General features: G+C 53.1%; 52 protein-coding genes and 3 pseudogenes (1 of these 55 running past the window's edge). 17 read left to right on the top strand and 38 right to left on the bottom strand.

The window, feature by feature from the left end:
- The 4 genes from glgC to asd all read right to left on the bottom strand — a co-directional run.
- On the bottom strand, positions 1-843 hold the 5' portion of the coding sequence (glgC, locus tag ABIC80_RS23265; protein WP_094419145.1) for a glucose-1-phosphate adenylyltransferase. It extends 441 nt beyond the left edge of the window; the window shows 843 of its 1,284 coding nt (coding positions 1-843); it begins with the start codon at positions 841-843; the stop codon falls past the left edge of the window.
- On the bottom strand, positions 837-2,834 hold the full coding sequence (glgX, locus tag ABIC80_RS23260) for a glycogen debranching protein GlgX (protein WP_429178718.1): 1,998 nt from the start codon (positions 2,832-2,834) through the stop codon (positions 837-839). The genes glgC and glgX overlap by 7 nt, the downstream gene beginning before the upstream one ends.
- Positions 2,831-5,017 carry a 1,4-alpha-glucan branching enzyme gene (glgB, locus tag ABIC80_RS23255; protein ID WP_429178716.1) on the bottom strand — a complete coding sequence of 729 codons (2,187 nt, stop codon included), beginning with the start codon at positions 5,015-5,017 and terminating at the stop codon, positions 2,831-2,833. The genes glgX and glgB overlap by 4 nt, the downstream gene beginning before the upstream one ends.
- A gap of 257 nt (positions 5,018-5,274) precedes the next feature.
- Positions 5,275-6,381 carry an aspartate-semialdehyde dehydrogenase gene (asd, locus tag ABIC80_RS23250; protein ID WP_305207037.1) on the bottom strand — a complete coding sequence of 369 codons (1,107 nt, stop codon included), beginning with the start codon at positions 6,379-6,381 and terminating at the stop codon, positions 5,275-5,277.
- A gap of 172 nt (positions 6,382-6,553) precedes the next feature.
- Here asd and ABIC80_RS23245 point away from each other — a divergent pair, with 172 nt between their 5' ends.
- Complete coding sequence (locus ABIC80_RS23245) at positions 6,554-7,147, top strand: YhgN family NAAT transporter (RefSeq protein ID WP_023478474.1); 594 nt, start codon at positions 6,554-6,556, stop codon at positions 7,145-7,147.
- 114 nt (positions 7,148-7,261) lie between these two features.
- Here the strand turns inward: ABIC80_RS23245 and ABIC80_RS23240 are convergent, their stop codons facing one another.
- Positions 7,262-7,993 (bottom strand): response regulator, encoded by a 732-nt coding sequence (locus ABIC80_RS23240; protein ID WP_305207038.1) that lies wholly within the window; start codon positions 7,991-7,993, stop codon positions 7,262-7,264.
- 270 nt (positions 7,994-8,263) lie between these two features.
- On the opposite strand from ABIC80_RS23240, the gene fdhF reads away from it, so the two are divergent.
- The 4 genes from fdhF (at position 8,264) to ABIC80_RS23220 (ending at position 15,670) form a co-directional block, all read left to right on the top strand.
- On the top strand, positions 8,264-10,411 hold the full coding sequence (gene fdhF, locus ABIC80_RS23235) for a formate dehydrogenase subunit alpha (RefSeq protein ID WP_094192995.1): 2,148 nt from the start codon (positions 8,264-8,266) through the stop codon (positions 10,409-10,411).
- A gap of 251 nt (positions 10,412-10,662) precedes the next feature.
- Positions 10,663-11,745 (top strand): glycoside hydrolase family 88/105 protein, encoded by a 1,083-nt coding sequence (locus tag ABIC80_RS23230; RefSeq protein WP_429178714.1) that lies wholly within the window; start codon positions 10,663-10,665, stop codon positions 11,743-11,745.
- A 28-nt stretch (positions 11,746-11,773) separates the two neighbouring features.
- The gene (locus ABIC80_RS23225; protein ID WP_429178712.1) at positions 11,774-14,269 is read left to right on the top strand and encodes a hypothetical protein; all 2,496 of its coding nucleotides are present in this window, start codon (positions 11,774-11,776) and stop codon (positions 14,267-14,269) included.
- A gap of 54 nt (positions 14,270-14,323) precedes the next feature.
- Complete coding sequence (locus tag ABIC80_RS23220; protein WP_289744709.1) at positions 14,324-15,670, top strand: MFS transporter; 1,347 nt, start codon at positions 14,324-14,326, stop codon at positions 15,668-15,670.
- A gap of 11 nt (positions 15,671-15,681) precedes the next feature.
- On the opposite strand, the gene ABIC80_RS23215 is transcribed toward ABIC80_RS23220, so the two are convergent.
- Both ABIC80_RS23215 and gltP read right to left on the bottom strand, forming a co-directional pair.
- Positions 15,682-16,743: a LacI family DNA-binding transcriptional regulator gene (locus ABIC80_RS23215; protein WP_312606594.1), complete on the bottom strand. Its 1,062-nt coding sequence runs from the start codon at positions 16,741-16,743 to the stop codon at positions 15,682-15,684.
- A gap of 167 nt (positions 16,744-16,910) precedes the next feature.
- Positions 16,911-18,224: a glutamate/aspartate:proton symporter GltP gene (gene gltP, locus ABIC80_RS23210; protein WP_042712698.1), complete on the bottom strand. Its 1,314-nt coding sequence runs from the start codon at positions 18,222-18,224 to the stop codon at positions 16,911-16,913.
- Positions 18,225-18,909: 685 nt separating this feature from the next.
- Between gltP and acs the strand changes: the two genes are divergently transcribed.
- The 4 genes from acs (at position 18,910) to ABIC80_RS23190 (ending at position 24,459) form a co-directional block, all read left to right on the top strand.
- Complete coding sequence (gene acs / locus ABIC80_RS23205) at positions 18,910-20,868, top strand: acetate--CoA ligase (RefSeq protein ID WP_429178711.1); 1,959 nt, start codon at positions 18,910-18,912, stop codon at positions 20,866-20,868.
- A gap of 177 nt (positions 20,869-21,045) precedes the next feature.
- Complete coding sequence (locus ABIC80_RS23200) at positions 21,046-21,357, top strand: DUF485 domain-containing protein (RefSeq protein ID WP_042712694.1); 312 nt, start codon at positions 21,046-21,048, stop codon at positions 21,355-21,357.
- Positions 21,354-23,003 carry a cation/acetate symporter ActP gene (actP, locus tag ABIC80_RS23195; protein WP_023478518.1) on the top strand — a complete coding sequence of 550 codons (1,650 nt, stop codon included), beginning with the start codon at positions 21,354-21,356 and terminating at the stop codon, positions 23,001-23,003. Before ABIC80_RS23200 ends, actP begins: the two co-directional genes overlap by 4 nt.
- A 148-nt stretch (positions 23,004-23,151) precedes the next feature.
- Positions 23,152-24,459: a Gfo/Idh/MocA family protein gene (locus tag ABIC80_RS23190; protein WP_429178709.1), complete on the top strand. Its 1,308-nt coding sequence runs from the start codon at positions 23,152-23,154 to the stop codon at positions 24,457-24,459.
- Between the two features lie 124 nt (positions 24,460-24,583).
- Here the strand turns inward: ABIC80_RS23190 and ABIC80_RS23185 are convergent, their stop codons facing one another.
- The 4 genes from ABIC80_RS23185 to soxR form a co-directional block, all read right to left on the bottom strand.
- Positions 24,584-26,230, bottom strand: a complete 1,647-nt coding sequence (locus ABIC80_RS23185) for a Na+/H+ antiporter (RefSeq protein ID WP_200134504.1) — start codon at positions 26,228-26,230, stop codon at positions 24,584-24,586.
- Between the two features lie 134 nt (positions 26,231-26,364).
- A complete protein-coding gene (gene ghxP / locus ABIC80_RS23180) occupies positions 26,365-27,714 on the bottom strand; it encodes a guanine/hypoxanthine transporter GhxP (protein ID WP_042712688.1) in 1,350 nt (449 codons plus the stop codon).
- Between the two features lie 299 nt (positions 27,715-28,013).
- Positions 28,014-28,682, bottom strand: coding sequence for a glutathione S-transferase family protein (locus ABIC80_RS23175; RefSeq protein WP_429178707.1), 669 nt, complete (start codon positions 28,680-28,682; stop codon positions 28,014-28,016).
- Between the two features lie 264 nt (positions 28,683-28,946).
- Entirely contained in the window at positions 28,947-29,405 is a 459-nt protein-coding gene (soxR, locus tag ABIC80_RS23170; RefSeq protein WP_076769038.1) for a redox-sensitive transcriptional activator SoxR, read from the bottom strand.
- Between the two features lie 80 nt (positions 29,406-29,485).
- Between soxR and soxS the strand changes: the two genes are divergently transcribed.
- Positions 29,486-29,809 (top strand): superoxide response transcriptional regulator SoxS, encoded by a 324-nt coding sequence (gene soxS, locus ABIC80_RS23165; protein WP_042712678.1) that lies wholly within the window; start codon positions 29,486-29,488, stop codon positions 29,807-29,809.
- A gap of 1 nt (position 29,810) precedes the next feature.
- On the opposite strand, the gene ABIC80_RS23160 is transcribed toward soxS, so the two are convergent.
- Complete coding sequence (locus ABIC80_RS23160; protein WP_429178705.1) at positions 29,811-31,382, bottom strand: EAL domain-containing protein; 1,572 nt, start codon at positions 31,380-31,382, stop codon at positions 29,811-29,813.
- 777 nt (positions 31,383-32,159) lie between these two features.
- Between ABIC80_RS23160 and ABIC80_RS23155 the strand changes: the two genes are divergently transcribed.
- Positions 32,160-32,441 carry a YjcB family protein gene (locus ABIC80_RS23155; protein ID WP_023478396.1) on the top strand — a complete coding sequence of 94 codons (282 nt, stop codon included), beginning with the start codon at positions 32,160-32,162 and terminating at the stop codon, positions 32,439-32,441.
- A 36-nt stretch (positions 32,442-32,477) separates the two neighbouring features.
- On the opposite strand, the gene ABIC80_RS23150 is transcribed toward ABIC80_RS23155, so the two are convergent.
- From ABIC80_RS23150 to ABIC80_RS23135, 4 genes are read right to left on the bottom strand one after another with little or no spacing between them, the layout of a single operon-like run.
- Complete coding sequence (locus ABIC80_RS23150; RefSeq protein ID WP_200580361.1) at positions 32,478-33,299, bottom strand: ABC transporter permease; 822 nt, start codon at positions 33,297-33,299, stop codon at positions 32,478-32,480.
- Positions 33,296-34,129, bottom strand: coding sequence for an ABC transporter permease (locus tag ABIC80_RS23145; RefSeq protein WP_200580360.1), 834 nt, complete (start codon positions 34,127-34,129; stop codon positions 33,296-33,298). Before ABIC80_RS23145 ends, ABIC80_RS23150 begins: the two co-directional genes overlap by 4 nt.
- 56 nt (positions 34,130-34,185) lie before the next feature.
- Entirely contained in the window at positions 34,186-35,334 is a 1,149-nt protein-coding gene (locus ABIC80_RS23140; protein WP_429178704.1) for an extracellular solute-binding protein, read from the bottom strand.
- 34 nt (positions 35,335-35,368) lie between these two features.
- Complete coding sequence (locus tag ABIC80_RS23135; RefSeq protein WP_429178702.1) at positions 35,369-36,358, bottom strand: ABC transporter ATP-binding protein; 990 nt, start codon at positions 36,356-36,358, stop codon at positions 35,369-35,371.
- A gap of 152 nt (positions 36,359-36,510) precedes the next feature.
- Here ABIC80_RS23135 and ABIC80_RS23130 point away from each other — a divergent pair, with 152 nt between their 5' ends.
- Genes ABIC80_RS23130 through ABIC80_RS23120 form a run of 3 tightly spaced genes read left to right on the top strand, consistent with a single transcriptional unit; the run spans position 36,511 to position 39,055 of the window.
- Positions 36,511-37,272 carry an MBL fold metallo-hydrolase gene (locus ABIC80_RS23130; RefSeq protein ID WP_429178700.1) on the top strand — a complete coding sequence of 254 codons (762 nt, stop codon included), beginning with the start codon at positions 36,511-36,513 and terminating at the stop codon, positions 37,270-37,272.
- The gene (locus ABIC80_RS23125; RefSeq protein WP_429178698.1) at positions 37,265-38,275 is read left to right on the top strand and encodes a LacI family DNA-binding transcriptional regulator; all 1,011 of its coding nucleotides are present in this window, start codon (positions 37,265-37,267) and stop codon (positions 38,273-38,275) included. The genes ABIC80_RS23130 and ABIC80_RS23125 overlap by 8 nt, the downstream gene beginning before the upstream one ends.
- Before the next feature lie 9 nt (positions 38,276-38,284).
- On the top strand, positions 38,285-39,055 hold the full coding sequence (locus ABIC80_RS23120) for an inositol monophosphatase family protein (protein WP_429178696.1): 771 nt from the start codon (positions 38,285-38,287) through the stop codon (positions 39,053-39,055).
- A gap of 5 nt (positions 39,056-39,060) precedes the next feature.
- Here the strand turns inward: ABIC80_RS23120 and ABIC80_RS23115 are convergent, their stop codons facing one another.
- From ABIC80_RS23115 to ABIC80_RS23100, 4 genes are all read right to left on the bottom strand, one after another.
- On the bottom strand, positions 39,061-40,524 hold the full coding sequence (locus ABIC80_RS23115) for a SulP family inorganic anion transporter (RefSeq protein ID WP_429178739.1): 1,464 nt from the start codon (positions 40,522-40,524) through the stop codon (positions 39,061-39,063).
- Positions 40,525-40,886: 362 nt separating this feature from the next.
- On the bottom strand, positions 40,887-41,372 hold the full coding sequence (locus tag ABIC80_RS23110) for a hypothetical protein (RefSeq protein WP_200134496.1): 486 nt from the start codon (positions 41,370-41,372) through the stop codon (positions 40,887-40,889).
- A gap of 110 nt (positions 41,373-41,482) precedes the next feature.
- Positions 41,483-43,078 (bottom strand): glycosyl hydrolase family 18 protein, encoded by a 1,596-nt coding sequence (locus ABIC80_RS23105; protein WP_429178694.1) that lies wholly within the window; start codon positions 43,076-43,078, stop codon positions 41,483-41,485.
- A 228-nt stretch (positions 43,079-43,306) separates the two neighbouring features.
- On the bottom strand, positions 43,307-43,435 hold the full coding sequence (locus ABIC80_RS23100) for a hypothetical protein (protein WP_255411413.1): 129 nt from the start codon (positions 43,433-43,435) through the stop codon (positions 43,307-43,309).
- 250 nt (positions 43,436-43,685) lie between these two features.
- Here ABIC80_RS23100 and ABIC80_RS23095 point away from each other — a divergent pair, with 250 nt between their 5' ends.
- Positions 43,686-44,228, top strand: coding sequence for a chorismate mutase (locus ABIC80_RS23095; protein WP_376746625.1), 543 nt, complete (start codon positions 43,686-43,688; stop codon positions 44,226-44,228).
- Between the two features lie 166 nt (positions 44,229-44,394).
- Here ABIC80_RS23095 and ABIC80_RS23090 read toward each other — a convergent pair whose 3' ends face one another.
- From ABIC80_RS23090 to ABIC80_RS23065, 6 genes are all read right to left on the bottom strand, one after another.
- Positions 44,395-44,841 (bottom strand): NADAR family protein, encoded by a 447-nt coding sequence (locus ABIC80_RS23090; protein WP_429178692.1) that lies wholly within the window; start codon positions 44,839-44,841, stop codon positions 44,395-44,397.
- Positions 44,842-45,180 (bottom strand): hypothetical protein, encoded by a 339-nt coding sequence (locus ABIC80_RS23085; RefSeq protein ID WP_429178690.1) that lies wholly within the window; start codon positions 45,178-45,180, stop codon positions 44,842-44,844.
- Positions 45,181-45,924: 744 nt separating this feature from the next.
- Positions 45,925-46,224, bottom strand: coding sequence for a hypothetical protein (locus ABIC80_RS23080; protein WP_429178688.1), 300 nt, complete (start codon positions 46,222-46,224; stop codon positions 45,925-45,927).
- Between the two features lie 946 nt (positions 46,225-47,170).
- The gene (locus ABIC80_RS23075) at positions 47,171-47,566 is read right to left on the bottom strand and encodes a hypothetical protein (protein ID WP_429178686.1); all 396 of its coding nucleotides are present in this window, start codon (positions 47,564-47,566) and stop codon (positions 47,171-47,173) included.
- An 889-nt stretch (positions 47,567-48,455) separates the two neighbouring features.
- Positions 48,456-48,707, bottom strand: coding sequence for an RHS domain-containing protein (locus ABIC80_RS23070; protein WP_429178684.1), 252 nt, complete (start codon positions 48,705-48,707; stop codon positions 48,456-48,458).
- Between the two features lie 282 nt (positions 48,708-48,989).
- Entirely contained in the window at positions 48,990-49,460 is a 471-nt protein-coding gene (locus ABIC80_RS23065; protein ID WP_326902757.1) for a hypothetical protein, read from the bottom strand.
- Between the two features lie 721 nt (positions 49,461-50,181).
- Between ABIC80_RS23065 and ABIC80_RS23060 the strand changes: the two genes are divergently transcribed.
- Positions 50,182-50,388 (top strand): hypothetical protein, encoded by a 207-nt coding sequence (locus ABIC80_RS23060; RefSeq protein ID WP_429178682.1) that lies wholly within the window; start codon positions 50,182-50,184, stop codon positions 50,386-50,388.
- 128 nt (positions 50,389-50,516) lie between these two features.
- Here the strand turns inward: ABIC80_RS23060 and ABIC80_RS23055 are convergent, their stop codons facing one another.
- The 9 genes and pseudogenes from ABIC80_RS23055 to ABIC80_RS23015 all read right to left on the bottom strand — a co-directional run bounded on the left by ABIC80_RS23055 (position 50,517) and on the right by ABIC80_RS23015 (position 55,981).
- A complete protein-coding gene (locus tag ABIC80_RS23055; protein WP_429178680.1) occupies positions 50,517-51,077 on the bottom strand; it encodes a hypothetical protein in 561 nt (186 codons plus the stop codon).
- A 770-nt stretch (positions 51,078-51,847) separates the two neighbouring features.
- Complete coding sequence (locus ABIC80_RS23050; protein ID WP_429178678.1) at positions 51,848-52,189, bottom strand: Imm8 family immunity protein; 342 nt, start codon at positions 52,187-52,189, stop codon at positions 51,848-51,850.
- A 371-nt stretch (positions 52,190-52,560) separates the two neighbouring features.
- Positions 52,561-52,745, bottom strand: a pseudogene (locus ABIC80_RS23045) (RHS repeat-associated core domain-containing protein); the annotation flags it as partial.
- 311 nt (positions 52,746-53,056) lie between these two features.
- A complete protein-coding gene (locus tag ABIC80_RS23040) occupies positions 53,057-53,446 on the bottom strand; it encodes a hypothetical protein (protein WP_429178676.1) in 390 nt (129 codons plus the stop codon).
- A 276-nt stretch (positions 53,447-53,722) separates the two neighbouring features.
- Positions 53,723-54,238, bottom strand: a complete 516-nt coding sequence (locus ABIC80_RS23035) for a hypothetical protein (protein ID WP_429178674.1) — start codon at positions 54,236-54,238, stop codon at positions 53,723-53,725.
- A 415-nt stretch (positions 54,239-54,653) separates the two neighbouring features.
- Positions 54,654-54,947 carry a hypothetical protein gene (locus tag ABIC80_RS23030; protein ID WP_429178672.1) on the bottom strand — a complete coding sequence of 98 codons (294 nt, stop codon included), beginning with the start codon at positions 54,945-54,947 and terminating at the stop codon, positions 54,654-54,656.
- An 88-nt stretch (positions 54,948-55,035) separates the two neighbouring features.
- The gene (locus ABIC80_RS23025) at positions 55,036-55,311 is read right to left on the bottom strand and encodes a hypothetical protein (RefSeq protein WP_429178671.1); all 276 of its coding nucleotides are present in this window, start codon (positions 55,309-55,311) and stop codon (positions 55,036-55,038) included.
- Between the two features lie 47 nt (positions 55,312-55,358).
- The gene (locus ABIC80_RS23020; RefSeq protein WP_429178669.1) at positions 55,359-55,451 is read right to left on the bottom strand and encodes a hypothetical protein; all 93 of its coding nucleotides are present in this window, start codon (positions 55,449-55,451) and stop codon (positions 55,359-55,361) included.
- A gap of 74 nt (positions 55,452-55,525) precedes the next feature.
- Complete coding sequence (locus tag ABIC80_RS23015) at positions 55,526-55,981, bottom strand: hypothetical protein (protein WP_429178668.1); 456 nt, start codon at positions 55,979-55,981, stop codon at positions 55,526-55,528.
- A gap of 249 nt (positions 55,982-56,230) precedes the next feature.
- On the opposite strand from ABIC80_RS23015, the pseudogene ABIC80_RS23010 reads away from it, so the two are divergent.
- Positions 56,231-56,554: pseudogene (locus tag ABIC80_RS23010) on the top strand (SymE family type I addiction module toxin).
- 45 nt (positions 56,555-56,599) lie between these two features.
- On the opposite strand, the gene ABIC80_RS23005 reads toward ABIC80_RS23010, so the two are convergent.
- The 3 genes and pseudogenes from ABIC80_RS23005 to ABIC80_RS22995 all read right to left on the bottom strand — a co-directional run.
- Entirely contained in the window at positions 56,600-57,034 is a 435-nt protein-coding gene (locus ABIC80_RS23005) for a hypothetical protein (RefSeq protein WP_429178666.1), read from the bottom strand.
- A 67-nt stretch (positions 57,035-57,101) separates the two neighbouring features.
- Positions 57,102-57,299: a hypothetical protein gene (locus ABIC80_RS23000; RefSeq protein WP_429178664.1), complete on the bottom strand. Its 198-nt coding sequence runs from the start codon at positions 57,297-57,299 to the stop codon at positions 57,102-57,104.
- Between the two features lie 123 nt (positions 57,300-57,422).
- Positions 57,423-57,671 (bottom strand): annotated as a pseudogene (locus ABIC80_RS22995) (RHS repeat-associated core domain-containing protein); the annotation flags it as partial.

Below are 57,671 nucleotides of genomic sequence, written 5' to 3'. Positions count from 1 at the left end.
TTCCAGCGTGCCGACGTCGCGCCAGTAGGGCTCGGAATTCGGGTCGGATTGCACGCAGGACAAGGGGAAAGGGTGGGCAAACGCCATACCGGATTTGACGATTTGCGGAATAATATCTTTACCGAAATCGTGGCTGGAATTTTCGTTTTTATCGTCCGCTTCCAGCAGATCGTAGAGGTACTCGGCGTCAAAAATATAGATGCCCATACTGGCGAGGGCGCGGGTCTCATCCCCCGGCATGCTCGGCGGATTGGACGGTTTCTCGACGAAGTCGATCACTTTGTCGTTCTCATCGACCGCCATTACGCCGAACGCGGTGGCTTCATGCACCGGCACCGGTAAACAGGCCACCGTACACTGCGCGCCCTTCTCAACGTGGTCGAGCAGCATGCGCGAGTAGTCCTGCTTATAGATATGGTCACCGGCGAGAATGACGATGTACTCCGCGCCGTAGCGACGAATAATATCCAGGTTCTGCGTGACCGCATCGGCGGTGCCGCGATACCAGTTTTCCCCATGAACGCGCTGCTGGGCAGGCAGCAGATCGACAAACTCGTTCATCTCGTTATTGAAAAAAGACCAGCCGCGCTGGATGTGCTGAATCAGCGTGTGGGACTGATACTGGGTGATAACGCCGATGCGGCGGATACCTGAGTTGATGCAGTTGGAGAGCGCAAAGTCGATGATGCGGAATTTGCCGCCGAAGTGGACGGCGGGCTTGGCGCGTTTTTTGGTTAAATCTTTCAGGCGTGTGCCGCGTCCACCCGCCAGAATCAGGGCGACGGATTTTAACGGCAGCTGGCGCGCCAACATTGTAGGGTCGTTCTTATCTAATCTCACCATGACTGACTCCGTTTATCTGACCGCTGAAAGAGGCACACGCCGTGCTGTGGTGCCTGCCAGACAGTTATCACCACCGGATTCTCTTCTCCGGCAAAGGGCGACAGGGCATGCCAGTCGCCGGTCGGTAACGCTATTTCCGCCAATTCAGAGGTGGCGTTCATCACAAGTAAGTAGTTATTCGATAACAGGATTTGCAGGCGAGGCGCCCCCTCCTGCCACTCCTGCGGCGTTAATGGCCGCCCATGCTGATTAAGCCAGGCGACGTTGCCGTCACCCTCTTCCCACCACGCATCGTCCGTCAGCGCGGCGATGTGCGACCGCGCTTTGATAAGCGCAGCAGTAAAGTCGATTAACCCGTGATCCGCCTGGCGCCAGTCGAGCCAGGTGAGCGCGTTATCCTGGCAGTAAGCGTTATTGTTGCCGTGCTGGCTGTGGCCCATTTCGTCGCCCGCCAGCAGCATCGGCGTCCCCTGCGACAGCAGCAGCGTCGCCAGCAGCGCATGCTGGCTTGCGCGCCGACGCGCCATCACATCGGCGCTGGCGTCCAGCCCTTCAACACCGTGGTTGAAACTGTGGTTATCGTTAGTGCCGTCGCGGTTATCTTCCCCGTTGGCCTGGTTGTGCTTGTGGTTAAAGCTGACGCAGTCGCGCAGCGTAAAACCGTCATGGGCCGTCACCAGATTGACCGTCGCTGACGGCAGGCGTCCGTTGCGCTTAAAGAGATCGCTGGAGGCGGCAAAGCGCCCGGCAAACGCGCCCATCGGCAGTGATTCCGTCAGCCAGAAGCGGCGCGCGGCGTCGCGGAAATGGTCATTCCACTCGGCAAAAGGCGCGGGGAAATTGCCCACCTGATAGCCGCCTTCACCGATGTCCCACGGCTCGGCAATCAGCTTCAGATCGCGCAGCAGCGGATCGTTTTGGATCGCCGCAAACAGCGGTGCCTGCGGGTTAAATTCCGGCGTGCGCCCCATCACCGGGGCAAGATCAAAGCGGAAGCCGTCAATATGAAACGTCTCGACCCAGTAGCGCAGGCAGGCGTGGGCATACTCCACCACCCCAGGCTGGCTCAAATTGAGGGTGTTACCGCAGCCGGTCCAGTTGTGGTAATCGCCATCTTCTCTGATCCAATAGTAGCTACGGTTGTCGATTCCGCGCTGGCTGAAGGTCGGGCCTGCAAGATCCGTCTCAGCGCTGTGGTTAAGCACGATATCGAGGATCACTTCGATGCCCGCCGCGTGCAGCGCTTTCACCGCCGCGCGGAACTCGTTAATCGCCTGCTCAGGATCGTGGGCGTAAGCCGGATGCAGCGCAAAAAGCGCCAGCGGGTTGTAGCCCCAGTAGTTGCTTAGGCCCAGGCGTTGCAGCCGCTGCTCGTGAGCAAAATGGGCAATTGGGAGCAGTTCGAGGGCGGTGATGCCCAGCTGTTTAAACCAGGCGATCATCACCGGATGCGCCAGCGCTTTATAGGTGCCGCGGATCTCGTGCGGAATGTCCGGATGCAGCCAGGTGAGGCCTTTAACATGGGCTTCATAAATTATGCTGTTGCCCCACGGTGTGCGCGGCGCTTTATCCGCTTCCCAGTCAAAGGTGTCGTTGACCACCACGCTGCGTAAGCCGAGCGGCGCGCTATCGTGGGGATCGGGTTGGTCGAAACCGGCGTGGAACAGCGGGCTGTCTACCGCCTCGCCCTCCACGCGCCGCGCGCAGGGATCGAGCAGCAGTTTCGCCGGGTTAAAGCGGTGCCCCTGCGCCGGTTGCCACGGGCCATGCACGCGGTAACCGTAGCGCTGGCCCGCTTTCGTGCCGGGAAGAAAACCGTGCCAGATATCGCCCGTGCGCACCGGCAGATCGACGCGCTGCTCATTGCCTTCGGCGTCGAACAGGCACAGCTCCACACGCTCAGCATGGGCTGAAAAGAGGCTAAAGTTGACGCCCCCGCTCTGCACTTCTGCGCCGAGCGGGCTCGCGGAGCCGGCCGTCAGGGAGATCATTCCCCCTCCCGCACCAGCCAGATTGTGCCGAGCGGCGGCAGGTTGAGCAGCAGCGAGTTGTCACGCCCGCGGTTGGCAATCTCGTCGCTCTGCACCAGGCCACCGTTGCCGGTGTTGCTGCCGTGGTAGTGCATTGAGTCGCTGTTCAACACTTCGCGCCAGCGTCCCGGCTGGTTAATACCGAGGCGGTATCCCGGACGCGAGACCGGCGTAAAGTTGCTGACGACGATAATTTCATTGCCCGCTTTATCGCGGCGGACAAAAGCAAACACCGATGCTTCTTCATCGTCGACCACCAGCCACTCGAAGCCGTAGGAGTCAAAGTCCATTTCATGCAGCGGCTTATGGTGACGATAGAGGGTGTTCATATCGCGCACCAGGCGCTGTACGCCGTGATGCCAGTTGTCGTCACCTTCCAGCAGGTGCCAGTCGAGGCTGCTGTCGTGGTTCCACTCGCGGCCCTGGGCAAACTCGCAGCCCATAAACATCAGTTTCTTGCCGGGGAAAGCCCACATCCAGGCGTAATAGGCGCGCAGGTTGGCGAACTTCTGCCACGCGTCGCCCGGCATACGATCGAGAATCGACTTCTTGCCGTGCACCACTTCGTCATGGGAGAGCGGCAGAATAAAGTTCTCGGTGTGGTTGTAGACCATGCCGAAGGTGAGCTTATGGTGGTGATACTTGCGGTAGATCGGGTCGAGCTTCATATAGTCGAGCGTGTCGTGCATCCAGCCGAGGTTCCACTTGTACCAGAAGCCAAGACCGCCGCCTGATGGCGGGCGCGAGACGCCGGGGAAATCCGTCGACTCTTCTGCCATCGTCACTGCGCCCGGTGCCAGTTCGCCGATAATGCGGTTGGTGTCGCGCAGGAACTTAATCGCTTCGAGGTTTTCGCGGCCACCATATTCGTTCGGCACCCACTCGCCCTCTTTGCGGCTGTAGTCGCGGTAGATCATCGACGCCACGGCATCGACGCGCAGCGCATCAATGCCGAAGCGTTCAATCCAGTAAAGGGCGTTACCGACCAGGTAGTTGCTCACTTCCCGGCGGCCATAGTTGTAAATCAGCGTGTTCCAGTCCTGGTGATACCCTTCGCGCGGATCGCTGTGCTCGTAGAGGTGCGTGCCGTCAAACTCTGCCAGACCAAAATCATCGGACGGGAAGTGGCCCGGCACCCAGTCGAGGATCACGCCAAGACCGGCAGCATGCGCGGTATGGATAAAGTGCAGGAAGTCGTCACGGGTGCCAAAACGGCGCGTCGGCGCATACATCCCGGTAGGCTGATAACCCCAGCTGCCATCAAACGGATGCTCATTGATAGGCAGCAGTTCAAGGTGGGTAAAGCCCATCCACTTGGCGTAAGGCACCAGTTGGTCGGCTAATTCACGGTAGCTCAGCCAGAAGTTGTTATCCGTATGGCGTCGCCATGAGCCAAGGTGCACCTCATAAATACTGATAGGCGCATCGAAATTATTCGCCTGTTTGCGCTCTTCGCTCTGCGTTTTTTTACCCGGCAGACCGCAGATCAGCGAGGCGCTGTCGGGGCGCATCTGCGCTTCGAAAGCGTAAGGGTCAGATTTGATACGCAAATGACCGTTCGCATCGAGTAATTCGTATTTATAGAGCTGGCCGTTGAGCGCGCCGGGAATAAATAACTCCCAGATACCGCTTTCGCGGCGCAGGCGCATCGGGTGACGGCGGCCGTCCCAGAAGTTGAACTGGCCGACCACCGACACGCGCCGCGCGTTCGGTGCCCAGACGGAGAAGCGCGTGCCGACGACGCCATCCATCGTATCGGCGTGGGCACCCAGGGTCTCATAGGGACGCAGGTGGGTGCCTTCACTCAGCAGCCAGGCATCCATCTCCTGAATTAATGGGCCGAAACGGTAAGGGTCATCAATCAGATTCTGTTGGCCGTGCCAGAAGACGGCAAACTGATAATTAAAGGGATTTTTGCGGCGCGGCACGATGCCGCTGAAAAAGCCGCGGGAGTCGATACACTCCAGTTTTGCCACTTTACGCCCGGTTTTGGTTTCAATCACCCACACTTCCGTGGCGTCGGGTAAAAGCGCGCGAACTTCCAGACCCGCATCGGTACGGTGCATTCCGAGAACAGAAAATGGATCGGCAAAATGGCCGACAATAAGCGCATTAATCACGTCTTTATCAACATGAACAGACATGGTTCTCATCCTGTTGTTGTGTTATCGCCTCTTCCACCGCCATTGCGTGCGGTTGCGATACTCTTTTGAACCTGAACGGTGCCGCACGTCATGTGCAATCTGATTGCTCCGTTCCACTTTCAGGCAAAATGTAAGACACCCAGCCTAAAGCATAGCCAACGCTTTCAGACTTCTGGGAAAATAAACGCCCATCTTTTAATTTCATTTAAAAAGATCAAAAAAAAGGGTGCCGAAGCACCCTTATAAGGAGGATTGTTCTACGCCAGCTGGCGCAGCATACGCCGTAGCGGCTCTGCGGCACCCCAGAGTAACTGGTCGCCGACGGTAAAGGCGGAGAGGTACTCCGGCCCCATGTTCAGCTTGCGCAGACGGCCAACCGGAGTGGTCAGCGTGCCGGTGACGGCGGCAGGCGTCAGCTCGCGCATCGAGATCTCACGATCGTTCGGCACCACTTTCGCCCACGGGTTGTGTGCCGCCAGCAGCTCTTCGATAGTCGGGATCGAGACATCTTTTTTCAGTTTGAGGGTGAAGGCCTGGCTGTGGCAGCGCAGCGCGCCAATACGCACGCAGAGGCCATCAACCGGAATGGCTGACGCGGTGTTAAGAATTTTGTTGGTTTCCGCCTGCCCTTTCCACTCTTCACGGCTCTGGCCGTTATCGAGCTGTTTGTCGATCCACGGGATCAGGCTACCGGCCAGCGGCACGCCGAAGTTCTCGGTGCTGAGATCGCCGCTGCGGGTCAGCGCCGTCACTTTGCGTTCAATATCGAGAATGGCCGAGGCCGGGTTTTCCAGTTCGGTAGCCACGTGGTGATGCAGCTGGCCCATCTGCGTCAGCAGTTCACGCATATGGCGCGCACCGCCGCCGGACGCGGCCTGGTAAGTGGCGACCGATACCCACTCGATGAGATTGTTGGCGAACAGGCCGCCGAGGGACATCAGCATCAGGCTGACGGTACAGTTACCGCCAACAAAAGTTTTGATGCCTTTATTCAGCCCGTCGGTGATGACCTGCTGGTTTACCGGGTCGAGAATAATGATCGCGTCATCTTTCATGCGCAGCGACGAAGCCGCATCAATCCAGTAACCCTGCCAACCGCTTTCACGAAGCTTTGGATAGATTTCGTTGGTATAATCGCCGCCCTGGCAGGTGACAATGATGTCGAGCGCCTTCAGCGCCTCCAGATCGAACGCATCCTGAAGGGTGCCGGTCGCCTGGCCTGCAAACGCGGGTGCGGGCTGGCCGAGCTGGGAAGTAGAGAAAAAAACAGGGCGAATGGCGTCAAAATCATGCTCTTCAACCATGCGTTGCATGAGGACGGAGCCGACCATACCGCGCCAGCCGATAAAACCAACATTTTTCATAACGAGTTCCTGCGAAGATGTGTGCTGTGTATGCGAGCCAGCGATAACTGGACATCGCTCCACATTACAAAATGCAGCCAAAGTCGCAAGTGAAATTAATCAATGATCGCCACTGCGTTAGAAATGCCGCTAATTACGCCATTTTCGCCGCAAATGTCCGGAATAATAATCAATGAATGAAATCATCTCTGCCGCCGTATTGTTGATATTAATAATGGATCCGCTGGGCAACCTGCCGATATTTATGTCGGTGTTAAAACACACCGAGCCAAAACGCCGCCGCGCGATTATGATCCGCGAGCTGCTTATTGCGCTGCTGGTGATGTTTATTTTCCTCTTCGCCGGCGAGAAAATTCTTTCTGTCCTCAGCCTGCGCGCCGAAACGGTGTCGATTTCCGGCGGCATTATTCTCTTTTTGATTGCTATCAAAATGATTTTCCCGAGTCCCACCGGCAGTAGCTCTGGCCTGCCCGCCGGGGAGGAGCCGTTTATCGTACCGCTGGCGATCCCGCTGGTTGCTGGCCCGACGCTGCTGGCGACGCTGATGCTGCTGTCGCATCAATACCCAAATCAGATGGGGCATTTAGTGATTGCGCTGCTGATCGCCTGGGGCGGCACGGTGGCGATTCTGTTGCAGTCGTCGCTCTTTTTGCGCCTGCTGGGCGAGAAAGGGGTGAACGCGCTGGAGCGGTTGATGGGGTTGATCCTCGTGATGCTCGCCACGCAGATGTTCCTCGACGGCATCCGCATGTGGATGAAGGGGTAACGGGTGACGATTGCCGGATGGCGGCTACGCCTTATCCGGCCTACGCCGTTTCAGCAACACCGAACCTCATTCGTAGGCCGGATAAGCGCAGCGCCATCCGGCAAAAACTACTCTCTACGCCGCCTTCTCGCCCTGCGCGACATCGGCGGCAAACACATACCCCAGGCCGCGCAGCGTTTTGATAAGCGCTGGCTGATGCGGGTTGACCTCAATCTTGCGCCGCAGGCGCATAATCAACACATCAATGGTGCGGTCAAACACCTCCACACTTTCACTGTGCGTCAGGGTTAAAAGCTGCTCGCGGTTCAGCACGCGCCGCGCGTTTTGCACCAGCGCCAGCAGCAGGCTGTACTCCCCCTGCGTTAAATCGACCACCTGCTGCTGCGGGTTGATCAATTCACACCGTATCGGGTCAAGATGCCAGCCGTTAAACGCAAAACCGCCGCTTTTCGCTGGAGCTGTTTCAGCCGCCAGCACGCCGGTACGGCGCAGCACGGCGTTGACGCGTGCCACCAGCACGCGGGCGTTAAACGGTTTGCCGATATAGTCATCCGCGCCCATCTCCAGGCCGACCACCACATCCGCTTCGCTGCCCATCCCCGTGAGCATCACTACCGGCAGCGCAGGGCGAATTTTTTGCAACTGCTGCAATACGCGCAGGCCATTGATATCGGGCAGCACCATATCCAGCAGCACCAGCGCAATCTCGGGGTGCTGCGCGCAAAGCGTGATCGCATCCAGTCCGTTATGGCAAAGATGAACCGTAAAGACGTGCTCGCTCAGCACATCCTCCAGCAGCGCACATACCGCCGTATCGTCATCTACCACCAGGATCGCAGGTTTCATTATTCGCTTCCACAGGCTCGCGTTACTCACTCTTATCTATTCTGTTGGCTGCCTTTAATAAATGCAGTGAATAAATGCTGATTTTTTAAGCGCGGTCACATCCCCCTCGCCTTTCGACACGTCACATTTGACGATGGACTGCGCTTCGTCACTATTTTGCTCGCTTTTGCGCCGTAATATCCCCTCACGCCCCTCTGCATTGCGATGGCATAAAAGATGCATAACCGGGAGCGACAGCGGAAACGCAATTTTTTAACTGGAGCGAAAGTGATGGAAAAAGTCGTCACGGTTTGCCCGTATTGCGCCTCGGGATGCAAGATTCACCTCGTGGTCGATAACGGCAAAATCGTTCGGGCGGAAGCAGCGCAGGGGAAAACCAACCAGGGAACCCTCTGCCTGAAAGGCTATTACGGCTGGGATTTCATTAACGATACCCAGATCCTGACGCCGCGCCTGAAAACCCCGATGATTCGCCGCCAGCGCGGCGGCAAACTGGAGTCGGTCTCCTGGGAGGAGGCGCTCGATTATGTCGCCAGCCGTCTGAGCGAGATCAAAGCAAAATATGGCCCCGATGCGATCCAGACCACTGGCTCATCGCGCGGCACCGGCAACGAAACCAACTACATCATGCAAAAATTCGCGCGCGCCGTTATTGGTACCAATAACGTTGACTGCTGCGCGCGTGTCTGACACGGCCCCTCGGTTGCAGGTCTGCACCAGTCGGTCGGTAATGGCGCAATGAGTAATGCCATCAATGAAATCGATAACACCGATTTAGTCTTTATCTTTGGGTACAACCCGGCGGATTCGCACCCTATCGTCGCCAATCATGTGATTCGCGCGAAGCAAAACGGGGCGAAAATCATCGTCTGCGATCCGCGTAAAATTGAAACCGCGCGCATCGCCGATCTGCATGTCGCGTTGAAAAACGGTTCTAACATTGCCCTGCTGAATGCGATGGGCCATGTGATTATTGAGGAAAAACTCTACGACGAGGCGTTTGTCGCCAGCCGTACGGAAGGGTTCGGGGAGTATCGCAAGATTGTTGAAGGTTATACGCCGGAGTCGGTTGAAGAGGTGACCGGCGTCAGCGCCCAGCAGATTCGCCAGGCCGCGCGCATGTATGCCGGGGCGAAAACCGCCGCCATCCTGTGGGGCATGGGCGTTACCCAGTTCTATCAGGGCGTGGAAACCGTGCGCTCGCTGACCAGCCTGGCGATGCTCACCGGCAACCTCGGCAAAGCGCACGTTGGCGTCAACCCGGTGCGCGGGCAGAACAACGTGCAGGGGGCCTGCGATATGGGCGCGCTGCCGGACACCTTCCCGGGCTACCAGTATGTGAAAGAGGAGGCCCACCGCGAGAAGTTCGCCAAAGCCTGGGGGGTGGAGAGCTTACCGGCACATACCGGCTACCGCATCAGCGAACTGCCGCACCGCGTGGAGCACGGCGAAGTACGCGCCGCCTACATCATGGGCGAAGATCCGCTGCAAACGGACGCCGAGCTGTCGGCGGTGCGTAAAGCGTTTGAGGGTCTTGAGCTGGTGATTGTGCAGGATATCTTTATGACCAAAACCGCCTCTGCGGCGGATGTCATCCTGCCTTCGACCTCATGGGGCGAACATGAAGGGGTCTACACCGCAGCGGATCGCGGCTTCCAGCGCTTCTTTAAAGCCGTCGAGCCGAAGTGGGATCTGAAAACGGACTGGCAAATCATCAGCGAGATCGCCACCCGCATGGGCTACCCGATGCACTATCGCAACACGCAGGAGATTTGGGACGAGCTGCGTCATTTGTGCCCGGACTTCTATGGTGCCACCTATGAAAAAATGGGTGAGCTGGGCTACATCCAGTGGCCGTGCCGCGATGAGTCAGAGGCCGATCAGGGCACGTCGTACCTGTTTAAGGAGCAGTTCGATACGCCGAATGGTAAGGCGCAGTTCTTTACCTGCGACTGGGTTGCGCCGATGGATAAACTCACCGAAGAGTATCCGATGGTGCTCTCCACCGTGCGCGAAGTGGGCCACTACTCCTGCCGCTCGATGACCGGCAACTGCGCCGCGCTCGCCGCGCTGGCGGATGAACCGGGCTATGCGCAGATCAACACGGCCGACGCCGCAAGGCTGGGCATTGAAGATGAAGCGCTGGTGTGGGTTAACTCGCGCAAAGGCAAAATCATCACCCGCGCGCAGGTCAGCGATCGCCCGAACAAAGGGGCGGTGTATATGACCTACCAGTGGTGGATCGGTGCCTGTAACGAGCTGGTGACGGAGAACTTAAGCCCGATAACCAAAACGCCGGAGTATAAATACTGCGCCGTGCGCATTGAGCCGATCGCCGATCAGCGCGCCGCCGAGCAGTATGTCATTGATGAGTACAGCAAGCTGAAAACCCGGCTGCGTGAAAGCGCGATGGGTTGAGAAAAGCGGGGGCGAACGCCCCCGTTTTTTTTTCTTTTCACCCCCTGCGCGCAAAATTTTTGCGCCCTCCATGAAAATTTAAAACATTATTTCATTAACCTGTTGTTTTATCTTCCATTCCTGTAAAGCCCCTCGATTAAGAATTACCGCATGGCTCACAATTCAAAAACGCAAAATTTTTTCGTATTGCGCATTAAAAAATCAAAGTGATTTAATCAACGCATAAAATAATTTTCAGCGTGGGATTAAATATGCAAATTCGCACATTAAGTGATCAATTAAATTTATTATTGCAGGGCTTTACCTCATTAAAAGATGAGGGGAAATTTAATGAGCCAAATCTCGACGGCACGCCGGGGGATTATATTTCCTTTACCAGCTGGGAGTGGCCGCAGGGCGTCGGGTTATTTGGCATGGTCAGGCTGTGGGAATTTACGCACCGGGATGACATTTATAACCAAATCGACCGCTGGTTTGAGGAGAATATCGCCAAAGGGCTGCCGCCGCTTAATATCAACACCACCGCGCCGATGCTGCCGCTGTCGCTCTTCTGGTCCCATCACCGCAACCCGCGCTATCAGCAGGTGCTGGATGCCTGGGCCGATCGTGTAATGAGCGAATTGCCGCGCACGCCGGAGCGCGGCTTTCAACATGTGGTCTCCGACGGCATCAACGAGCAGGAGATCTGGGACGACACGCTGTTTATGGTGGTGCTGTTTCTCGGCCATTACGGCACCGTTTCCGGCCGCCAGGAGCTGGTAGATGAAGCGGTGCGCCAGTTCCTGCTCCACGCCCGCTATCTTAACGATCCGCACACCGGGTTGTGGTTTCACGGCTGGAGCTTCGCCGAAAAGAGCAACTTCGCCAATGCCCGCTGGGCGCGCGGTAATGCCTGGATCACCGTCGGCATTCTGGAGTTTATTGAACTTACCGATCTCGGCGGCGGCGTGCGCGATTACCTGCTTGAGTGCCTGAAAGCACAGGTTAACACCCTGCTGGATCTGCAAGCGGAAAGCGGCGCATGGCACACCCTGCTCGATCACCCCGACTCCTATGAAGAGATCTCCGCCACCGCCGGGTTTGGTTATGGTCTGTTAAAAGGCGCGCGGCTCGGCATTGGCGATGCGCGCTGGAAAGCGGCGGGATTAAAAGCGCTGGCCGCCGTGCAAAATAATATTGATAGCCGCGGCACCGTACACAATGTCTCTTACGGCACGCGCATGGGCAGAACCCTGCAATTTTATAAGGATATTCCCCTACAACCGACGGGCTATGGCCAGGCGCTGGCAATTTTATGCCTTAGCGAAGGTCTGCGTCTGACAGAAAATAAATAAAACAACAGCTCTGTACCTGGAGAAAATAATGACAACGCCGCAAGAGAATTATTGTTATTTTCCGCTCGCGATAAATAACGCCGTGCGCTACTGGCAATTATCGCCCATTTCTTCCCTGCCCTATGATGTGGCTGACCAGCCAATGCAGGGAGAAATGGATCCCTTTTTCTTTTTAAGTAAACATAAAAACTTTATTCCCCACACCTACCCGTGCCGCACGGAATTCCAGCGCGATTTCGCTGGCAAAAAGCCGACGCCATTTGGCGAGACCGCAATGACAAGCTGGTGGTTTCCGTTTGGCTCGGATCGCGTCGATCTCTCCGGCTTCTGGTTTCGCCCGACGCGCGTCGGCGCGCTGGCAACAAGTCACTTTGTGGCAGAAGAGCCAGGCGAGCACACCTTTCGCCTGACCACCTGCGGCGCAGCGGTGGTGTCGGTGAACGGTAAAGAGGTGGCGTGGAAGGCGGATTACCAGCGTAACCTCGAGAGCGTATTTGAGTTTACAGTCACGCTTAACGCCGGGTTAAATGAGATTGCCGTCTGGTTTGACGATCTGGCCGAGCGCGATATTCGCTTCTTCTTCCAGCTCGACTACTTACAGGGCGCGCCGCTGCAAGTTGCACTGCCGACGCCGATCGGTGGCGAGATGACCCGCCATATGGAGCAACTGCTCGACGGCATCTCCTTTGATCAGGCGACCTACACCTCCGGCCCGGTGCGTCTGCGCTTTCCACACCCGGCAGCGGAGACCCTGCATCTCGCCATTCGCGTCGTCGGGGATTTTATCTCCTTAGACAGGCCAGTTGAGCTTGCGGCAACGCTGGAAAAAGGCGAAACGGAGGTGGAGATTGCGCAGAGCGAAGCGCTGCCCGCCGATTTCCGCAATTTTGTCATCAGCTTAGAGAGAGCAGGCTTTCGCATCACCCGCACGCTGGGGGTGGAGATCTGCCACGCCGAACAGCAGGCGCAGGTGCCCACTACTCCGCAGGCGCGCATCGACGAAGCGCTGCACTATGTGGCGACCCGGGGCGAGTACAGCAGCGTTAAAGCGCTGGCGCGGCTGGCCTGTCATATGAACGACGCGCAGACCCACGCGATGCTTGAAGGGGTGCTTCCCTCGGTCGAAGCGTGTCATGACTGCGCGGATTTCACCCTTGTGCCGCTGCTGTGGTGCCGTATCGCCTGGGGCGAGCAGATCGCCGCCGACACGCGGGCGAAGATCGATCATGCGATCCTCAACTTCCGCTACTGGATGGATGAGCCGGGCAATGATGTGCAGTGGTACTTCTCGGAAAACCACGCCCTGCTGTTTCACACCGCCGCGTATCTGGCGGGCAGCTTTTTTGCCGACAGCACCTTTACGCGCAGCGGTCGAAGCGGGCGGGAGCAGGCCGACGCGGGACGCACACGCGTGCTGGCGTGGCTCGACCATTTCGAGCAGTGTGAAATGGCGGAGTGGAACTCGGCCCCCTATTTCCCGATTGATTTAAAAGGGTTAACCGCGCTCGCCGCGCTGGCGGACGATGCTGAAATCGTTGCCCGCAGCCAGCGCGCGATTGCCCGTTTATTAGAACAGATTGCGCGTTCCGCCCACCAGGGAACGCTTACCGCCTCGCAGGGGCGCTCCTACGAATACACCTTACGCGCCGGGCGCTCGCTGGAGCTCTCTGCCCTCTCCCGCCTGCTGTGGGGCAAAGGCAACTACGGCTGCCGCTTCCACGCCCTGCCGCAAATTGCGCTGCTGCTGCGCCAGCAAAAATTGTCGCTGGCGCCAGAGCTTGCCGGGGTTGCCGTCTGGCAGGGTGACAGCGCGCTGGAGTGGTGTTTCGCCCAGGGCGCAAACCGCATCGCTCGCCTCTATCACTACAAAACACGCCAGGCGGCGATGGGTTCGATTGCCGGCTATCGCTGGGGCGAATGGGGATATCAGGAGACGCCGATCCACCTGCGTATTGGCGACCGGCCGGAAGCGCAGATGTGGATCAATCACCCCGGCGAAACCCTGCACGGCGGCTTTGGTCGCCCCTCGTACTGGGGCGGGTGCGGCACGTTGCCGCGCGTGCAGCAGTATCGCGGCCTGGCGGTGGTCCTCTTTAACACTCATGACGGACAACCGGACTTTACCCACGCCTGGCTGCCGCAGAGCGCCTTTGATGAGAAGCAGATCGATGCAGCGCGTATTCTGCTGCGCGGTGGTGAAGGCATGGTGCAACTGACCGGCAACCAGCCTTTTGAGGTGGTCGATGGCGGCCCGACCCGCGAGTGCGAAGTGCGCCTTGCAGGGCGTGAAACCTGCTGGCTGATCCGCCTCAATGACGACCCCGCGCTCACCACGCTGGCGCAATTTGCCAGCCACTTCGCGGGCTTGCAGGTTGAAACGCTGAGCGACGGCACGCTGCAGGTATGCGATGCGAATTACGGTGAGGTGCTGTTTTATGCCGACGGACGCGTGCAGGCGCAGGGGCGCACACTCGACCCGGCGACGTGGACCGTCGATGGCGAAAGCCGCGAACTCACTCTCTAATCCCTCTGGCGCGTAACGACCCGGCGGACGACCGCGCGGGTCGGGAGACAGTTTATGGAAACGCAAATTGATAAGGCGCGTAGCCCAAAGGCGGCGGCGCAAAACGACGTTAACCCGAATGCGATCCACAACCCCGCCCGGGCGGTGGCGAAGCCAAAAAGCAACTACCGGTGGGTGATCTGCTCCATGCTGGTGTTCGCCACCACGGTCAACTATATGGACCGGCAGATCCTCGGCCTGCTGGCACCGATGCTGCAAAAGGATATCGGCTGGACGCAGATCGAATATAGCTGGCTGGTAAATGCCTTCACCATTGCTTACGGCATCGGTACGCTGGTGTGTGGGCGCATTATCGACAAGCTCGGTACCCGCATCAGCTACGCCATCGCCATGGTGGTGTGGAGCGCCGCCGCCATGCTGCACGCGGTGGTCGGCACCGTGGTCGGCTTTATGATTGTGCGCGTGATTTTGGGGCTGGGCGAAGCGGCTAACTTCCCGGCGGCGATGAAAGTGATCTCCGACTGGTTCCCGAAAAAAGAGCGCACGCTGGCGACCGGTATTCTTGGCGTAGCGGTCAACATTGGCGTGGTGATCTCACCGGCATTGATCCCCTTTATTGCTATTCATTACGGCTGGCACGGCGCGTTTCTGATCCTCGGCGGCGTCGGCTTTGTCTGGCTGATCCCGTGGTTTTTAGCCTTTGGTAAAGCGAGCGATAAAGCCACTCAGGAAGAGCTGACGTGGATCCGCCAGGACAAAGAAGAGGCGGTGAATGTCTCCGCCATCAAATGGACGCAGTTGCTGAAGTATCGCCAGCTGTGGGCGTTTGCCCTTGGCAAGATGCTGACCGACCCAATCTGGTGGTTCTTCCTCTTCTGGCTGCCGAAGTGGCTTAACGAGTCGCGCGGGTTGAATATGGAGGGCTTAGGTTTACCGCTGATCGTGATCTATCTGTTTGCGATTGTCGGCAGTCTCGGCGCGGGCTGGTTACCGGGCAAGCTGATGAATATGGGCTTTAGCGCGGCGAAAGCGCGTAAAACCACGATGCTGATTTGCGCCTGCCTGGTGACGCCGATTTTTGCCGCCACCCAGGTCGATAATCTGTGGGCAGCGGTGGCGCTGGTCGGTCTGGCGGCGGCTGCGCATCAGGGCTGGTCGGCGAATATTTTGACCTCCGTTTCCGACCTCTTCCCCAACGCGGCGGTCGGCTCTGTGGTCGGGATTGGCAGCACCTTCGGCATGATTGGCAGCGTGATTTTCTCAACGGTTATTGGTGCCGTGCTGGAATCTTCTGGCAATTACTGGGCGCTGTTTGCCATCAGCTCTGTCGCCTATCTGGTCGCCTGGGGCGTGATGTACCTGCTGTTGGTGCCAAAAATGGAGCGGGCGAAATTCGATTAACCCGCTCGTGCTTAAAACGGGGACGCTTCGGCGCCCCGTTTTGCTACCGACTGACGCTCAACCATCGTGCAGGCCAGCTCAATCCGCCGCGGGGTTTCAACGCTGCCGGCAATCATATCCTGCAACAGTTCGAGCGCGAGGGTGCCCATCTCCTGCACCGGCAGATGCACCGTGGTCAGCGCCGGGGAAGCAAACTCCGCCTGCGGCAGATCGTTCATGCCGACCACCGACACCGCCTCCGGCACGCCGATGCCCAATTTTGTCAGCCCCTGCATCGCCCCCAACGCCAGCGAATCATTAGCGCACAAGATCGCGGTATGCGGGTGTTTCCCCTTCGCAAACCACGCCATCACCGCCTGCTCGGCCAGCTCCGGCAGCCAGTCGGTCACCGTAAGAATATCGCCCTCGTCGCAGGAGAGGTGCGCATCACGCATCGCTTCCCGCCACCCCTCTTCCCGCTGCGCAATGGTGCGTCGGCCTGGATGGGTAAGAAACAGAATATGCTGGTGCCCGTGGGCAATCAGATAGTCGCAGGCCATGCGCGTGGCAGAGCGGTTGCAGGGCAGCACGCTGGAGAGGCGCATCAGCGGATCTTCGCTGTTAACCAGCACTGCCGGTTTGCGCAGCCCGGCCACGGCGGTGAGAAAACCGGGGTCATCCACCGTTAATGCCAGCACGCCGCCGATGTCGGGTTCGCTCAGCAGCGCGTGCAAGGCGGGGTCATCCTGGCCGCTCAGAGCATGCGTCGTTAGCTCGACGCCGAGCACTTTTGCCCGCTCTTTTAACCCTTGCAACACATACCAGCTGAACTGATAGCGGTTGTAATCGAGCATCGCCGCCTGCGACACCGCCAGCACAATACGCGTGCCGCCAATCTCCTGGGCCGGTGTGTAACGCATGGCGCGAGCGACCTCCTGGATGCGGGCGCGCAGCGTCTCGCTTACCCCCTTCTCGCCCGAGAGCGCGCGCGAAACGGTGCTGAGCGAGGTGCCGCAACGGGTCGCGATATCGTCCAGCCGTACGCGGCGCAAGGCCGCACCGCTCTGATCATCATCCGCTTTACGCGAAACCATTATTGCGTCCATCCTTCTGCCGGTTCGAAGGCATCAGCATGGCATTTACATAAAGGGTGTCAATGAGTTGGAGAGAGGGAGGTGGAGAAATGAGAGGCGTGTCGTTTTCGCGATAGCAAAGAGGAGAAACACTCCCCGGCACGCTTGAGCCGGGGAGCCTGCGCCGGTTACTGTCCGGCGGTTTTATCAAATTTGCCCAGCATTTCGCGCTCGTAGGCCTGCGCTTTTTTGCGGTCAAACTGGTGTTCCCACTTGGCGATCACCAGCACCGCCAGCGCGTTGCCGACCACGTTCAGCGCGGTACGCGCCATATCGAGGATACGGTCAACACCGGCGATAAACGCCAGCCCTTCCAGCGGAATACCGACACTGCCAAGGGTTGCCAGCAGCACCACAAACGACACGCCCGGCACACCGGCGATGCCTTTTGAAGTCACCATCAGCGTCAGTACGAGGACGATCTCCTGCCACAGAGTGAGGTCGATACCATAAAGCTGGGCGATAAAGATTGCCGCGATGCTCTGGTAAAGCGTCGAGCCGTCGAGGTTAAAGGAGTAACCGGTCGGCACCACGAAACTGGTGATCGACGGCGGCGCGCCGTAGGCTTCCATCTTTTCGATAATGCGCGGCAGCACGCTTTCCGAACTGGCGGTGGAGTAAGCCAGAATCAGCTCATCCTTCAGAATGCGGATTAGGGTCCAGACGCTCAGCCCGCAGACGCGCGCCACCAGACCTAACACCACCAGCGCAAAGAAGATGATTGCGACATAAACGAGGATCACCAGCTTCGCCAGCGGCCAGAGCGAGGCGAAACCAAAGTTGGCGACCGTCACCGAAATCAGCGCGAAGACACCGACCGGCGCGTAACGCATCACCATATGGGTGACTTTAAACATGGTTTCGGAAATGGAGCGGAAGACGGTTACCAGCGGCTCGCGGTGCGTTGCCGGCAGCGACGAGAGACCCAGGCCAAACAGCACCGAGAAGAAGATGATCGGCAGCATGTCGCCTTTCGCCATCGACGCGATAATGTTGGTCGGCACCAGCGACAGGATGGTACCCATCAGACCGTGAGCGTGGCTCTGCACGTCCGCAGTGGTGCTTTGGTATTTCGAAATATCCACCGTGGCCAGCTGCGACATATCAATGCCCGCGCCCGGCTGGAAGACGTTGGCCAGCGTAATGCCGAGCACAATCGCAACCGTAGTGATCACTTCGAAATAGATAATGGTTTTCGCGCCGATTCGACCAAGCTGCTTCGCGTCGCCAACGCCTGCAATACCCACCACCAGCGTGGAGATCACAATCGGCACCACGATCATTTTGATCAGATGAATAAAGATATCGCCCGCCGGAGACAGGAAATTCGCAATCAGCCATTCACGGCTGTCGCTCTGGTAATGCAAGTAACTACCCAGAAGAATACCCAGCACCAGAGCCAGCAATATCTGCCAGGCCAGGCTGATTTTCATATTTTTCATCACTACAGACATCCTCAATGAAGCGCCATTCCATGCACAGGAACGACACATACTGAAAGGGTATGATTTGCGTTGCACGGTATTGCGGGGGTTTTTAACGCGCATTATCAGTACCATTTGCAAGGTGTAACGCGCAACCCTATAGCGGGAGGGGGTTTGACTGATTTTTTAAGGAAAAACCGTCTTTTATTCCAGTTATGAAAAATAACTACTTGTTATAAAAAACTTTTCACTCTGCGTAATTCCAATATTTAACTTTGGAAATTAATACACTGAAATTGTTCGGTTGCGCACTTTTTAATCATCAGAAATGTCGTACAACCGATCCCACACCGAAATTTCCACTGCGATTTTCTATTTAAAGAGTGAATAATCCATGACAAAAATTATTAAGAGGCTATTTGTTCAGTGGTTTATTTTCAGGTGCTTACGCTTGTTCACCTTTTATCCAGCGAATAGCAGAGTAATCAAATCGCCTTATTCCATAACGTACTGTTATGAAGGAAATTTCTCTCTCCGCATGCTTTTCAGCGCCTTTCAGGTGCGGCACACACGGTTTTGCCAATTTGCAGTTGCGTTGCCTAATGCGTGATCTATCGCGCAAATAATAAACAAAGCAGGCAAAGGCCCTACAATTAACGTTCTTGTGACATATTATTAACATCTTACAAGGAGAGCAACCGCCATGAGCCAAATACATAAACACGATATTCCCGCGAACATTGCGGAGCGTTGCCTGATCGATCCACAGCAGTATGAAGCCAAATATCAGCAGTCCGTTAGCGACCCGGAGACCTTCTGGGGCGAAGAGGGCAAAATCCTCGACTGGATTAAACCCTACACCACCGTTAAGAACACCTCTTTCGCGCCCGGCAATATCTCCATCAACTGGTATCAGGATGGCACCCTGAACCTGGCCGCGAACTGTCTCGATCGCCATCTCGCCGAGCGCGGCGACCAGCCGGCGATTATCTGGGAAGGCGATGACGCCAGCCAGAGTAAAACCATTACCTACCGCGAACTGCACCGCGATGTCTGCCGCTTTGCCAATGTGCTGGTGGATCTGGGCATTAAAAAAGGCGATGTGGTGGCGATCTATATGCCGATGGTGCCGGAAGCGGCGGTGGCGATGCTAGCCTGCGCGCGTATTGGCGCGGTTCACTCGGTGATTTTCGGCGGTTTCTCTCCGGAGGCGGTTGCCGGGCGCATTATCGACTCCAGCTCGCGCTTAGTGATCACCGCCGACGAGGGCGTCCGCGCCGGGCGCGCCATCCCGCTGAAGAAGAACGTCGATGACGCGCTGAAAAACCCCAACGTGAAGAGCGTTGAGCATGTGGTGGTATTCAAGCGCACCGGCGGCAATATCGAGTGGCACGAAGGGCGCGATCTCTGGTGGAGCGATTTAACGGCGAATGCCAGCAATGAGCATCAGCCTGTGGAAGTGGGCGCGGAAGATCCGCTCTTTATCCTCTACACCTCTGGCTCGACCGGTAAACCGAAAGGGGTGCTACACACTACCGGCGGCTATCTGGTCTATGCCGCAACCACCTTTAAATATGTCTTTGATTACCATCCGGGCGACGTCTACTGGTGTACGGCGGATGTCGGCTGGGTCACCGGCCACAGTTACCTGCTCTACGGCCCGCTGGCCTGCGGTGCCATCACGCTAATGTTTGAAGGGGTGCCGAACTGGCCGACCCCGGCGCGCATGAGCCAGGTGGTGGATAAGCATAAGGTCAATATTCTCTACACCGCGCCGACGGCGATCCGCGCCCTGATGGCGGAAGGGGATAAAGCCATTACCGGCACCGACCGCTCTTCGCTGCGTATTTTGGGTTCCGTTGGCGAGCCAATCAATCCGGAAGCCTGGGAGTGGTACTGGTCAAAAATCGGTAACGGCAAATGCCCGGTGATGGATACCTGGTGGCAGACGGAAACCGGCGGTTTTATGATCACCCCGCTGCCTGGCGCAACCCGGTTGAAGGCCGGTTCCGCCACGCGCCCCTTCTTTGGCGTACAGCCTGCGCTGGTTGATAACGAAGGTAACGCGCTTGAGGGCGCGACCGAAGGCAACCTGGTGATCACCGACTCGTGGCCGGGCCAGGCGCGGACGCTGTTTGGCGATCACGATCGCTTCGAGCAGACCTACTTCTCCACCTTCAAAAATATGTACTTCAGCGGCGACGGCGCGCGCCGGGATGAGGATGGCTACTACTGGATCACCGGGCGCGTGGACGATGTGCTCAACGTATCCGGCCACCGTCTCGGCACGGCAGAGATTGAGTCGGCGCTGGTGTCGCACCCGAAAATCGCCGAAGCGGCGGTGGTCGGTATTCCGCACAATATCAAAGGCCAGGCGATCTACGCTTACGTGACGCTCAACCACGGCGAAGAGCCGTCGCCGGAGCTCTATACCGATGTGCGTAACTGGGTGCGTAAAGAGATTGGCCCGCTGGCGACGCCGGATGTGCTGCACTGGACCGACTCGCTGCCGAAAACCCGCTCCGGCAAAATCATGCGCCGCATTTTGCGCAAGATTGCCGCTGGCGATACCAGCAACCTCGGCGATACCTCAACCCTCGCCGATCCGGGCGTAGTGGAGAAACTGCTCGAAGAGAAGCAGTCCATTACGATGCCGTCGTAACCCTGGGCCGGATGCGCTGGACGTCGTTATCCGGCTGGCTTTGAAGATAACCATTACGCCGGATGGCGGCTGACGCTTTATCCGGCCTACATAAGCCCCTGCGGGTGGTAGGCCGGATAAGAGGCGTTGCGTCGCCATCCGGCAAAGAAAGCCCCTATAAACCTCTGGAGACCTGCGATGAACGACCTTTATCAGCAGATAGAAAACAGTGCGCATTTCAGGGAGTTAGTTGAAAAACGGCAACGGTTTGCCTTTCTCTTATCCATCATCATGCTGATTATCTACGTCGGCTTTATCATGCTTATCGCTTTTGCCCCGCACTGGCTCGGCACACCGCTGCATGCGGGCACCACCGTCACGCGCGGCATCCCGATTGGTATCGGCGTGATTTTGATTTCGTTCGTGCTGACAGCGCTCTATGTCTGGCGCGCCAACAGTGAGTTTGAACGGTTGACCCGGGCGGTACTGAGCGAGGTAAAAGCGCCATGAAGAGAGTCCTGACGGCGCTTGCCGCCACACTTCCGCTGGCGGCAAATGCCGCTGATGCCATTACCGGCGCGGTGCAGCGCCAGCCGACCAACTGGCAGGCGATTATCATGTTCCTGATTTTCGTCGTGCTGACCCTCTATATCACCTACTGGGCTTCTAAACGCGTTCGCTCGCGCAACGATTACTATACGGCGGGCGGCAATATCACCGGTTTCCAGAACGGGCTGGCGATTGCCGGTGACTTTATGTCTGCCGCCTCGTTTCTTGGCATTTCGGCGCTGGTCTACACCTCCGGCTACGACGGGCTGATCTACTCCCTCGGCTTCCTCGTCGGCTGGCCGATTATCCTGTTCCTGATTGCCGAACGGCTGCGCAACCTCGGGCGCTACACCTTTGCCGATGTCGCCTCCTATCGCCTGAAGCAGGGGCCGATTCGTATCCTCTCTGCCTGCGGTTCGCTGGTGGTGGTGGCGCTTTATCTGATTGCGCAGATGGTCGGCGCGGGCAAGCTTATCCAGCTGCTGTTCGGCCTGAACTACCATATCGCGGTGGTGCTGGTTGGCGTGCTGATGGTGATGTATGTGCTGTTCGGCGGCATGCTCGCCACCACCTGGGTGCAGATCATCAAAGCCGTGCTGCTGCTGTTCGGTGCCAGCTTTATGGCCTTTATGGTGATGAAACATGTCGGCTTCAGCTTCAATAACCTGTTTAGCGAAGCGATGGCGGTGCACCCGAAAGGCGAGGCAATCATGAGCCCTGGGGGGCTGGTGAAAGATCCGATATCGGCGCTATCGTTAGGCCTTGGGCTGATGTTCGGTACTGCCGGTTTACCGCATATTTTGATGCGCTTCTTTACCGTCAGCGATGCGCGGGAAGCGCGTAAAAGCGTGCTCTACGCCACCGGCTTTATGGGCTACTTCTACATCCTGACCTTTATCATCGGTTTTGGTGCCATCATGCTGGTCGGCGCGAACCCGGCGTTTAAAGATGCGGCGGGCGCGCTGATTGGCGGCAACAACATGGCGGCGGTGCACCTCGCCGATGCCGTGGGTGGCAACCTGTTCCTCGGCTTTATCTCCGCCGTCGCCTTCGCCACCATTCTGGCGGTGGTCGCAGGCCTGACGCTGGCGGGCGCTTCGGCGGTGTCGCACGATCTCTACGCCAACGTCTTCCGCAAAGGGGCGACGGAGCGCCAGGAGCTGCGGGTGTCGAAAATCACCGTACTGATCCTCGGCGTGGTGGCTATCCTGCTGGGGATCCTGTTCGAGAATCAGAACATCGCCTTTATGGTGGGGCTGGCCTTCTCTATCGCCGCAAGCTGTAACTTCCCGATTATCCTGCTGTCGATGTACTGGTCGAAACTGACCACCCGCGGGGCGATGATCGGCGGCTGGCTTGGCCTGCTGACGGCGGTGATTTTGATGGTGCTCGGCCCGACTATTTGGGTGCAGATCCTCGGCCATGCCGCACCGGTCTTCCCGTATGAATACCCGGCGCTCTTCTCCATTGCCGTGGCCTTTATCGGCATCTGGGTCTTCTCGGCGACCGACAATACCGAAGCGGGCAAACGCGAGCGCGAGCTGTTCCGCGCCCAGTTTATCCGTTCACAAACCGGCGTCGGTATCGAACAGGGCCGCGCGCACTAACCTCCCCCTACTCCCCGGCCACTTTTGGCCGGGGATCACACTTTCCCCTCTCTGCCATAGGCATATTTCGCCATCGCGCTACAGTAACCTCAACGAATTGAAACAACGTTCCATTAATTCAGCAAATCAATTCATAAGAGAGGATGCGATGAAGAGCTATGCGTTAGTGGGCACGGGCGGGCGTGCCGGGTTGTATATCTCCGCCATTGGCGGCCAGTGGAGAGAGAATGCCCGTATGGTGGCGTTCTGCGATACCAACCAGACGCGGATGGATTACGCCAATCAGCTGTTAATGCAGGAGGGCGCGGCCTCCGTTCCCACCTGGCAGGCGGCGCAGTTTGAGGCGATGATCCGCGAAACGCAGCCCGATACGATTATCGTCACTACCATGGACAGAACCCACGATGACTATATCGTGCGCGCCCTGCGCGCGGGCTGTGATGTGATCACCGAAAAACCGATGACCATCGATGAGACGCGCGCGCTGCGTATTCTTGATGCCATTGAAGAGACCGGCAAAACCGTGCGCGTCGCCTTCAACTATCGCTATGCGCCGCACCACAGCAAAGTGCGCGAACTGCTGATGAATAACACCATCGGCGAGGTCTACTCGGTGCATTTTGAGTGGCTGCTCAATACCGAACATGGCGCGGACTACTTCCGCCGCTGGCACCGGGAGAAGCGCAACAGCGGCGGCCTGCTGGTGCATAAATCGACTCACCATTTCGATCTGATGAACTTCTGGCTCGATAGCTTCCCGCTGCGGGTGTATGCCGAGGGCGGCCTGCGCTTCTACGGCAAAGAGAATGCCGAAAAGCGCGGCGTGACGCACTTCTACCCGCGCGCGCACGGCTATGCCGCTGCCGAGGACGATCCGTTTGCCCTGCATATGGCCGATAACCCACAGTTAAAAGCGCTCTATCTTGATGCGGAACATGAGGATAACTACTGGCGCGATCAGAGCGTGTTTAGCGACGGCATCACCATTGAGGATACGATGTCGGTGCTGGTGAAGTACCAGAATCAGTGCCAGCTGACCTACTCGCTGAATACCTATCTGCCGTGGGAGGGGCTGAACGTGGTGTTCAACGGCAGCCTCGGGCGGCTGGAGATGAAAATCGTCGAGAAGTCCTATGTGAATGCGGGCGGCGAGCGCGCCAATGAGGGGAGCCTGACGTCGTGTGATATTACCGTTTTCCCGATGTTTGCCGCGCCGTGGAAAGCGGAGTTTACCCTCGGCGAAGGCGGGCACGGCGGCGGGGATAACGCAATGCTGGCAGATCTGTTTGGCACACCGGAGCATGACCCATTGCAACGGGCAGCCGATCACCGCGCGGGGGCGATGTCGATATTGACCGGCATTGCGGGCAATATCTCCCTCCAGCAGCAGCGGCCGGTCAATTTCAACGAGTTTGAGTTGGTCGCGCGGTTGAAGAAGGCGGCGCACCGCGCATAAAGAGAGGCATTGAAGCCGTTGAATGCCTGATGGCGCTACGCTTATCAGGCCTACAAGTTGGCATCATGCCTACGGTTTTGTAGGCCGGATAAGGCGCAGCCGCCATCCGGCATTGCTGTCGTGCTTACTTGTTCTCGATCAGCAGCGCTTCCAGCAAATCGAGGTCGTGCAGCATCTTTTGCAGCGTCTCGTTACTGATCTGGCGGGTGGCGCGCAAGTGATAAAGCTCGGCACGCTCCGAGCGCAGCGCCGCCAGGCGGAAGCGGCGTTCGAGGTTCTCTTCCTGCAACGTGTTTTCCACATCATTGCGACCATCGGCACGGCGGCGCAGGTTACCAATCACCCGCGAGCTCACCTCCGTCAGCAGCTGGGTATCGATATTCTCTTCGGTATCCGCTGCCAGGCGCTCCTCCATCTTCTGGATCGCCACAATCGCCACATCGGCGGTCGCCGCGCGCGCCATGCGCTCCTCTTTCTGCTGCTGGGCGTGGTCACGCACTTCGATACGCTGCAACAGCATCGGCAGGGCAATCACGCCGACAAACAGTGAAAAGAGGATCACCCCGGCGGCGAGGAACACCAGCTCATAACGCGCCGGGAAGACATCGCCGGTCGGCAACAAAAGCGGAATCGAGAGCACACCGGCGAGGGTAATCGCCCCGCGCACACCGGCAAAGGTCGCAATCAGCAGCTCGCGGGTGCTCCATGCGCCAAACTCCATCGGCTTTTTGGTCAGGAAGCGACGGCTGAAGTTCTTCATCACCCACAGCCAGCCAAAACGCACCAGCATCAGCGCGGCGTAAATCAGCAGGATATCGGTAAACAACATCCAGGTTTCAACGTTCGGATCGGCTTCTGCCGCCACCAGCGAGGACTCCAGAATGCCTGGCAGTTGCAGGCCCAACAGCAGGAACACCATGCCGTTAAAGACAAACTCCAGCATCGACCAGGTGCTGTTTGCGCGCAGGCGCATCGCCAGCGGCGCGCTGCGCATCACGCCGGAGCGGGTGATGGTCATCCCGGCAGCGACTGCGGCAAGAATGCCGGAGAAGCCGATATGCTCGGCAATCAGGTAAGAGGCGAACGGCAGCAGGAACAGCAGCACGATTTGCGTGGCCGGTTCGTCCCCGCCCCAGCGGCTGAGGAAACGCAGCGAACGGCCATAGAGCCAGCTGACGGCGAAACCGGCCAGCAGGCCGCCAATCGCCACTTTGAAGAACTCGACCGTGGCACCGCCGACGGTAAAGACCATTGTGCCCATCGCCACGGCGACCGCGAACTTCAGCGACACCAGGCCGGAGGCGTCATTCATCAGCGCCTCACCCTGCAGGATGCCCATAATCTTTTTCGGGATGCGCCCTTCCCCGACGATGCCGGAGAGCGCCACCGCATCGGTTGGCGACAGCACCGCGGCCAGCGCAAAGGCGGGCACCAGCGGAATACCTGGCACCATCCAGTAAATTAAGAAGCCGATACCCACCACGGTGACCAGCACCAGCGCCAGCGCGAGACCAAATATCTCACGCCCGTGCTCAAGGAATTCCCGCGTCGGCGTTTTCCAGCCGTCGGCAAAGAGCAGCGGCGGAATGAACAGCACGAGGAAGAGTTCCGGGTCGAACTCAACGTGCAAACCGAAGGTCGGTAAGGCGAGTAACGCGCCGATGGCGATCTGCATCAGCGGTAAGGGGATTTGAAACGGCAGAACTCGAGTGATAACACCGGAGAGCGATACCACAAGGGTCATGATGAGAATGGTAAAGAAGATTTCCATGCGTTCCCTGTTTGCAGTGTGTTGTTATACCCGCATCAGACCTGAGACGGGGCCTTTCAGCTTAACGCAAAGCAACCGGGCTGTGGGCAAAAAAATGGGCAACCGAAGTTGCCCATTGTCCGAATGTTTAATGATTAGATAGCCCAGCCGCCGGCATAAAATGCTACCAGCGCGATAGCGATCACCACGGTGCCGATGTTCAGCTTGCGCCATTCACCGGACACCACGCGGCCAATCACCAGCGAAGCGAAGCCAATCATAATGCCGGTCACAATGTTACAGGTGAGCACGATAAACACGGCGGTAATGAGGCCCGACATGGCGTCAACGAAGTCGGCGAAGTCGATTTTCGCCACGTTGCTCAGCATCAGCAGGCCAACATACATCAGCGCTGGCGCGGTGGCGTAAGCCGGCACCAGGTAGGAGAGCGGAGAGAGGAACAGGATCAGCATAAACAGCACGCCGACGGTGATCGCCGTCAGGCCGGTTTTGCCGCCCGCTGCGGTGCCCGCCGCCGATTCGATATAGACCGCAGCCGGTGCCGCGCCAACCAGGCCAGAGAAGACGCTGCTCAGGGAGTCGGTGGTCAGCGCTTTGCCGCCATCGATAATCTGCCCATCTTTATCCAGCAGGTTCGCCTGGCCTGCGACCGCGCGGATGGTGCCGGTGGCGTCAAACACTGCCGTCATCACCAGCGCCAGCACGCTTGGCAGCACGACCGGGTTGAGCGCGCCCATAATATCGAGGCTGCCGATCAGCGAGTTGCCTTTGTCATCGCTCAGGGATGGCATGGCGAAAATACCGGAGAAGTGCACGGTCGGGTCGAAAATCAGACCAACGACGGAGATGCCGATAATGGTCAGCAGAATGCCACCCGGCACTTTCAACTTCTCCAGACCGATAATCACCGCCAGGCCGATCAGCGACATGATCACCGGGAAGCTGGCGAAGTGGCCAAGGGCAACCGGCAGACCGTCAATTGGGTTTTTAACCACGAGGCCGACGCCGTTGGCGGCGATCAGCAGCAGAAACAGGCCGATACCAATACCGGTGCCGTGCGCAACGCCCTGCGGCAGGTTACGCAAAATCCAGCTGCGAATGCCGGTGGCGGAGATAACGGTAAACAGCACACCCATCAGGAACACCGCGCCGAGTGCGACCGGGACGCTGATCTGCTGCCCCAGCACCAGGCTGAAGGCGGTAAAGGCGGTAAGTGAAATCGCACAACCGATGGCCAGCGGCAGGTTGGCCCACAGCCCCATCACGATGGAGCCGACACCGGCAACCAGGCAGGTGGCAACGAAGACGGCAGCCGGCGGGAAACCGGCTTTGCCCAGCATACCGGGCACCACGATGACGGAGTAAACCATCGCCAGGAAGGTGGTTAAACCGGCCACAATCTCCTGACGAACGGTGCTGCCACGGGCAGAAATTTTGAACAGTGCGTCAAGCGAACTGCCGGTACGCGCAGATGGCGTAGACATAGATACATCCCCTGAGAATTTTATTGTGCGTTGGCATGCGTGGTGGACAGTCCACTGCCGGTCAAACGTCTTCTCCCTGTGCTGCGTTGTGACAAGGGGTCACAAAAAAGCAAACGTTTAACTCCGCGCATCCAACGGGTGGTCAAAAAAAGGCAAACGATTATCCAGCGTTTAGACGCCGCTTTTCAACCAAACTTTGCCGCTTTCTACCAAATATCGCCGAAAGCGGCTAAGAACTGCCCGTCGGATGCGCAAACGTTATCGTCGATGCGCAACTTTGCAACATTCTACGAACATTCTCACTCGCCGGGCAGCGAGAAGGGGCCACCCTGTTCAATGGCGCGTTTCCAGGTGGGGCGCATTTCGACGCGTTTTTTCCACGCCTGCAAATTGGGCAGATTCTCAATACCGCCGCGCGACAGCAGGGCGAACACCGGGAAGCTCATCTGCACATCCGCCATGCTCAATTCATCACCGGCAAACCACGGGCGGTGCGCCAGCTCCCCTTCTATAAAGCGGGCGTGGGTCTCAAGCTGCTTATTCAAAAAAGTATTCTCGATCCCTTTCCCGATAAGCTTACCGACGCTGCGCACGCCAAACGGCACCGGCGGTTTGCCGAGTTGCCCCACCACCAACTTCATTAATAGCAGCGGCATCAGCGAGCCTTCCGCGTAGTGCAACCAGAAGCGGTAATCGATCTTCTGCTGTGCATCGTGCGGCTTGAAGCGCTGCTCCGTGTCGTAGGTCTCTTGCAGGTATTCGAGGATCGCCCCCGATTCGGCGAGGATAAAGCCGTTATCTTCCACTACCGGCGATTTTCCCAACGGGTGAATCTTTTTCAGCTCGTCCGGTGCCAGCATGTTTTTCTGCCGCTCATAACGCACGATATTGTAGGGAACACCCAACTCTTCCAGCGCCCAGAGGATGCGCTGCGAGCGCGATTTATTCAGATGGTGCACTGTAAGCATGACTCTCTCCCGCGTTTATATTCGTTTTAACTATAGAGAAGCGCGAGCAAAGCGCCGAAAAAATCATAATGAAAGCGCTTAAAAAACGAGCAGGGAGGCGATGAGCATCTATACTTATTTTGTCAGCACAAACCGGAACCTTACTCGCTACACAAGGGGTGTTGATGTCGGGGGAAACCCTCCCGTTTCGATGCGGGATAGAGCGAAAGACAATGACCGGAAAACGACTAAAGCGCCCCAGCGGGCGCTTTAGTTTTTTTAAGTTCACTCATCTTCCAGCAACCGCGCGCCAGGCCCCTGCTTGCCCAGCGTATCGCCAGGGTTGCGTAGCGGGCAGTCGCTGCGCGACAGGCAACCGCAGCCGATGCAGCCATCCAGTTCGTCGCGCAGTGCCACCAGCGTGTGGATACGTCTGTCCAGCTCTTCGCGCCACTGGGAAGAGAGCGCTTTCCACTCTTTTTTACTCAGCGTGTGCCCTTCCGGCAGCACGCCAAAGGCCTCGCCAATGGTCGCCAGCGGAATGCCGATACGCTGCGCGATTTTGATAATCGCCACATGGCGCAATACATCGCGCTGATAACGCCGCTGATTACCGGCATTGCGCGAACTTTTTATCAGCCCTTTGCTTTCATAAAAGTGCAGCGTTGAGACGGCAACCCCGCTGCGCTTCGCCACTTCACCGGGGCTGAGAAGGGCTTTGATTCGCGGCGTTTTCTTTTCCATAAAACCTCTTTACCTCAAGTTAACTTGAGGAATTATACTCGCCCGCAGACAAAACGACGAATCGGGAAAGAGGAAGCTTTATGTCCCATCAGCAGATTATTCAGACCTTGATTGAATGGATTGATGAACATATCGACCAACCAATGAACATTGATGTTGTCGCCAGAAAGTCAGGCTATTCAAAGTGGTACTTACAGAGGATGTTCCGCACGGTGATGCATCAGACGCTTGGGGAGTACATTCGTCAGCGCCGTCTGCTGCTGGCCGCCGAAGCGCTGCGCACCACTAAACGGCCGATTTTTGATATTGCGATGGATTTGGGTTACGTCTCGCAGCAGACTTTTTCGCGCGTCTTCCGCCGCGAGTTTGATCGTACGCCGAGCGACTATCGCCACCAGGCGTAACTCACTTTAGCGAAGGCGGTTGCTGCACCCAGCGTTTAAACTCCTGCGGCGGCAGCGCCTTCGCAAAGTGCCACCCCTGGCAAAACTGCACGCCGCGCTTAAGCAGCCAGGCGACCTGCTCTGCCGTCTCCACCCCTTCCGCAATGATCTTCAGCCGCAGACTCTGCGCCATATCAATAATATGTTCCGCAATTAAGTGGCTGGTGCTGTTCGTGGAGAGCGTGTCGATAAAGGATTTGTCGATCTTCAGGATGTCGACGTTGAGCGAGTAGAGATTGTGCAGGTTGGAGTAGCCGGTGCCGAAATCATCGATCGCCACCTCATACCCCGCCTGGCGAAACGCCTGGATCACCGGCGTGGTTTTTGGCACATCGATAAACCCGCGCTCGGTCACTTCAATTTTGATCTGCTCGGCGCGCACCGCATAGTCGCGCGCTTTGTTGGCAATCAGCGAAATTAAGCGCGACGAGTGGAAGTCAGAGGCCGACAGATTGATGGAAATATAGAGATTCGGCACCACCGCCAGAAAATCCCCTAAATCATTGAACACCTCATCGACGACATAATCCGTCACGCGCTCAATCATGCCCTCTTTTTCCGCCAGCGGAATAAACTCCGTCGGGCTCATCACCTGGCCGTTAAAACCTGGCCAGCGCAATAGCGCCTCGGCACCAACGCAGGTGCCGTTTTTAATATCAATAATAGGTTGGTAATGAAGGCGAAGCTGACGACGGGTTAAAGCGCGGTGGAGCCTGCGGCGTGGTGAGGTAATTTCCCGCCGTGTTCGCGTCCAGATAAAAAAGATTAGCGCGCTACAGACCATCCCTAACGGCAGCGTAAAGACCGCCTGCCGGTAAAGGGAGTGGAAATAGTTTTCGCGCGACGTCGAAACAATAATGGCGATCGGCCGTGAGGGTGCATACGCAATGGCATAAAAGCGATCGCCCAGCAAGAAAGAGCTATCCTGGCGGTGGATTAACGATGCAAAGGTCTTCAGGCGGGCGTTCTTACTGAGCGAGAAAAAGCCGCCGGAGCGCGTATCGTAAACGCCATACGCTAAACGCGGATCGTCTGATGTCACATCGCTATAGGTCAGCGGGTTAATCACCGCGACATAATTTCCCCGCTGCACGTAGACCATTTTATAACCGGCATAAAAAGGGGTATCGCGATAGTAATAGAGCGCCGTGCCATGCTTCCCTTCATAATCCGCTGGTGAAATAGCATACGATTGCGCGGGCGTAACGGCGCTTGAACATAAAAAGTGGTTGCCCTGGGCATAAATAAGATCGGCAACATACTGGCTGCCATGCACAATATTAAGCATCACGTCGCGATGCTGCGGCGTACACGGCGTGCCGCGATAGTTTTCCGCCGCGCGGCGTACGCTATCTGCCTGCTGGATAACAAGATCGGTTTTATTCAACGCCTGGCGGGCAAATGCGCGCAGGTGCGTGCGCGTCTCTTTTACGGCATGGATATGCGCAAACCATAGCGAGATCATTACCGGGATAAGAACCACCAGTATCATTCCGCTAATTCTGAGCATTTTATGAGGCACACTGAGCTTCATGTCCGCCGAAATCCATGCATTTTATGTGCCTTTTATATTGTTGGGCAGGAGGCTTTTAGAAACAGGTGATTACGTTGCATCAAACCCTGATCATTAGCAACTGACTTTTCTCTTCCGGATCCTGATATTTAACGATGCTGAGAATATTCCACCGTAAGGCAAACTAAAAGTGTGCCCCTGGTTTTATATTTAAGGAAATATTTCGCCCTGCCGTTCCCTAAGGCGAAACGACCGGGAATAAGAGGAAGTGACCATATAGGTAATAGAGCACCGGCTTTGGCTATTTTTCACCCAATTATCCGGCTAAAAGTCGCCATAGCATAAACCAGTGCTTAATAGTTAAGTCATAATGTACTCACGCTTAATAATATAAGCAGGCTTAATTATCTGGCGAAAAACAGGGCAATTTATAGATGGCGCGTTTCCACAATCAGAACATCCTCATGACCACGGTTATCGCGTTTTTGTCGTTTTATTGCTGCGCTTATGTAAAATTTATTTTTTATTTCCCGGCAAGAGTAAGTTAAATAAAAATATTCAATGCGCGCGATCTCACCCGGCGACGCTAATGTAGCGACCCGCTTTTTGCCGACTTAAAAAACTAAAAAAGCTCTCTTTTTGTACTGGTGAATAAAACAGCAAATGTGATAGAGTTCACAAATTCCGTGTATGCGGAACCCCACTTTTACATTGTTGTGTTAACCCGACGGACAACTGCTTTCGCGCGCTGCGCAGGCCTTTGCTCGCCAGGTGTTTGATTCTCCTGAGGATAGTAAGATGGCAACCCTTACCACCAGCGTGGTGCTGTTCCGCTGGCAGTTATTGAGCGCACTTTTAATGTTTATGGCCAGTACGCTGAACATTCGTTTTCGCCGTTCCGATTACTTCGGGCTTGCGGTGATCAGCAGCGGCATGGGGCTGGCAGCCGCCTGCTGGTTTGCCACCGGCCTGCTTGGTCTGTCGGTGATGGATTTCGCCAAAATCTGGCAACACTTTGCGTCGGTGTGGGAAGAGATGACCCGCAACGCACCGCCAGAGTGGCCGATGGTGATGACCTGATAAGCAGCCGGCCCGGATGATCCCCCCAGCAAAGCGCTATTTTCCCAGCTTTGACAGCATCTCCGGGCGCATAAATTTCTGAATAACCAGCATAAAGAGCACCGACGGCACTAACAGGATCAGCGCGGTAATCGACGAGACCTGATAATTCCCGGACATGCTGGCGGTATAGAGCAGGATCGGCAAGGTGGTGATATCCGGCGCGCCGACAAAAAAGGTGGCGGTGAACTCATCCAGCGACTCCAGAAAGACGAAGATACTCGCCGCAATCAACCCTGGCGCCGCCTGCGGCAGCGTAATGTGGAAAAAGGTATAGAGCGGCCCGGCACCCAAATTGCGCGATGCCCTCGCCAGCAGCGGATCGAGTGACGAAAATGCCGCGACGCTGATCCAGATTGAGTAGATCAACCCATGCACGCTGTGCACCAGCACCACCCCGGCAATCGTGCCGTTTAATCCCCACTGATAAAAAAGCCGCGCCACATTCATATAGACCGTCAGATTCGGAAAGGCCTGCGGAATCAAAAAGAGCAGCATAAAGAAAGCACGAAACGGCATTCCTCGCTGCGCAAGCGCGTAACCCGCCGGCACCGAAATCAGCAGACAGACCAGCACCGACAGCAGCGCAATCAGCACGCTTACCCCAAGTGAACCGGAGATGTCGCTATAGGGGCTAAATACCTGGTTCCAGTACTTCAGCCCCCACTGGCTCGGCAGGGTATGGGGGAAAAACCAGCTCTCCGCCACCGTCCAGATCAGTAAATTAAGCAGCGGGCCGAACAGCGCCAGCACCAGGAAGGTGAGCAGCAGCGTTTGTAAAAGAAAGCTGCCGCGAATTTTTTGACGCAACCGGTTCATGCCTGCTCCCCTTTTGCCCGCAGCGTATGGCGTAAATAGAACCACGACAGCGCGGCGCAAATCAGATAAGAGATCACGCCCATCGCGTTAGCGACCGGGTAATCACCGTACGAGTTAACGCGAAAAGCCATATCCACCGTCATCATGGTCGGCGTGCCGGTGCCAATCATCAACGGTACCGAAAGTACCGACATCATCGTCACGGTCGAGAGCACCATCGCCACGCCAATGGTCGGCAAAACCTGCGGCAGAATAATGTCGAACAGGATACGAACGCGCGACGCACCAAGGTTTTGCGCTGCCAGAATATGGCTGCGATCTACCGCTGCCATTGCGCCGCAAATCAGCAGGGTTGAGAAGGCCATCTGTTTCCAGACGAAGGTAATAATGATCCCGCTCCAGCCGAGCAGCGAGGTGGTCTCTGTCGGCGTTAACAGCCCGGCGGCCACCAGCGCATTATTCATCAGACCGTTTTTCGCCAGAAAGGTACGCATCATCTGCGCCGTAACGATAAAGGGAATAAAGAGCGGCAGGCGGTAGAGAAAAGCGAGCGCCCGGACAATACCCTGCCAGGGGGAGAGCACAATGATGGCGGAAATCGTTATCGACAGCAGGGCGAGGATCGCCAGCGACACCAGCACAATGATCACCGTAAACAGGATGTCGCTGGAGTAGAGCGAGAACATCTTCGCAAAGTGCGCCAGCGTTAACGCATGGGTCTCGTCGGTAAACGCCGAGATCAGCGAATAGCCGAGCGGCCAGAGAAACAGAACCGCGATGGTCAGCGTTGCCGGGCCAACCAGCAAAAGGGATTTCATTGTATGTCGCATGGTAAACCTGAATAGTCACAAAAACGCCCGGATCGGCGATCCGGGCCAGGGGTTAATCAGTTCGATACCTGACGCTCGTAGCCCTCTTTGATATCGGTAAAGTACTGATTAATGGGGAAGCTTTTACCGTAGCGGCTCAGCGTTTCCGGGGAGATCTCGGCGAACAGTTTCTGCCAGGTCGCCGCATCCAGTTTCTCTTTGACATATTTCGCGTCGATGCCCGGATACCAGTTGAACTGTTTCACAATCCCCTGCGCCTGCACCTCCGGGCTGGTCGCCAGCGCGATAAACTCCTGCGCCAGTTTGGCCTGCGCCGCGTGTGCTGGCACCACGTAATACATCGGCTGGCCCGGCATGCCCGGCGCGATTAACGTCAGCTTGATGGAGGGCGGCAGTTTGCCCTGATCCCGCCAGCTGTAGAACATATCAACCCATACTGGCCCCATGGCGATCTCGCCCCGGCTCAGCATATCGAGTGTGCCGGCGTTGCCCGGTGTGAAAGTGACGTTCTGGTTGAACGCTTTCAGTTTGGCGAAGGCCTGATCCCAGCTCTTTTCAACGCTTTTATCGTAGGGTTGCGCCGACAAGCGCGCAGCATCGGTGCCGTAGGCGTAGGTCCAGCCGACCACGAAACTGACGCCGGACATGCCGTTTTTAATGCCGTTATAGCCAAATGCCTTCGGGTTTTTCGCCGACCACTGCACCAGCTCGTCATAGGATTTCGGCGGTGTGCTCACCAGGTCGCTGTTATAGGCAATCGCCGTCTGGCTAAGGAACATCGGCATCACATAGCCATCAACATTGACGCCCAGCGCATTTTTCGCGTTATCGGCGCTGACCAGCGAACCGGTATTGATGGCTGCGCGATACTTCTCCAGCAGCCCCTTCTCCACCAGCTGACCGCCGACCGCCTGATGCACAACGGCAACGTCGATATCCCAGCTTTTCGCCCCGCTCGCCTGCTGTGCGCTCAGCTTTTCGAGGATTTTGTTCGACCCGGCATCGCCCGGGCCGGTGCCAATAACCTGCACTTTTACCCCGGGATGCGCGGCTTCAAACTTCGGCCCAAGCCACGTTTTTACGTAATCCACCATATTCTGATCGCCTGCCGTTGCCACATTGAGCACCGTTTCAGCTTGTGCGCCCTGCGCGACAGCGCCCAGACCGAGCGCGGCGATAACCGCCAGTTTCGTTGTTACGGACATGTTTTTCCCCTAAAAGAAGCCCTGTTGGTTGGCATTAAAAAGTGGTCTCAAAGCGATGCAGCGCCGGTGCCGGGATATGCAGTTTTACCGGCGTTTGCAAAGGCCAGCTCCGCTCTGCGTCGGCAAGCAGGATCTGCCCGTTGCAGCGCACGCTGTGGCGATAGTGATGACCCAGAAACGCGCTCTCCTCCACGACACCCTCCAGCACCAGGCCCTGCGGCAAGTCGTATTGCACGGTTGCGGGAAGCAACTGAACATCTGCACTGCGGAAATAGAGGCGTTTATCGCTGCTCTGTTGTTCAATCAGGCAGTTATCGGCCCCCATAAAATCCGCGACGAAGGGCGTGGCCGGGTGGTGGTAGATCGCCTCCGGCGTGCCAATCTGCTCAATGCGCCCCTGATTGAGCACCGCAATGCGATCGGCCATCACCATCGCCTCTTGCTGGTCATGCGTCACAATCAGCGAGGTAAAACCGAGGCGCTTTTGCAGCGCTTTAATCTCATGGCGCACATTGAGGCGCACTTTGGCATCAAGGTTTGATAACGGCTCGTCGAGAACCAGCACATCCGGTTCAATCGCCAGCGCACGCGCAAGGGCAACACGCTGGCGTTGGCCGCCGGAAAGCGCCGTCACTTTACTCTCGGCATAGGGTTCAAGATTGACGATGCGTAATAATTCCCGCACCCGCTGCTGGATACTCTCTTTTTTCCAGCGCCGCACTTTGAGGCCATAACCAATATTTTGTGCCACGGTGAAGTGGGGCCAAAGCGCATAACTCTGGAACACCATGGTGATATTTCGCTGCTCAGGTGTGAGGTGCGTAATATCCCGATTGTTAATTGCCACGGTGCCCGATTGCGCCGGGATAAAACCGCATAATGCATTGAGTAGCGTCGTTTTTCCGCAGCCGGAGGGGCCAAGCAGCGCAATCATTTCACCCTTTTCGACGGATAAATGAATATCGTGCAGCACCACTTTCTCGCCATAGGAAATTTTTAGTTTATCGATATGCAAATAACTCACGGGCGATCCCTTGTTGCGCATCTTAATTAGCAATGAACACGTGTTCATTTATTTGTAAAAAAAATGCAACTTTGTAGCGACATGATGTGAGCCTACTTTGTCCGCTATTTGTGACAATTTGATTAAGTGATAACGCTTTTTAGCGAGGCGACATGAAAATAGATGTGCTGGGGTGCGGGAGCGCCTTTTCGCGGCAGCAAAACACTTCCGCTATTCGGGTCATCGACCGGGAGAAGCGTCAATTGTTGATTGACTGCGGTCCCACTATTCCGCGCGCGCTCTGGCAGCGAAATCTGGATATTAACGAGATTGATGCCCTCTACTTTACCCATGTGCACCCGGATCACTGCACCGGCCTGACGGCACTGCTCAATTACTGGAAAAGCTTTCAGCGGCGTAAACCGCTGATTATCTGGTCGCAGCGTGAACAGTGCCCGGTACTGATGCAACTGGCGAGCCTGGCAAACTGGCCGCAGACAGAACTGAGTTTTCCGATTGAGTGGCGGGACAGCGAAGCCGCGTTTCACTGGCAGGGTTGGCAGATCCACACCGCCTTTACCCACCATGAAATTCCCAATCTCGCGCTACGTATTGAAGCTGATGGGGGCGCGCTCTTTTACAGCGGCGATGGTCGTCCGACGGCAGAGAGTATCGCCCTGATGCACAATGCTGATCTCGCCTTCCAGGAGTGCGCCTCGCTGACGGCGTTAGGCAGTGACGCCTCCCACGGCGACTTTCCCGATTGCCTGGCGCTCTATCAGCAATTACACCTGCCCGCGCTTGGCTTATACCACTGCAACGATGCCGCCCTTGCGGCGCTGGCACAGGCATGCGCACCCTATCCGGGGCTGTTTCTTAGCGAGGATGGCAGGCAGTTTGACCTTCTCACCCAGCAGGCGGCCCATTATGGCTAAACAGACGGTCACCGCCGAGGATGTGGCGAAACGGGCTGGCGTTTCCCGCGCGGTGGTCTCGCGGGCACTGAGCAGCAACGGCAGTATCTCCCCCGCCACGAAAGAGCGGGTATTGCATGCCGCACAGGAGCTGGGCTATCAGGTCAATTTCCTTGCCCAGGGCTTAAACCGCCAGCGCAGCCACCTGATTGGCGTGATTGTGGCGCGTATTGCCGATCCGTTTCGCAGCCGCCTGCTGGAGGAGCTGCTGCATGAAATTCAGCGGCGCGGCTACCAGGCGCTGGTCACCGAGATTTCCGGGGAGCAGGATTTGGTTGCCACGCTGCGCCGTTTTACCCAGTTTCGCGTCTCGGGGGTGATTGTGACATCCGGCCAGCCTCCACAAGCAATTGTGAATGAGTGCGTGAATCTGCACATCCCGGTGGTGGGTATCAACCGCGACCCCGATATTCCGCTGGTCGATTTTGTCTGCTCCGATAACCGCGCCGGGGCGCAGCTGGCAGCAGAACAGCTGCTCAGCGCGGGCTGTCGTCGCTTCGGCTGGCTGAATACTCACGGCTCAACCTGGGCGGGACGCCGCCGGGGTGAAGCCTTCTCCCAGGCTTTAGAGGATGGCGGCGTCGATACGGCGCAGCATCTGCAGATCATCATGGCGCATGAAGAGGGTTATGCGGGCGGTTGGCAGGCGGCATTAGCGCACTCCGCTGAACTGCCCGACGGCATCTTTTGCGCCAATGCTCAGCTGGCCTGCGGCTTTCTTGACGGCATGCGCCAGCGCGGCAAACAGGCACCGCACGATTTTCATCTGATCGGTTTTGATAACACGCCGCAAAGTGGGCAGTTCAGCTACCAGTTAACCACACTGCATCAAAACACCACGGAGATCGCCCACCGCGCGCTGACGCGTCTGCTGGAGCGGGCGAAAAATCCGTTGCAGCCTTCCCACGTCGAGTGGGTTAAGGTGGAACTTATTCATCGACACACATCGCCACGCATTGGCTAAGAGCTATCTATGACAGAAGAGTTTACCCACGCGCTCTGCGCGCTGATTCGCCGCCTCGGCCTTGAGGCCAAACAGCTTCGTGATAAAGGGCTGACCGTTGAGCAGAAAGGTCGCCAGGACTTTGTCTCGCAGGCGGATGTTTATGTCGAGACGCAGCTGCGCGAGTGGTTGAAGGCGCAGCGCCCACAGGATGGCCTGCTTGGCGAAGAGCGCGGGCTGGAGCCGGGCAGCGAAGGCACCTGGGTTATCGACCCGATTGATGGCACCACCAACTTCATTCTTGGTATGGATTACTGGTGCATCTCCGTCGCCTGGGTATGCAATGATCGCATCGAGCTTGGCATTATCTACGCGCCGGATCGCGAAGAGTTTTTCTTTGCCCGCGCGGGCCACGGCGCGTTCCTCAACGATCGCCGCTTAACCCTGACGGAACCCTCGCCGGATGCGGTGGTGCTCGGCGTCGGGCGCTCAAGCCGCCGCGCGCCGCGTGAATATACCGATGCGCTGGAAAAACTGCTCGATCAGGGCGTGGAACACCGCCGTTTTGGCGCCGGTGCGCTGATGCTGGCGCACGTCGCCGCAGGGCTGGTGCACGGCTATTACGAAGCGCACCTGCACAGCTGGGACGCGCTGGCCGGGCTGGTGCTGATCAGCGAAGCGGGCGGTCGGCACAACGACTTTCTCGCCAACGAGGGGTTAACCAACGGCAATACGGCGTGGGCCGCCACGCCAGCGGTGTGGCAGCAGCTGCAACCGCTGCTGCTGCCGTCAGGGAAGTAACTTACTTAGCGGGCAGGCCACTGGTTGAGATCGATTCCGCGCTGCGGCGCGGTTTTGGCAAACTCCCGCAGCACCGCTTTCACATCCGGATCGAAATAGTCGACGTTCTCATGCTCAACCACCACCACGCTGCGCTCCGGGATCTTCGCCAGTAATGCCTGTAGACGGGGGTTATGCAAAAAGGTCAGGTTCTGCTGGATGCGCAGCACATAGTGATCGCCACGGCGCGCAAGCTGCAACGCGTTACGATGGCAGTGGTAGAGGCTCAGCGCCATCTGCACCGCCAGCCCCAGCGCAATCCCCATCAGCATGCCGAAAACAATAATCCCCGCGACGGTGGTAAGAAACGGTACATACTGCTGATACCCGGCGCGAAACTGCTCGATAAAGAGGCGCGGCGTCGCCAGCTTATAGCCGGTGTAGAGCAGCACGGCGGCGAGGCTTGCCAGCGGGATCACCGATAACAGTTCCCCGAACCACAGACCACACACCAGCAGCAGTACGCCGTGCAGCAGCACCGAGAATTTGCTTTGCGCGCCGTTGCTGACGTTAACCGAGCTGCGCACAATTACTGCGGTGATCGGCATGGCGCCCACCAGGCCTGAGAGCAGGTTACCCGCGCCCTGCGCCACCAGCTCTTTATCCGGCGACGGTGGCGGGTTCTGCGGGCGCAGCTTCTTCAGCGCCTCCTGGCTGAGCAGGGTTTCGAGGCTGGCTACCAGCGCCAGCGTGATCGCGACCGTGTAGACCGCCGGGTTTTGCCAGGCGCTCCAGTCCGGGCCTTCCAGTTCGGCCATCAAATCGTTAAGGGAGCCAAACTCCGGCAGGGTGATGCGCGGTAACGCGGGAAGCAGATGCGGCGCAAAGTAGCTCAAAGCAATCACCATTACGCTGCCGAGCAGCACCGCCACCAGCGGTCCGGGGATCCAGCTCAGGCTTTTGATCTGCTTCATTGCCGCCGAGTCCCATCCCCATAACAGGAGCAGGCCGCCTGCCGCGACGAGTAACGAGGTCAGCGAAACGGTAAAGTCGCCGCTGAAGAGCTGGCCTAAACCGCTCTCCTCCACCTCGCCAAGCGCGACCGGGATCTGCTGCATAATCAGCAACAAGCCGATCGCCGCCAGCATCCCCTTAATCACGCTACCGGGCACCAGCCCGATAAACCGCCCGGCGCGCAGCAGGCCCATTGCCAGTTGCAATACGCCTGCAAGCACCAGTGCGAAGAGAAAAGCGGAGAAGGAGCCGAGCGACTCTACCGAGGCCACGACAATCGTTACCAGCCCGGCAGCCGGGCCGCTGACGGCAAAACGCGACGGACTTAGCGCAGTGACCAGTAGCCCGCCGATGATCCCGGTTAGCAGGCCAACAAAGGGCGGCAGCCCGCTGGCGTGGGCGATGCCCAGACAGAGCGGCAGCGCCACCAGAAAAACGACCACGCCTGCCAGGGTATCCTGGCGCAAGGTGGCGATGGGAAGAGAACGGGCCAGCAACGGTTTTAACCTTTTCACAGTGCGACTCCCTTATAGACGGTGAACAAAATCTGGCTGGTTTGATGCGGGAACTTTTACTACTAGCACTGTCGGCGGAAATATAACCCTAAGGAAAATCTTATTATGGATTTAAATTAGTAAAAAAAGTCTGAATGTAAAATTATGAAAAATAAATTCGCGCGAAATATACAGATATCAAGAAAATATTGAGCTTATTGATAACTTGATAAACAGTAGGGTTTAATTCGGGCATTTAACCAGATGATAATAAAGTTATATCACTGTGCTATTTGAATATAAGCAATAATTACTTTATTAGAGACACTGCCATTAGCAGGGAGTTACGTTAGCTCCCGCTTTGCATGGTGGCCAAAATCATTATCCTCGAGCAGGGTTTTTAATGCTTTATCAGCCGCAGGCTGCTGTTTATTCTGGCAAATCAGTGAAAACGCAGCATGTTTAAACAGGGTGTATGTATCCCCCTGAATAATGCTCAGCGCAAAGGCGATCTCTTTCTCATTCACCGTTAATAACGCAAGGGTATTAATGCAGCTGACAATCAGGCCGTCATCTTCAATAGCATCTTGATTAATTATCTGAACCAGCGCCTCTTTAATAAACGCATCGTCATACTCGCCATGATATAAGCCGAGGATCTTTACCGCTTCGATGCGGATATCATCATCACCGCTGGTATCCGTGGCAATATCAAGCAGCGCTTTTGCTGAACTGCGATCCAGTGTCTGATTAAAACCGCGCAGAAGATCGCGTTTTTCACTCGCATCCAGCGCAGCAAAAGCTAAGAGATTGCTCTGCTCGTTATCCATTTCCACTCCTGAATCCGCCTGCGAAGCATTGAGCTTATCAATATCTACCGATATTGCTAATCGTGCGCAGGGGTGTGCCTCCGTCCATGGAAGCACGGTTCCAGGCAACTCTATTTCACCACCTTATCCCAGGCCATCTGCCAGGCGCTGCCGGCACCCGGCGCGTAGGCGCTGGCCAGCCCTGCGCACCAGCCGGTGTAGGGATAGGGTTTGCACTGATACAAATGATTGTCGCTGCCGAGCACAATATCTCCGGCTTTATAAGCATGGCCGCCGACATATTTCGGGTAGATCTGCTGATCCGGCGTATCGTCACCGTGGTCGGTTGTCATGACGTTTAATACCGCTGACAGCAGGGATTTATTTCCCGCCTTATCAATGGCATTTACGCTGTAGGCGTAGTTACTGTTCGCCGTCAGATCGTTATCGGTATAGGTATTACCGCTGGCATCAGCCACTTTCTGCTGATTGCGGAATACTTCATAGTGATCCACGCCCGAGCCGCTATCGGTGGAGGCTTTCCAGGTCAGATGCACGCTGGTGGCGGTCGCCTGCGCGTTCAGCCCGCTAGGTACGCCCGGCGCAGTGGTGTCTTTTTCCGGCGTCTCAATCACGCTGCCGTCGTGGATCAGCTGTGTGTAGGCTTTGCGGAACTGCCCGTTGTAAGGCACATGGTTGACGTTTTCGCCCTCATCCCAGTTGATGGACCAGGTCATTAACCCTCTGAGCGGCAGCCCCTCTTTTTCCATATCGGCGAAGAGGCGGTAAACATCCTGCGGGGTTTTAACAAACCCGGTCGCTGCGGCAGCGCCATTACTCGGCAGGCCGATAACTAATTTGCTGGAGGGGATTTTTACCGCAGAGAGGCCGTGCTTATCGGTGATGATCTCTTTGCTGAAGTGGTAGAGAAACTCATATTTTTTGCTGTCGTCATTCTGCGCGTAATTCACCCACCAGCCATCTTTCGTGGTGTCGTCTGGCTGGAAACCAATGCCAAACGCGCCCTGGTTATAGAACTGCGGTGCGATAAAGTCGTAATACCCTTCGAGGCTAGTAATATATTTCTGGTACTGCGGATTCGCTTTGGTCAGATAGGGAATTTCTGGCGCCATACTGATAATAAAGTGTTTACCCTGCTGCTGATAATGGTCACGCACTTTTTTCAGCGCCGCCGGAATAACGGTTTCGTTATCGGCTTTTTTAATCGCACTCTGTTCGAGATCGATATCCAGACCGTCAAAACCATATAAATCAACGAGTCGGATAATTTCGTCGGCAAAATGCTGCGTATCGCCGTTGGCTTCGTGCAATTCAATATGCGCATCCGCGCCGCCAAGGGATAACAACACCGCCTGGCCGCGTTCGTTCAGCGCCGCCACTTCCGCGCGGAAGCTCTGATCGGTGCCGTAGTAGGGGATAAAAGTCGGCATGCTTTTGCCATCTGACGACTTCATAAAGGAGGCCATCACCACGTTGTAGGCTTTCGGCGTATCTTTTAATGCCAGCTTCAACGGATAGCCCTGCTCATAATCGCCGGAAAAACCCTGATCCCAGTTGTGCCAGTAGCCGACTAATAATTTTTTGCCTTCAATGGAGGGCATGGTATCGGCGTAATCGGTGTTGGCGAATACCTGGCCGCTAAAACCGACCATCCCCGCCAGCGCCAGCGAGGCGAAGACATTATTTATCTTAAATATACTTTTCATAATAATCCCTTAAATATGAGCCCTGCAGCCCGAATGCTGAATATCGGATGCAAAGTACAAACAATGAAAATCATATTAAAGGCTACCAGGATAATTTCATTATTTAAGTGACAGGAAGATTCTGCTCTTTATTTAGCGGATTTTATTGTGATAAAGAACCTTCTGAATAAGTTAGTCAGCCAGGGTGCGAGATAAACAGATTTCCTGTTTCGTGCAGCTGTTTATTTATCAGAATATCGCGCGCAGCAGTGCGCGCAGAAAAGTGCGGGTTTCCATTGCCAGATCGCTGTGTGAAAGGCTGAGGAAAAGCATCAGCAACAGAGTGATGATAACGATAAGCGTGACCCGGGTTTTCATCGCGATTTGCCTCCTGCTTGCCGGAAAAGTGTGGCCGCTTCAGCGTGCGCTATTTCAGGCGCTTGCACCAGCGGACATTGTTAACGGTGTAATAAAACGAAACGGTAATTTCATTTCGTGATTACAAGTTTTTAATATAATCACGCCGCCACACGATGCGAGAGGCTCCTCTGCCTGACACGGTGGTTTAACAGGAAGCGCGCACTGCAACTTGAGATACACGCCCATCTATCGACTTCGGAGAGTGATTATGGACTACAAGTTTTACTCCGCCGTGGTGATGCTCGCCACGCTCAGCTTTTCCGCCGCCGCGGCTGTCACGGCCGATGCCTCACTCGGCAAACTAATTAATGAGCGGCTGTCATGGATGAAAGATGTCGCAGGCGCTAAAGCACAGCAGCACCAGGCAATAGAAGATTTGGCTCAGGAGCAGAAAGTGCTGGCGCGCGCCGTTATCGACGCCGAGGCGCTGGGGCTGAACGGTGAGAGCGTGAAGCCCTTTATTCAGGCGCAAATGGATGCCGCGAAAGCGATTCAGTACCGCTACCGTGCCGACTGGCTGGCGACACCGGAGACAAACTGGCAGCCCCGTCCACTGGATGAGGTGCGAAAACAGATCAGCGAGCTGAGCGATAGTATTCTGCGCAAAGTGGCGGAACGCCTGAAAGCCAGCGGCAAGCTGACCGAAGCTGATAGAGAAGAGTTTATGCGCACGGTGCAGCAGCACAACTTAACCGGGCAGGATAAAGCGCATATGTGGCGGGCGATTAAATTGATTTCGCTGAAAGGGTAAAAACAGAAGACCCCGCCGGGGCGGGGTCTTATCGTTCATATTACGACATCAGTGAAAAACGCTGAATCAGAATGGGTGGCAGTTACATTTTCAGCTAAAATTATATTGTTACGGCAACAGAGGTACGAAATACACTAATTTATGCAAACCAATCTTTTACCAAAATTCAAACCGTTTCTCTCAATATACCTCTCACCTCCATAAGAATCTTCCCTAGCATATTTTTGCCTGAGCCATCACCGCCATCAGCCCAGTAGCTATCGTTTTTTGTGTGTTCAACTAATATAAGATCATTGGTGGCTAACAAAATATTTCTTGCTTCATCATTTTGCTTAAATTTCTCCATGACTGCAAGACGCATTATATTATCCCTGACACAATCCCAGTCATCTCTTAACGGATTATCCCGATCTCTTCCTGATATAGCAGCATCCATTGGTGACGCAAGCTTTCTGATTTTTTCTCTAAGCGCTTCGTCATCAAATTTTTGAGCCTGAAAGAAGTGCTCTACCGTAGGCCAATATTCATCATCAATAAAGAAACCGCATTTATAGAAGTTTGAAAATACTCCATAGGGTTCATTTACTTTATAAAATAATATTTTATCACTCATTTATATAATCCTTGGCTCGTTGGTTTTTTTATTTTCAATCGACTCTCCATCCAGAATCATATTGAAACACTCCATTAACCCAGCAGAAACAGATGCAAGAAAATCATTTTTATAATAGAGATTTTCACAATCGACCCCGACGGCAACGAGATGAATCTCTGATAAAAGCTTTTTAGGCACTAAGTCCTCTTCTTTCAATAATATTGTAGCTTGCCCTGCGATTGTCACAAGCTCATCAAAAGCCTGTTTATTTATCAGCCCTCCCATTTTTAATGGATAAACGGAGTCAGTGATTTTTTCTTTAAAAAGCTCCAGAAGATTGTCTTTTTCAATATTCATTTAATAAAACCTTTCATATTTACCCCGACTTTAAATCTAGCACTTCTTAGATTGATAACTTATTAACTTAGAGTAATTTTTCAGCTGCTTATAAAAGTAAGTTATAGATTGAGGGTCTGAATATAATTTATAACTCAAAGTAGATGAGGCCATCATGCCTTTAATTAAAACGTCTGCAATTTTGGCTTTGCCTAAATGACCTATATCAAAAATTAATCTCAAAGCTCCCATCCTCATGAATAAATGATGGCTTCGCTAATACTCCCATTAGAAATTTTTTCTAGATTTAAAAGCAATTCTTCAAGTCTCTCTTTAAAGACATAGAATGAAGCTCTGGCTTCATAGCAATCTGACCTGACTACTGCATTGGATTTAAAAAACCATCTTCCAGGATAAATGAATCCAGAAGTAAACACCCATTACGTTCACAATTGATAATCGCATATGACATTTTCAGCCAACCCTTAGCTCGCAAATCTCGTTATATAGTTGATATTAACAGACCGATCAAAGCTTTACTTCGTTGTTCTCAATTGATAATGTCAATTATATCTTTATGATTAATAACATGCTCCTTCACAAGCATATTATATAACCTCCATACCATCTTGATAGTCACGAACCAGACGGTCACGCAGCTTGTTGGTGCATCGCCGGCGTGTGGTGCGCCCAGCAAGATAGTGATATTCACTGTTCAGTCAATGCGATTATCCACGATGAGTAATAACCGTTTTTATAAAACGATCAAAATCTATGGGTAAATATAACTTCCTTTGTTTTAATCTCAATATAAAAGCTTACACCTTTTATATCAATGCCATCAGAACCTATATCCATCCAGTTATCCTGGGTAATCAGTTCTGAGAAAAAGCTAATCAAAACACATTGCTTGCCTTCAATGACATGAATATGGCTCTCTATAGAAACATGATATTCATTTATATTTTTTAATTTTTCACCCCAACCTTTGTCCCTGATCCTGTGTATTGCAGAGAATAAAAAAGGCATATACTCTTTATCAATATTTAATTTTTCACTAATCATTTCAGATACCCTATAGCAGCGTGACTTCACCATACCCAACAATATTTTCGACGATTATCAAAAAATTACCTCTTGGTGCACCCAACGCCTTAACAGTCTCGAAGAAACTTTACTTTCTTGATTATGTAGAACAATATAATTTTAAGGAAATAATATTACTACTATCTTTCGATGATATATCCCCTTCTTTATTAGTGCGATTGAATTTGCATCTCAATAATAGCCATGGGTATGAAATTACTCCGCTACAAAATAAAAGAGTGGAAGAAATTAAAAAACTCAAATTAAAATCTAAGGTTATTTGCCGTTATTATTTTCAAAACTGCCAGATTAAATATAAAAACTTCACCACTGTTTTTGACCGAGCACGGTAAACATCTTTTTAAAAAAAAACAAAAATATTTTCTAAAATTGAACCTTCAACTATTCCGTAAATAATTCCATATGTTGAAATCATATTTAAAATATAAAAACCTCATCACTCACCTTGCTACTAAAATCATTATATTCATTGCTTTCAGCCAAACCCTGCTTTTTTCTTTAATAGATATGCCTTTCTTTTTCTTATACTCTCTTTTAATACATCCGACTTTTCTTTACGTCAAAGCTTCTTTTATTATTAGTTGCGCCTCGTTGTATTTTTGATGGATGCTAATTGTAGATATAACATCTGAAAAATGATCCTCCCAAACCACATAGGGTGCTGGTACATTTTGGTCAAAAAGTAGTTGCAACGCTTCATGATGTTTTTTTTTACTATCTCATAGTTATCTAAATTTTCCTGTGCCCCTGCAAAAAAAGCAAGGGTCATGTGAAAAGAAAAGAGGTTCCAAATATAATGATTTATCACCTTGAATAGCTTACTTCAGGGTAGTTGCCCTTATATTATAAACAGACGTTATGCTAATCAAAGATGGTGCTACATTTAACGGCATATCTATTTAAATTATTTTTTGTATAACTCATTAAAGTAAATCTCTACGTATTCTTCTGGATTATTTATTAAAAAACTTTCTTCCGGAAAAAGAGATCCCCAAACGGTTACATAAAACTTTTTCATAGTAAGATTATTAGGAGGGTCAAAAAGCGGAATGGCAGACTCATAAAGACGCAAGAGTAATTCTTCATCATAGAAGTTGATTGCATATGCAAGACTATTTCTGCATCTCTCCTTTATAAAAAAAGGGAAGCTATCATAACACGGCGTTATTAACTCCAGCAGGACTAATGATAAGCTTTCCTCATTGGACAAATTTAACCCAATAAGGGAGGAATCCATATTTGGGCCTTCAGAAAGTGATTGCCAAATCATTGATACATAACTATTGTTTATTTTCTTCACCTTTACTCCCCAAATTCAAAACCCTGTACATTTTTCTGTTTTCGCATTAGCGCCTGCACGAATTTTATTGCTGCTAAAATACTCCTACCCATCCTTCATATCACGTTCAGCTACAGCATGAGCCATATCAAAGTCTGCGTTCTCATCCGTATCCTCAATGGATCACTTAGCGGCTTAAATGAGTGCTATTTAAGGATGGGTAGATCGTAAAGATTTATTATTAAACCATGATTTGACAATACCCACTCTAATAAAAAGCGTTCAATTAATTTTCATTATTAATGATCAACACAACCAAGGCATTCACAGTAAAAAACACTTTATAATGGTATATATTGTCATCTATTCGTGACTAACTTTGGTGCTCAAATAACAACCTTCACTGCTAATATATCCTCTTTTGAAAACGCTTTAATTTTTCGTCTACTAAATTATAAAAACCCTTTCCCAAATCTGAAAAAAAAATCAGCTCATCCTGTAAAAAAGCAAATGCACTTAGTGAAATCTACCGTGGATAACTTTAAGATCAACAACTCGTTTTATTCACTATGAAATAAGAATTAAATTCTTTTCACAAAAAGAGGGAGAGCCAAGCTAGTACAATTTCATAGCCTTCAACATAAAAATTTGTTGACTCAATCTTGTTTCATTTAAGTGGTAACTGCTTAGCATGTTTGCGTTACTCTTGCCACCAGAAAGAGTAAAATCTTTCATTCCATCAATATCACCTTAGTCACGGCTATCCCCAGCCTTCAAGATCTCTCATAAATATTTTGCGCATGTTTTTAATTACTTATCAGAGTTGTCACTAAGTTTGAAGCAGTCTCGTCCCAACGGATCCACCCATACCAGCGATTTAACCTTATACATATTCAGCCCGTCGGCCAGACTAACCGGATCCATCGGTGCGTCCCCCACTGCGGGTCGTAGTAACGGAAGGTGTCGTAGTGCAGGCCCGTTTCTCGGTCCAGGTACTGATTCCGGAGGCGCAGGTTCTGCAGGAGGTGCGCTCTAGCCGCCAATCCTTCGCGCAGGCTACCGCCCTGGCAGTGGAAGTTCCCCGCCAGGCGGTGTCGCCGTTGCTGTCGGTCACGCCCTCCGGCACGCCGTTCAGTTCCGTATGATACCAGAAGATGTCCATATGCTGACCGTGGCTGTCGACGCGCGCCAGCGGCTCATCGCTGTTTTCGGTGTAGATATACTGTACCGCTGCGTCCGTGTGACTGTCGCAGGTTTACCCACTATCTGCAGGCCGGACCAGGCATACCGTGTACGCTCAGGTTTGATATAGGTATCATGAAGAGCTGAAATTTTAATTGCAAAAAGACTTATTCTTTAAAGTCGCCATTGCAATTAATAATGCCTGTAGGCATACCCAAAAAGCGCCCCTACTAAAAAAGCATGGTAATTATCATTTGCTTTGCTATTTACAAAAATAAATATTTACTTCCTCCAGTTCATCAGTGCCCAACTTCATGAATAAAACCTCTAAAGCTTCTGATGGAAAAGGGTGTTCGTGAACTAATATACTAATTTTTAAGTGGGTCTCGTCTATCGCATCGGCGCTCCATAAAAACCAGAATCTGTTTTCAGGTTCAAACCAGTAAAGCCAATTCTCGAATGTCCAATCGCCACCGTCGCTTGAAAAAGAATCAACAAAGTGTTTAGGTAAAATTGGCAGCCAAAAATCCAGATTAGACCATTTAGGGAAAGTATTTCGGTTGATTGTTAGTAATATATTTTTCGCCTCTTGCAATATGAAACCGCCGCAACCAGAGCGACAAGTTGTCATATACTCGACGATAACACCACTGTTTCTTTTAGCATAAAAAGATGAGGAGATTCTTTTTTCCTCATCTTCTAAGCTCATTTTCAAAACGTCCAAGTAATTCATTATATCCTTCCAGAACCTTGTAGAATGTTTTTCAATAATTTATAAATCTAATATGACTTTAATCCATATTGTTCAGGCATTTCATCAAATCGGCAGGAATGTTTATTTAAACTCGAAAGTTTTAGTTTTTTTATTACCCATGCCATGAAATTCCGAGGCTCATCCTTTACTACCAACGTTTAAGAAATATTTTTCTCTGTCGGGAATGATTATACTTCCTAACTCACTAATAAAAAATCCTCTGACTTGCTACAACATCAGTTTCGACACGATCAACAGGTGCTGTTTTATCACACATTAACTCCAGCGGCTCCCCCCGTACCAGCGAACCACCTAAATAGGTATCGGTGTTCAGCCCGCTCGCCAGCCCTGACGGATCCATCTGCGTAACGCCCGACCGCCGGGTCACAGTGACGAAAAGTATTGTAGTGCAGATCCGTTTCGCGGTCAGGTACTGGCCCCGGAGGCGCAGGTTGTACGGGTTGTTCCAGGTGACCGGAGTGCGTTCTCGCAGGCTGCGGCCCCAGGCCCTGGCAAGCGCGATTACAACGGCAGCCTGTTATTTGTTCGGTATGAAGTATTACTTCCCTGCCGCAATTTTCGGCATCATTGCGGTCTGGTATCAGATACCCCTCCGCCTCTCATGGAAAGCATACCGGATGATGAAAGGCCGCTATTATCTCAGTGCAAAGTAATGAGTCAATCACCATCGTGGACGTTTATGGATGTATTTAAGTGGAAAGTAATTCCAGAGCGGTTTGGTGGAGCAAGAAATTTCGCCAGAGGATTAAAAAATGCCTGGGTTATTAATCACAGAACTTTAATAAAAAGCGCCGAGATGCTGAACAAATTACCACCTGAGTTATTAGCCGGGGAAATCATTACTTCAGCACTTAACGTGCCTACGCCTGGAATGAAAACAAGATGACCGAACTCATTACTTGTGGGCAGCATTAACCAACTTCAACTCTCTCACCGGTAGCCATCGACTATCCGGCAGCTTTGGCTCTGTGAATCGCCACGGATGATCATAACTAATCTAACAGCACAAAAATCCTAAAGCTTTGCCATATACTCATTTGCTAACTCAAGAATACCCTCATCTTTACTTGCCAAGCCCATTTGCACATGTTTAATGAACATTTTTTTGTCTTTCAAAATAAACAAGAATTTAGCAATGGATTCAAACAGGTAATAATCCGTAGGTTCATTATATAACTCACTCAAAACCTCTTGAATAATCCCCTCATAATCTTGCAACCAGTTTCGTAGTGAGATCAAACTGAATGCCAAGAGTTTCTCTTCATCATTTCCTGCTATAGAAATCATGAACAACGCCTTCATTACAGAAGACGAAACATCTAACAAGCCATCTTTGATTAATTTAATAGCAACCATCCTAACCTCAGCATCCTTTGACCTCAGCAATGTATAGAAATCAATATCCCGGCTAGAAACTATCTTTTTTACTTTGTAGAAATAATTATTTAAATCTTTTTCATGTTTCTCATACATTGACCAACAGAGGCCGTTTTGATGTGATTCATTGATAAGAAACCTCGTATTTTCATTTAATGCATTCTCAGCCTCAAAGAAGTCATCAATAAAATCAATCATATTTTACCTCCATATCCCCATAGTAATAAGTTAAACAACTCTTTAAATTCGGTTACAGTCCAATCTTTAGTAGGATAAATCATACTATGTCCCTGTGACGTATACCCTCCCGGCATGCTCTTTCTATCATGTTTAATACCCAATCCATCAGACATTTTTACATCCTCAGGTTAAATATGGTAGTGGCCCTGTAACCCTCACTCTTTCGGTATTCTTGTTACATACTTGCCCTGTGGTCTCTTCATACCTACCTGGGATGGGAGTAATCCTTGCTTATTGGGAGCAAGATCTTTTTCTCGGATACCTTTTGGCCCACCTCTATTTCTAAAAGCACAAACCGCTGTAACCCTGACGGTTCCAGCTCCCCCAGCGGATCCACTACATAGGAATAGGTCTTCAGACCGCCCGCCAGATTAATCGGATCCATCTGCGTGTAACACCCGCCCGCCGGGTCATGTGCGGCTGTATTATTATGACGCCGCAGCACACCCGCGAACTCTTTGGCTGTATTGAAGGGATGAGCGTCACCCGCATTAACAATGCAGAAGGTGAAAACGTGTCTGAAGACATTTTTCGGGCGCGCTGAATGATATCGGCGATATTCCTGTGATTAAACGCGAAAGGATCAAAGGCGGAATTCAACGGTAATCAAATAATAAAAAGACGGAAAGAACAAATCAATCTCCCGACTTTTTATTCAGTCGACTTCTCAGTTATTTTATTGATATCCCAGCAACATATAAAAATTAAACCCTCAAGGAATTAGCCATCTATTTTTCATAATGATAATCTTCATATTCCCATGGAAAATAGCGTTGCAATACAAGACAAGATTCGTCCCAGTTTTCTCTTGAACATTTTTTTAGAATATCTTCGACTACTTTCCTAATTAAATAATAATCAAAATAATCAATCACAATAACTCTGTTATCAGATATTAGGAAATTCTTTGATCGCTTCCTCAAAGCTTCTGGGGTGGCAATTTTCACATAAAAATAGTTACTACCTTCTTCACCATCATTCATCCCAATGCATAAATCAATAGCTACATATGTATCTTCAAGAGAAGAAGGTTCCCACTCACTAAGCGGATCGAACGTTGTTGAAGACATATCGCATAAAATAAGTTGTGGTTTTTTTATATCCGAAAATTCTCTACATCTAAATGAACATTGGCAATAACATCACCATCCCCATTTTTGGTTTAAAAATTCACTTGTTTTCCTGTCTTCGACGATGGGCGGCCGTTAACACGATCAAATCCCCTCTTATCAGCAGGGAATCTGAAAGTTCTCAAACCATCTTCTGACACAAACCCTTTACCGGTGGACATAACTCTATAATTAGGATCTATAAATGTTTCACCTAATCTGAACGCATCATTTAATGATAGAACGCCGGTTATTCCCCGATTATCACCTGCGGCAGTCTGATTTTAAATTCTTTTAAGCTTATTCTTAAACTGTTGATTTGTTAACTTACAGGTTAAACCCAGCGGATCGTTCCAGCTTAACGGATTCGGCGCATAAGCATACAGGTTTAACCCGCCTTTAAGCCCTGCGGATCCATCTGCGTGTAACACCCGCCCGCCGGGTCGTAGTAGCGGAAGGTGTTGTAGTGCAGTCCCGTTTCGCGGTCCAGGTTCTGCCCCTGAAATCGTAGGTTCTGCGGAGTGTCTCAGGCTATGGGAGTGCTTTCGGATAGGCTTATGCCCCCAAACTGTGGAGAACTCTAATCACTGATTGCGTCCACAACCTGAGGTCCAGTGTAATTCTCAATTCGGATGAGTATGCATCTGTAATAAAGAAACCTCCTATGTTTATGTTTATGTTTATGTTTATGTTTATGTTTATGTTTATGTTTATGTTTATGTTTATGTTTATGTTTAGTAAATGAATGTAATAACAACCCTCTTTATTTATAACAGCATTATTATTTCAGCAATAAAATGAGAGCCACGCATCTTGCTGAAATAGACATTATTCCACCCAGCTAGCTAGTCTTTCACCACATTTTAGACCCTCTCTTTTATAATAAAAAACAGTGTCGAAATTAACCACCATCTTTTCAGCTACCACTTTGAATTTCAATTCAGAATCCGAATAAAACTCCAACACAAATGTACCGGAAGAAATATCAACCTGGGTTAATGCTTTGATAAACCCCTCATCAAGATCGCTTGACCACTCCATAACACCGCTAATATATCCAGGGTTATCTAAAATAATTTCCAAGGTATGGTAATAAGCAAAATCATCACTTGCTGTTATTATTAATCTGTTCCTCTCAAAAGAATATACTGCAAAATCTAACCACTTTTCTTTCCAGTTATGACTTTTTATAAGATTTATCATGTCTTTTTCATTCATGGGATCACTCCTCAAGGCAAAGGAATATGCGTGTCATTAGCAGTTTGAGGATTATAAGCGGGGCTATTTGGTTTGAGCTCTGACGTGTCATACCAACTATCATCTGGGGCACCATGTTCCCAACCATAGCCTTGTTTAGTCACGAGCTTCACTCCCATCTGGCTTCTTCCCACCCTATATATAGGGCCATTAGCGGATGGCTTCCTGCTGGCGTATTGGTATTAACATCATGAACTCATATTTCATATTTATAATGTCCTACTGAGAATTTTTCTTTTAAGTTAATCGGATGATTACTGCCTGACATGCCTTGACGATGTAAAGTGTAGCCCAATGCATCTTTTGGCGAAGCATTATGATACGTCGGTAGACTTTCGTGAACTCCGCGTCACCGTCGATTTCCACCCGGCTGATGCGGTGCTCGTCGTCGTAGCTGAAGCGCTGCGTCACTCTCCGGTGCGTGTCGTGGCGCACGGTCATGCGCCCGAAACAGTCGTACTCACGGCTCACGCCGTCCAGGCGTTTCAGCAGGTTATTCCACACCGGCTGTAGTTCCGGCGTGGTGCGGTTGTCCGCCGCGTCATACCAGAAACGCTCTTCCCCTTCCGGCTGCAGGCTCTGCGTCATGCGCCCGGCCGCATCGTAGCCCCACAGGGACTGACGGTACTTCTCCGCCGGGGTGGACGGCGCGCCGTCGGTGTACATACGGCGGATTATCTGGTCCGCGCGGTCCCACTGGTAGCGGCGCTCCGAAACCAGACGGTCGCGCAGGTTGTCGGTGCAGGCGGTCACGCTGGTAGCCGGTGACCGGCAGCGTTTTGCCGCTCAGGGAGAGCTGCATCTCCAGCAGGTGCCCGGTGCCGTAGCGCAGGAACTTCAGTTCCCGCCCGTCCGGGAAGGTGGTGGCGCTGAGGTTGCTTAAGGCATCGTATTCATGCTGATAAACGCCGGAATGGTTCTCCTCGCGGACCAGGTCGCCAAGCTTGTTACGCGCCAGGATGATGGCTTCGCTGTTCTCCGGCTCGACCATCGTCAGACTATACCCGTACGGTCAGTCGCCTCTGTAAGGTTAACCGCTGAAAAAATATTCGATTTTACATGCAAAATTAAACAGTTACTTATTCGTGTTCAATATGACATTTTGAGTATATCTAAGCCATTAACTAGCTGATCACAAAATTAATCATTCTGTTCTTCTTACGATATATCATTTTATATTGTTATCAACCAGCTTGATAAGCTCACCAATCTCCTCTTTCAAGTCATCCAATTCCTCACCTTCACGCTTCTTTTCTAAATACTCGATTAATACGTGATCTGGGTTATTACTCAAGATCATAATTATTGAGTCAACAATTTCATGCTCACCTATAACCACATCCTTTTTGTACGCTTCAATGTATATGTCAATCATCTTTTTTAGAGAGTCTATTGATTTTTTTGTGCAAAATTCATTCTCTGCCTCACAAAAGGAAAAATATATATTTTCGCTATTAGTCATAAGGGTACCTGGTGAGTTTCATAGGAATATGAATATCTGCCGCATGGTTAATATTCGTACCTTTGCTGGAAGATATGCCTTGGTCGTTCTATTGTACGGAATACTTAGGTTTATAATGATCATTGCTCACTTTGTCTGTGGACATACTTCCTTTATGAAAATGTGATGTTTCGCCTGCATATTTTAAATGTGGTGTTCTAACCTTACTTAGGTCGCTTCGTATTGAAGCAATATTACCATCAGGTAGATTTTTCATCCAAATCTCACCACCACTATGCGCAGGTGATGAAGTATATCCACGGCTACGCAGTATACGCCGAATTTGTCCGGGCGTTTTACCTGAAAAATTAGGCAGTGATGCCATTTCCTCCCCAATGTTAAGAGAACTTCTAAACCGTCCATTTGCGGCTCTCAGACATGTAACCCCAACGGATCCACCCACCCAAGTGGATCCACCATATAGATATAGGTATTAAGCCCGCCCAGCAGCCCAATCGGGTCCATCTGGGTATAACTCCCCCCGCCGGTTCGTAGTAGCGGAAGGTGTTGTAGTGCAGGCCCGTTTCACGGTCCAGGTACTAGCCCTGGAAGCGCAGGTTCTGCGGGGTGTCCCACTCGACCGGCGTGCTCTCCCGCAGACTGCGGCCCCAGGCGCTTGAGGCTCCGTGGCAGGCGGTGTCGCCGTTGCTGTCGGTCACGCTGTCCGGCAGGCCGTTCAGTTCCGTGTGATACCAGAAGATGTCTGTGTGCTCACCGTGGCTGTCGACGCGTGCCAGCGGTTCATAGCTGTTTTCGGTGTAGATATACTGCACCGCCGCGTCCGGGTGGCTGTCGCTGGTTTCGCCCACCATCTGCAGGCCGGACCAGGCATACTGCGTGCGTTCCGGTTTCCGGGCATAGCGTCGCCACACCTGTTTCTCCGTACGGCGGCCTGGCGCGTCGTAGCGGTATTCGGCTCTGGTGTATTCCGCCTCGCCCTCAATAGTGACCTGGCTGATGCGGTGCTCGTCGTCGTAGCTGAAGCGCTGCGTCACGGCGCTGCGTGTCGTGGCGCACGGTCATGCGCCCGAAGCCGTCATATTCCCGGCTCATCCCGTCGAGACTTTGCAGCAAGTGGCGCGGTTATTTGGTGGGAAGAGGAAATGAATCAGGCGTGGCAGATGCCTTTTTCACCAGGAAGTCTTTACTGGCGCCGCCTAAGTGCCATCCTTAATACGAAACTGACCTGCCTGCTACACATAGTCCGCTTATCACAGCCCACTAACAGAGGGAGTTAATCATCACTGAACACCATATTGGCAAAAGTCCCGCTTTCCAAAGCACTGCGCCACTATAAAGTCGGCTACGTCAGCGCCCGCCACTTCAACAGCAAAACCTACATGACCACATACTACTCACGACACCCCGGCCTGCACCTTAAGGGCAACTGGCTGGCCGAGGCGGGATTTGAGACCGGTCGCGGCGTGACGGTGAAGATTGCGGCGGGGTGCCTGACCATCATCGCTGACAGTGATCAGGTGTAGGAGTTGCGGGAACAGCTTTATCAGGCTAACCAGGAGGTTAGAGGGATTAAAGACGGGATATTTAGTGTACTGAACGAAGGTTAAATAATAAAAAAGCCGGGAAGATTTAATCTCTTACCCGGATTTTATTTAAAGTGCTAATTCTAAATCTACTGGATAATTAATATTTATTCTTAGCCTAACATTAGAACTTGATTCCACTATAATAATATCAGGCATATATTCAGATACATTAATAAATGGGTTACATCCTTCGGAATAAAGAACCCAAACTAACTTTTTATTTTCATCGAGATATGCGATAAATCCTTCAGAGCCATAGCTGCCTTCTCCAATGCAACAATAGCAATTATTCGCTAACTTAACCTCTCTAAACTTATCAATACAAGTAACTTCATCCTTATTTTCTTCATAAAAGGCAGAGAAATCAAACTCACCATTTTTCTCAATGCAAGCAGTAGGGTAAGGTATTATTTCACAAAGGAAAGATTTGCCGTTAGAAAAGTAAATGGCATTTTTTATCGGTAATAAACCATCTCCCCATAACTGAATAATATTTTTCATTTGCAACCTCTTGTTGTTCTTTCCGGTCGAGAGTTTAATCCTTTATCTGGTGTTATTCCATCGGCTTTTATATTTCTTCGGTCTCTAAATCTCTCACGGAATTTTTGTGACCATGTTTTTCAGTAGATGAGTCAGGATGAGGAGCATTAGGGTCAACCCTAATACCGTTAACTTTATCTAATCCAGCCTCTAGAGCTGCGTCTAATCGCCTATTATCATAAGAGACTAATTGCCCATCAATATCAATTACTCTTAATGGCGACATGTCCCCATCCCAACCACCATTACGCATAACGTCGGCATAATCATGAGGTGATATTGTTCTTTGAGAAAAATTAATATTTTTGGGCTTAACCCACTGCCCTGTTAATCCCAGCGGGTCGATCTAGCTTATTGGATTGGGCACATATTGGTATAAGTTTAATCCACCAAGCAGCCCTGCGGATCCATCTGCGTGTAACACCCGCCCGCCGGGTCGTAGTAGCGGAAGATGTTGTCGTGCAGGCCTGTTTCGCGGTCCAGGTACTGGCCCTGGAAGCGCAGGTTCTGCGGGGTGTCCCACTCGACCGGCGTGCTCTCCCGCAGACTGCGGCCCCAGGCGCTTGAGGCTCCGTGGCAGGCGGTGTCGCCGTTGCTG

The organism is Kosakonia sp. 1610, assembly GCF_050435845.1.
GTDB classification, from domain to species: domain Bacteria; phylum Pseudomonadota; class Gammaproteobacteria; order Enterobacterales; family Enterobacteriaceae; genus Kosakonia; species Kosakonia cowanii.
This window is presented reverse-complemented; position numbering and strand designations above follow the sequence as displayed.

What these genes read in the sequence shown, in the direction of transcription:
- ABIC80_RS23160 (WP_429178705.1), bottom strand. Translation starts at nt 31,382, where the DNA reads ATGAAGCTCAGTGTGCCTCATAAAATGCTCAGAATTAGCGGAATGATA.
- ABIC80_RS23240 (WP_305207038.1), bottom strand. Translation starts at nt 7,993, where the DNA reads ATGAAACCTGCGATCCTGGTGGTAGATGACGATACGGCGGTATGTGCG.
- soxR (WP_076769038.1), bottom strand. Translation starts at nt 29,405, where the DNA reads ATGGAAAAGAAAACGCCGCGAATCAAAGCCCTTCTCAGCCCCGGTGAA.
- ABIC80_RS23185 (WP_200134504.1), bottom strand. Translation starts at nt 26,230, where the DNA reads ATGGAAATCTTCTTTACCATTCTCATCATGACCCTTGTGGTATCGCTC.
- ABIC80_RS23105 (WP_429178694.1), bottom strand. Translation starts at nt 43,078, where the DNA reads ATGAAAAGTATATTTAAGATAAATAATGTCTTCGCCTCGCTGGCGCTG.
- ABIC80_RS23200 (WP_042712694.1), top strand. Translation starts at nt 21,046, where the DNA reads ATGAACGACCTTTATCAGCAGATAGAAAACAGTGCGCATTTCAGGGAG.
- ABIC80_RS23070 (WP_429178684.1), bottom strand. Translation starts at nt 48,707, where the DNA reads ATGGACATCTTCTGGTATCATACGGAACTGAACGGCGTGCCGGAGGGC.
- ABIC80_RS23150 (WP_200580361.1), bottom strand. Translation starts at nt 33,299, where the DNA reads ATGAACCGGTTGCGTCAAAAAATTCGCGGCAGCTTTCTTTTACAAACG.
- ABIC80_RS23020 (WP_429178669.1), bottom strand. Translation starts at nt 55,451, where the DNA reads ATGGACCCGATTGGGCTGCTGGGCGGGCTTAATACCTATATCTATATG.
- ABIC80_RS23145 (WP_200580360.1), bottom strand. Translation starts at nt 34,129, where the DNA reads ATGCGACATACAATGAAATCCCTTTTGCTGGTTGGCCCGGCAACGCTG.
- ABIC80_RS23120 (WP_429178696.1), top strand. Translation starts at nt 38,285, where the DNA reads ATGACAGAAGAGTTTACCCACGCGCTCTGCGCGCTGATTCGCCGCCTC.
- ABIC80_RS23190 (WP_429178709.1), top strand. Translation starts at nt 23,152, where the DNA reads ATGAAGAGCTATGCGTTAGTGGGCACGGGCGGGCGTGCCGGGTTGTAT.
- asd (WP_305207037.1), bottom strand. Translation starts at nt 6,381, where the DNA reads ATGAAAAATGTTGGTTTTATCGGCTGGCGCGGTATGGTCGGCTCCGTC.
- ABIC80_RS23095 (WP_376746625.1), top strand. Translation starts at nt 43,686, where the DNA reads ATGGACTACAAGTTTTACTCCGCCGTGGTGATGCTCGCCACGCTCAGC.
- ABIC80_RS23030 (WP_429178672.1), bottom strand. Translation starts at nt 54,947, where the DNA reads ATGACTAATAGCGAAAATATATATTTTTCCTTTTGTGAGGCAGAGAAT.
- ABIC80_RS23040 (WP_429178676.1), bottom strand. Translation starts at nt 53,446, where the DNA reads ATGAATGAAAAAGACATGATAAATCTTATAAAAAGTCATAACTGGAAA.
- ABIC80_RS23230 (WP_429178714.1), top strand. Translation starts at nt 10,663, where the DNA reads ATGCAAATTCGCACATTAAGTGATCAATTAAATTTATTATTGCAGGGC.
- gltP (WP_042712698.1), bottom strand. Translation starts at nt 18,224, where the DNA reads ATGAAAAATATGAAAATCAGCCTGGCCTGGCAGATATTGCTGGCTCTG.
- ABIC80_RS23055 (WP_429178680.1), bottom strand. Translation starts at nt 51,077, where the DNA reads ATGATTGATTTTATTGATGACTTCTTTGAGGCTGAGAATGCATTAAAT.
- ABIC80_RS23220 (WP_289744709.1), top strand. Translation starts at nt 14,324, where the DNA reads ATGGAAACGCAAATTGATAAGGCGCGTAGCCCAAAGGCGGCGGCGCAA.
- ABIC80_RS23080 (WP_429178688.1), bottom strand. Translation starts at nt 46,224, where the DNA reads ATGATTAGTGAAAAATTAAATATTGATAAAGAGTATATGCCTTTTTTA.
- ABIC80_RS23005 (WP_429178666.1), bottom strand. Translation starts at nt 57,034, where the DNA reads ATGAAAAATATTATTCAGTTATGGGGAGATGGTTTATTACCGATAAAA.
- ABIC80_RS23065 (WP_326902757.1), bottom strand. Translation starts at nt 49,460, where the DNA reads ATGAATTACTTGGACGTTTTGAAAATGAGCTTAGAAGATGAGGAAAAA.
- ABIC80_RS23110 (WP_200134496.1), bottom strand. Translation starts at nt 41,372, where the DNA reads ATGGATAACGAGCAGAGCAATCTCTTAGCTTTTGCTGCGCTGGATGCG.
- ABIC80_RS23140 (WP_429178704.1), bottom strand. Translation starts at nt 35,334, where the DNA reads ATGTCCGTAACAACGAAACTGGCGGTTATCGCCGCGCTCGGTCTGGGC.
- actP (WP_023478518.1), top strand. Translation starts at nt 21,354, where the DNA reads ATGAAGAGAGTCCTGACGGCGCTTGCCGCCACACTTCCGCTGGCGGCA.
- ghxP (WP_042712688.1), bottom strand. Translation starts at nt 27,714, where the DNA reads ATGTCTACGCCATCTGCGCGTACCGGCAGTTCGCTTGACGCACTGTTC.
- ABIC80_RS23090 (WP_429178692.1), bottom strand. Translation starts at nt 44,841, where the DNA reads ATGAGTGATAAAATATTATTTTATAAAGTAAATGAACCCTATGGAGTA.
- ABIC80_RS23050 (WP_429178678.1), bottom strand. Translation starts at nt 52,189, where the DNA reads ATGTCTTCAACAACGTTCGATCCGCTTAGTGAGTGGGAACCTTCTTCT.
- glgB (WP_429178716.1), bottom strand. Translation starts at nt 5,017, where the DNA reads ATGTCTGTTCATGTTGATAAAGACGTGATTAATGCGCTTATTGTCGGC.
- ABIC80_RS23130 (WP_429178700.1), top strand. Translation starts at nt 36,511, where the DNA reads ATGAAAATAGATGTGCTGGGGTGCGGGAGCGCCTTTTCGCGGCAGCAA.
- ABIC80_RS23000 (WP_429178664.1), bottom strand. Translation starts at nt 57,299, where the DNA reads ATGTCGCCATTAAGAGTAATTGATATTGATGGGCAATTAGTCTCTTAT.
- ABIC80_RS23100 (WP_255411413.1), bottom strand. Translation starts at nt 43,435, where the DNA reads ATGAAAACCCGGGTCACGCTTATCGTTATCATCACTCTGTTGCTGATG.
- glgX (WP_429178718.1), bottom strand. Translation starts at nt 2,834, where the DNA reads ATGATCTCCCTGACGGCCGGCTCCGCGAGCCCGCTCGGCGCAGAAGTG.
- ABIC80_RS23175 (WP_429178707.1), bottom strand. Translation starts at nt 28,682, where the DNA reads ATGCTTACAGTGCACCATCTGAATAAATCGCGCTCGCAGCGCATCCTC.
- ABIC80_RS23125 (WP_429178698.1), top strand. Translation starts at nt 37,265, where the DNA reads ATGGCTAAACAGACGGTCACCGCCGAGGATGTGGCGAAACGGGCTGGC.
- ABIC80_RS23215 (WP_312606594.1), bottom strand. Translation starts at nt 16,743, where the DNA reads ATGGTTTCGCGTAAAGCGGATGATGATCAGAGCGGTGCGGCCTTGCGC.
- ABIC80_RS23060 (WP_429178682.1), top strand. Translation starts at nt 50,182, where the DNA reads ATGGATGTATTTAAGTGGAAAGTAATTCCAGAGCGGTTTGGTGGAGCA.
- ABIC80_RS23025 (WP_429178671.1), bottom strand. Translation starts at nt 55,311, where the DNA reads ATGGCATCACTGCCTAATTTTTCAGGTAAAACGCCCGGACAAATTCGG.
- ABIC80_RS23155 (WP_023478396.1), top strand. Translation starts at nt 32,160, where the DNA reads ATGGCAACCCTTACCACCAGCGTGGTGCTGTTCCGCTGGCAGTTATTG.
- ABIC80_RS23085 (WP_429178690.1), bottom strand. Translation starts at nt 45,180, where the DNA reads ATGAATATTGAAAAAGACAATCTTCTGGAGCTTTTTAAAGAAAAAATC.
- soxS (WP_042712678.1), top strand. Translation starts at nt 29,486, where the DNA reads ATGTCCCATCAGCAGATTATTCAGACCTTGATTGAATGGATTGATGAA.
- acs (WP_429178711.1), top strand. Translation starts at nt 18,910, where the DNA reads ATGAGCCAAATACATAAACACGATATTCCCGCGAACATTGCGGAGCGT.
- ABIC80_RS23225 (WP_429178712.1), top strand. Translation starts at nt 11,774, where the DNA reads ATGACAACGCCGCAAGAGAATTATTGTTATTTTCCGCTCGCGATAAAT.
- ABIC80_RS23245 (WP_023478474.1), top strand. Translation starts at nt 6,554, where the DNA reads ATGAATGAAATCATCTCTGCCGCCGTATTGTTGATATTAATAATGGAT.